At 47.1% G+C, this 57,671-nt stretch carries 53 protein-coding genes and 3 pseudogenes (2 of these 56 running past the window's edge); 24 read left to right on the top strand and 32 right to left on the bottom strand.

What is annotated here, in order from left to right:
* The gene (locus MHB78_RS03005) for an IS3 family transposase (protein ID WP_231947364.1) occupies window positions 1-488 on the top strand (it extends 1,068 nt beyond the left edge of the window). Within the gene, window positions 1-488 belong to an annotated coding region that runs on past the window's edge; the region does not span the whole gene.
* Window positions 489-580: 92 nt separating this feature from the next.
* On the opposite strand, the gene gabD is transcribed toward MHB78_RS03005, so the two are convergent.
* The 3 genes from gabD to gabT are packed head-to-tail and all read right to left on the bottom strand — an operon-like array spanning window position 581 to window position 4,675.
* Window positions 581-1,975 carry a succinate-semialdehyde dehydrogenase gene (gene gabD / locus MHB78_RS03000; protein WP_046131067.1) on the bottom strand — a complete coding sequence of 465 codons (1,395 nt, stop codon included), beginning with the start codon at window positions 1,973-1,975 and terminating at the stop codon, window positions 581-583.
* Complete coding sequence (locus MHB78_RS02995) at window positions 1,950-3,341, bottom strand: APC family permease (protein ID WP_046131068.1); 1,392 nt, start codon at window positions 3,339-3,341, stop codon at window positions 1,950-1,952. Before MHB78_RS02995 ends, gabD begins: the two co-directional genes overlap by 26 nt.
* 14 nt (window positions 3,342-3,355) lie before the next feature.
* Complete coding sequence (gabT, locus tag MHB78_RS02990; protein WP_046131069.1) at window positions 3,356-4,675, bottom strand: 4-aminobutyrate--2-oxoglutarate transaminase; 1,320 nt, start codon at window positions 4,673-4,675, stop codon at window positions 3,356-3,358.
* Between the two features lie 101 nt (window positions 4,676-4,776).
* Here gabT and MHB78_RS02985 point away from each other — a divergent pair, with 101 nt between their 5' ends.
* Window positions 4,777-6,192, top strand: coding sequence for a PLP-dependent aminotransferase family protein (locus tag MHB78_RS02985; protein WP_046131070.1), 1,416 nt, complete (start codon window positions 4,777-4,779; stop codon window positions 6,190-6,192).
* 45 nt (window positions 6,193-6,237) lie between these two features.
* Here the strand turns inward: MHB78_RS02985 and MHB78_RS02980 are convergent, their stop codons facing one another.
* The gene (locus MHB78_RS02980) at window positions 6,238-6,534 is read right to left on the bottom strand and encodes a metalloregulator ArsR/SmtB family transcription factor (protein ID WP_046131071.1); all 297 of its coding nucleotides are present in this window, start codon (window positions 6,532-6,534) and stop codon (window positions 6,238-6,240) included.
* Between the two features lie 175 nt (window positions 6,535-6,709).
* Between MHB78_RS02980 and MHB78_RS02975 the strand changes: the two genes are divergently transcribed.
* The 3 genes from MHB78_RS02975 to MHB78_RS02965 all read left to right on the top strand — a co-directional run bounded on the left by MHB78_RS02975 (window position 6,710) and on the right by MHB78_RS02965 (window position 8,690).
* Entirely contained in the window at window positions 6,710-6,994 is a 285-nt protein-coding gene (locus MHB78_RS02975) for a putative quinol monooxygenase (RefSeq protein ID WP_046131072.1), read from the top strand.
* A gap of 22 nt (window positions 6,995-7,016) precedes the next feature.
* Window positions 7,017-7,754, top strand: coding sequence for an NADPH-dependent oxidoreductase (locus MHB78_RS02970; protein WP_046131073.1), 738 nt, complete (start codon window positions 7,017-7,019; stop codon window positions 7,752-7,754).
* 108 nt (window positions 7,755-7,862) lie between these two features.
* A complete protein-coding gene (locus MHB78_RS02965; RefSeq protein ID WP_046131074.1) occupies window positions 7,863-8,690 on the top strand; it encodes an isocitrate lyase/phosphoenolpyruvate mutase family protein in 828 nt (275 codons plus the stop codon).
* Window positions 8,691-8,782: 92 nt separating this feature from the next.
* On the opposite strand, the gene MHB78_RS02960 is transcribed toward MHB78_RS02965, so the two are convergent.
* The 4 genes from MHB78_RS02960 to MHB78_RS02945 are packed head-to-tail and all read right to left on the bottom strand — an operon-like array spanning window position 8,783 to window position 12,386.
* On the bottom strand, window positions 8,783-9,721 hold the full coding sequence (locus MHB78_RS02960; RefSeq protein WP_046131091.1) for a siderophore ABC transporter substrate-binding protein: 939 nt from the start codon (window positions 9,719-9,721) through the stop codon (window positions 8,783-8,785).
* 19 nt (window positions 9,722-9,740) lie between these two features.
* Window positions 9,741-10,499: an ABC transporter ATP-binding protein gene (locus MHB78_RS02955; protein ID WP_046131075.1), complete on the bottom strand. Its 759-nt coding sequence runs from the start codon at window positions 10,497-10,499 to the stop codon at window positions 9,741-9,743.
* Window positions 10,499-11,443, bottom strand: a complete 945-nt coding sequence (locus MHB78_RS02950; protein ID WP_046131076.1) for an iron chelate uptake ABC transporter family permease subunit — start codon at window positions 11,441-11,443, stop codon at window positions 10,499-10,501. The genes MHB78_RS02955 and MHB78_RS02950 overlap by 1 nt, the downstream gene beginning before the upstream one ends.
* Complete coding sequence (locus tag MHB78_RS02945) at window positions 11,433-12,386, bottom strand: ABC transporter permease (RefSeq protein WP_046131077.1); 954 nt, start codon at window positions 12,384-12,386, stop codon at window positions 11,433-11,435. Before MHB78_RS02945 ends, MHB78_RS02950 begins: the two co-directional genes overlap by 11 nt.
* Before the next feature lie 271 nt (window positions 12,387-12,657).
* On the opposite strand from MHB78_RS02945, the gene MHB78_RS02940 reads away from it, so the two are divergent.
* From MHB78_RS02940 to MHB78_RS02930, 3 genes are all read left to right on the top strand, one after another.
* Window positions 12,658-14,019 carry an aspartate kinase gene (locus tag MHB78_RS02940; RefSeq protein ID WP_046131078.1) on the top strand — a complete coding sequence of 454 codons (1,362 nt, stop codon included), beginning with the start codon at window positions 12,658-12,660 and terminating at the stop codon, window positions 14,017-14,019.
* A gap of 110 nt (window positions 14,020-14,129) precedes the next feature.
* Window positions 14,130-14,444 (top strand): MCP four helix bundle domain-containing protein, encoded by a 315-nt coding sequence (locus MHB78_RS02935; RefSeq protein WP_340033505.1) that lies wholly within the window; start codon window positions 14,130-14,132, stop codon window positions 14,442-14,444.
* Complete coding sequence (locus MHB78_RS02930; protein WP_340033503.1) at window positions 14,374-15,849, top strand: methyl-accepting chemotaxis protein; 1,476 nt, start codon at window positions 14,374-14,376, stop codon at window positions 15,847-15,849. The genes MHB78_RS02935 and MHB78_RS02930 overlap by 71 nt, the downstream gene beginning before the upstream one ends.
* Before the next feature lie 38 nt (window positions 15,850-15,887).
* Here the strand turns inward: MHB78_RS02930 and MHB78_RS02925 are convergent, their stop codons facing one another.
* Both MHB78_RS02925 and MHB78_RS02920 read right to left on the bottom strand, forming a co-directional pair.
* A complete protein-coding gene (locus tag MHB78_RS02925; RefSeq protein ID WP_046131080.1) occupies window positions 15,888-17,312 on the bottom strand; it encodes a HAMP domain-containing sensor histidine kinase in 1,425 nt (474 codons plus the stop codon).
* On the bottom strand, window positions 17,302-17,991 hold the full coding sequence (locus MHB78_RS02920) for a response regulator transcription factor (RefSeq protein ID WP_046131081.1): 690 nt from the start codon (window positions 17,989-17,991) through the stop codon (window positions 17,302-17,304). The genes MHB78_RS02925 and MHB78_RS02920 overlap by 11 nt, the downstream gene beginning before the upstream one ends.
* 208 nt (window positions 17,992-18,199) lie before the next feature.
* On the opposite strand from MHB78_RS02920, the gene MHB78_RS02915 reads away from it, so the two are divergent.
* Window positions 18,200-19,663, top strand: coding sequence for an ABC transporter permease (locus MHB78_RS02915; RefSeq protein ID WP_046131092.1), 1,464 nt, complete (start codon window positions 18,200-18,202; stop codon window positions 19,661-19,663).
* Between the two features lie 15 nt (window positions 19,664-19,678).
* Window positions 19,679-20,362 (top strand): ABC transporter ATP-binding protein, encoded by a 684-nt coding sequence (locus MHB78_RS02910; RefSeq protein ID WP_046131082.1) that lies wholly within the window; start codon window positions 19,679-19,681, stop codon window positions 20,360-20,362.
* Window positions 20,363-20,459: 97 nt separating this feature from the next.
* Here the strand turns inward: MHB78_RS02910 and MHB78_RS02905 are convergent, their stop codons facing one another.
* Genes MHB78_RS02905 through MHB78_RS02890 form a run of 4 tightly spaced genes read right to left on the bottom strand, consistent with a single transcriptional unit; the run spans window position 20,460 to window position 25,156 of the window.
* On the bottom strand, window positions 20,460-21,188 hold the full coding sequence (locus MHB78_RS02905; RefSeq protein ID WP_046131083.1) for a MerR family transcriptional regulator: 729 nt from the start codon (window positions 21,186-21,188) through the stop codon (window positions 20,460-20,462).
* A 48-nt stretch (window positions 21,189-21,236) separates the two neighbouring features.
* Window positions 21,237-22,346: a GerAB/ArcD/ProY family transporter gene (locus MHB78_RS02900; protein ID WP_046131084.1), complete on the bottom strand. Its 1,110-nt coding sequence runs from the start codon at window positions 22,344-22,346 to the stop codon at window positions 21,237-21,239.
* Window positions 22,347-22,371: 25 nt separating this feature from the next.
* Window positions 22,372-23,583 (bottom strand): Ger(x)C family spore germination protein, encoded by a 1,212-nt coding sequence (locus MHB78_RS02895; protein WP_046131085.1) that lies wholly within the window; start codon window positions 23,581-23,583, stop codon window positions 22,372-22,374.
* Window positions 23,567-25,156, bottom strand: coding sequence for a spore germination protein (locus MHB78_RS02890; protein WP_231947470.1), 1,590 nt, complete (start codon window positions 25,154-25,156; stop codon window positions 23,567-23,569). Before MHB78_RS02890 ends, MHB78_RS02895 begins: the two co-directional genes overlap by 17 nt.
* Window positions 25,157-25,314: 158 nt before the next feature.
* Between MHB78_RS02890 and MHB78_RS02885 the strand changes: the two genes are divergently transcribed.
* Window positions 25,315-25,554 carry a hypothetical protein gene (locus tag MHB78_RS02885; protein WP_231947422.1) on the top strand — a complete coding sequence of 80 codons (240 nt, stop codon included), beginning with the start codon at window positions 25,315-25,317 and terminating at the stop codon, window positions 25,552-25,554.
* Window positions 25,555-25,590: 36 nt separating this feature from the next.
* Here the strand turns inward: MHB78_RS02885 and MHB78_RS02880 are convergent, their stop codons facing one another.
* Window positions 25,591-27,327, bottom strand: coding sequence for a right-handed parallel beta-helix repeat-containing protein (locus MHB78_RS02880; RefSeq protein ID WP_046131093.1), 1,737 nt, complete (start codon window positions 27,325-27,327; stop codon window positions 25,591-25,593).
* Between the two features lie 297 nt (window positions 27,328-27,624).
* Between MHB78_RS02880 and MHB78_RS02875 the strand changes: the two genes are divergently transcribed.
* From MHB78_RS02875 to MHB78_RS02865, 3 genes are all read left to right on the top strand, one after another.
* Window positions 27,625-29,115, top strand: coding sequence for a peptide MFS transporter (locus MHB78_RS02875; protein ID WP_046131088.1), 1,491 nt, complete (start codon window positions 27,625-27,627; stop codon window positions 29,113-29,115).
* A gap of 106 nt (window positions 29,116-29,221) precedes the next feature.
* Window positions 29,222-29,692 carry a GyrI-like domain-containing protein gene (locus MHB78_RS02870; RefSeq protein ID WP_046131089.1) on the top strand — a complete coding sequence of 157 codons (471 nt, stop codon included), beginning with the start codon at window positions 29,222-29,224 and terminating at the stop codon, window positions 29,690-29,692.
* A 158-nt stretch (window positions 29,693-29,850) separates the two neighbouring features.
* Window positions 29,851-31,002: a phytase gene (locus MHB78_RS02865; protein WP_046131090.1), complete on the top strand. Its 1,152-nt coding sequence runs from the start codon at window positions 29,851-29,853 to the stop codon at window positions 31,000-31,002.
* A gap of 67 nt (window positions 31,003-31,069) precedes the next feature.
* Here the strand turns inward: MHB78_RS02865 and MHB78_RS02860 are convergent.
* Both MHB78_RS02860 and MHB78_RS02855 read right to left on the bottom strand, forming a co-directional pair.
* Window positions 31,070-32,617 (bottom strand): annotated as a pseudogene (locus MHB78_RS02860) (IS3 family transposase).
* An 82-nt stretch (window positions 32,618-32,699) separates the two neighbouring features.
* Window positions 32,700-34,765: pseudogene (locus tag MHB78_RS02855) on the bottom strand (beta-galactosidase).
* Between the two features lie 290 nt (window positions 34,766-35,055).
* Between MHB78_RS02855 and MHB78_RS02850 the strand changes: the two are divergent.
* Both MHB78_RS02850 and MHB78_RS02845 read left to right on the top strand, forming a co-directional pair.
* Window positions 35,056-35,973, top strand: a complete 918-nt coding sequence (locus tag MHB78_RS02850) for a helix-turn-helix domain-containing GNAT family N-acetyltransferase (protein WP_046133053.1) — start codon at window positions 35,056-35,058, stop codon at window positions 35,971-35,973.
* 16 nt (window positions 35,974-35,989) lie between these two features.
* A complete protein-coding gene (locus tag MHB78_RS02845) occupies window positions 35,990-37,261 on the top strand; it encodes an MFS transporter (RefSeq protein ID WP_046133054.1) in 1,272 nt (423 codons plus the stop codon).
* Between the two features lie 65 nt (window positions 37,262-37,326).
* Here MHB78_RS02845 and mmsB read toward each other — a convergent pair whose 3' ends face one another.
* The 6 genes from mmsB to MHB78_RS02815 form a co-directional block, all read right to left on the bottom strand.
* Window positions 37,327-38,538, bottom strand: coding sequence for a multiple monosaccharide ABC transporter permease (gene mmsB, locus MHB78_RS02840; RefSeq protein WP_046133055.1), 1,212 nt, complete (start codon window positions 38,536-38,538; stop codon window positions 37,327-37,329).
* Window positions 38,513-40,081: a multiple monosaccharide ABC transporter ATP-binding protein gene (mmsA, locus tag MHB78_RS02835; RefSeq protein WP_046133056.1), complete on the bottom strand. Its 1,569-nt coding sequence runs from the start codon at window positions 40,079-40,081 to the stop codon at window positions 38,513-38,515. The genes mmsB and mmsA overlap by 26 nt, the downstream gene beginning before the upstream one ends.
* A gap of 4 nt (window positions 40,082-40,085) precedes the next feature.
* Window positions 40,086-41,165, bottom strand: coding sequence for a multiple monosaccharide ABC transporter substrate-binding protein (chvE, locus tag MHB78_RS02830; protein ID WP_046133057.1), 1,080 nt, complete (start codon window positions 41,163-41,165; stop codon window positions 40,086-40,088).
* A gap of 124 nt (window positions 41,166-41,289) precedes the next feature.
* The gene (locus MHB78_RS02825; RefSeq protein ID WP_046133058.1) at window positions 41,290-42,471 is read right to left on the bottom strand and encodes a response regulator; all 1,182 of its coding nucleotides are present in this window, start codon (window positions 42,469-42,471) and stop codon (window positions 41,290-41,292) included.
* Window positions 42,468-44,231, bottom strand: a complete 1,764-nt coding sequence (locus MHB78_RS02820) for a sensor histidine kinase (protein WP_046133059.1) — start codon at window positions 44,229-44,231, stop codon at window positions 42,468-42,470. Before MHB78_RS02820 ends, MHB78_RS02825 begins: the two co-directional genes overlap by 4 nt.
* Window positions 44,218-45,216 (bottom strand): substrate-binding domain-containing protein, encoded by a 999-nt coding sequence (locus MHB78_RS02815; protein ID WP_065894722.1) that lies wholly within the window; start codon window positions 45,214-45,216, stop codon window positions 44,218-44,220. The genes MHB78_RS02820 and MHB78_RS02815 overlap by 14 nt, the downstream gene beginning before the upstream one ends.
* Window positions 45,217-45,663: 447 nt before the next feature.
* Here MHB78_RS02815 and MHB78_RS02810 point away from each other — a divergent pair, with 447 nt between their 5' ends.
* The 6 genes from MHB78_RS02810 to MHB78_RS02785 all read left to right on the top strand — a co-directional run bounded on the left by MHB78_RS02810 (window position 45,664) and on the right by MHB78_RS02785 (window position 49,432).
* Window positions 45,664-46,050 carry a DUF5082 family protein gene (locus MHB78_RS02810; protein ID WP_202049170.1) on the top strand — a complete coding sequence of 129 codons (387 nt, stop codon included), beginning with the start codon at window positions 45,664-45,666 and terminating at the stop codon, window positions 46,048-46,050.
* 14 nt (window positions 46,051-46,064) lie between these two features.
* On the top strand, window positions 46,065-46,343 hold the full coding sequence (locus MHB78_RS02805; RefSeq protein ID WP_046133061.1) for a YwqI/YxiC family protein: 279 nt from the start codon (window positions 46,065-46,067) through the stop codon (window positions 46,341-46,343).
* A gap of 16 nt (window positions 46,344-46,359) precedes the next feature.
* On the top strand, window positions 46,360-47,751 hold the full coding sequence (locus MHB78_RS02800) for an LXG domain-containing protein (RefSeq protein WP_231947420.1): 1,392 nt from the start codon (window positions 46,360-46,362) through the stop codon (window positions 47,749-47,751).
* Window positions 47,752-47,761: 10 nt separating this feature from the next.
* Window positions 47,762-48,028 (top strand): hypothetical protein, encoded by a 267-nt coding sequence (locus tag MHB78_RS02795; protein ID WP_046133062.1) that lies wholly within the window; start codon window positions 47,762-47,764, stop codon window positions 48,026-48,028.
* An 11-nt stretch (window positions 48,029-48,039) separates the two neighbouring features.
* Complete coding sequence (locus MHB78_RS02790; protein ID WP_046133063.1) at window positions 48,040-48,342, top strand: DUF4176 domain-containing protein; 303 nt, start codon at window positions 48,040-48,042, stop codon at window positions 48,340-48,342.
* A 643-nt stretch (window positions 48,343-48,985) separates the two neighbouring features.
* Complete coding sequence (locus MHB78_RS02785; RefSeq protein WP_046133064.1) at window positions 48,986-49,432, top strand: hypothetical protein; 447 nt, start codon at window positions 48,986-48,988, stop codon at window positions 49,430-49,432.
* Window positions 49,433-49,466: 34 nt separating this feature from the next.
* Here MHB78_RS02785 and MHB78_RS02780 read toward each other — a convergent pair whose 3' ends face one another.
* From MHB78_RS02780 to MHB78_RS02765, 4 genes are read right to left on the bottom strand one after another with little or no spacing between them, the layout of a single operon-like run.
* Window positions 49,467-49,925 carry a pyridoxamine 5'-phosphate oxidase family protein gene (locus tag MHB78_RS02780; RefSeq protein WP_046130954.1) on the bottom strand — a complete coding sequence of 153 codons (459 nt, stop codon included), beginning with the start codon at window positions 49,923-49,925 and terminating at the stop codon, window positions 49,467-49,469.
* Between the two features lie 15 nt (window positions 49,926-49,940).
* The gene (locus MHB78_RS02775; protein WP_046130953.1) at window positions 49,941-50,168 is read right to left on the bottom strand and encodes a non-oxidative hydroxyarylic acid decarboxylases subunit D; all 228 of its coding nucleotides are present in this window, start codon (window positions 50,166-50,168) and stop codon (window positions 49,941-49,943) included.
* Between the two features lie 19 nt (window positions 50,169-50,187).
* Window positions 50,188-51,609, bottom strand: coding sequence for a non-oxidative hydroxyarylic acid decarboxylases subunit C (locus MHB78_RS02770; protein ID WP_046130952.1), 1,422 nt, complete (start codon window positions 51,607-51,609; stop codon window positions 50,188-50,190).
* A 13-nt stretch (window positions 51,610-51,622) separates the two neighbouring features.
* Window positions 51,623-52,192, bottom strand: a complete 570-nt coding sequence (locus MHB78_RS02765; RefSeq protein WP_046130951.1) for a non-oxidative hydroxyarylic acid decarboxylases subunit B — start codon at window positions 52,190-52,192, stop codon at window positions 51,623-51,625.
* A gap of 125 nt (window positions 52,193-52,317) precedes the next feature.
* On the opposite strand from MHB78_RS02765, the gene MHB78_RS02760 reads away from it, so the two are divergent.
* Entirely contained in the window at window positions 52,318-53,190 is an 873-nt protein-coding gene (locus tag MHB78_RS02760; protein ID WP_046130950.1) for a LysR family transcriptional regulator, read from the top strand.
* 159 nt (window positions 53,191-53,349) lie between these two features.
* On the opposite strand, the pseudogene MHB78_RS02755 reads toward MHB78_RS02760, so the two are convergent.
* The 3 genes and pseudogenes from MHB78_RS02755 to MHB78_RS02745 all read right to left on the bottom strand — a co-directional run.
* Window positions 53,350-53,961: pseudogene (locus MHB78_RS02755) on the bottom strand (FMN-binding negative transcriptional regulator); the annotation flags it as partial.
* A 26-nt stretch (window positions 53,962-53,987) separates the two neighbouring features.
* The gene (locus MHB78_RS02750) at window positions 53,988-54,506 is read right to left on the bottom strand and encodes a GNAT family N-acetyltransferase (protein ID WP_046130958.1); all 519 of its coding nucleotides are present in this window, start codon (window positions 54,504-54,506) and stop codon (window positions 53,988-53,990) included.
* 20 nt (window positions 54,507-54,526) lie between these two features.
* Window positions 54,527-54,979: a MarR family transcriptional regulator gene (locus tag MHB78_RS02745; RefSeq protein WP_046130949.1), complete on the bottom strand. Its 453-nt coding sequence runs from the start codon at window positions 54,977-54,979 to the stop codon at window positions 54,527-54,529.
* Between the two features lie 114 nt (window positions 54,980-55,093).
* Between MHB78_RS02745 and MHB78_RS02740 the strand changes: the two genes are divergently transcribed.
* Window positions 55,094-55,756 carry a YitT family protein gene (locus MHB78_RS02740; protein ID WP_046130948.1) on the top strand — a complete coding sequence of 221 codons (663 nt, stop codon included), beginning with the start codon at window positions 55,094-55,096 and terminating at the stop codon, window positions 55,754-55,756.
* A gap of 108 nt (window positions 55,757-55,864) precedes the next feature.
* Here MHB78_RS02740 and rocF read toward each other — a convergent pair whose 3' ends face one another.
* Together rocF and MHB78_RS02730 are read right to left on the bottom strand one after the other, a co-directional pair.
* A complete protein-coding gene (gene rocF, locus MHB78_RS02735; protein ID WP_046130947.1) occupies window positions 55,865-56,758 on the bottom strand; it encodes an arginase in 894 nt (297 codons plus the stop codon).
* Window positions 56,759-56,769: 11 nt separating this feature from the next.
* Window positions 56,770-57,671, bottom strand: the 3' portion of a protein-coding gene (locus MHB78_RS02730) for an amino acid permease (RefSeq protein ID WP_046130957.1). Its footprint extends 535 nt past the window's final position; the window shows 902 of its 1,437 coding nt (coding positions 536-1,437); its start codon lies beyond the right edge, outside the window — the gene reads right to left on this strand; it ends in the stop codon at window positions 56,770-56,772.

The following is a 57,671-nucleotide window of genomic DNA, read 5'->3' as shown; positions in this document are numbered from 1 at the left end:
AAGCGGACAAACCAAATCAAAAATGGGTGACTGATGTGACAGAGCTAAAATACGGCCATCGGAAAGCGTACCTCAGTGCCATTTTAGATCTTCATGAGGGAATGGTCGTGTCTTATGTGCTGGGGAAATCCAATAATAACGCCCTTGTGTTTAAAACCTTGAACCAAGCGCTTGAGGCAGCCCCAAACGCACGTCCTCTCCTTCACAGCGACAGAGGTTTTCAATACACGTCCCACCAGTTTAGAAGGATGATTGAAAACGCAAATATGACACAGAGTATGTCCCGCGTCGGCCGCTGTATTGATAACGGCCCCATTGAGTCGTTTTGGGGGAAATTAAAATGCGAGAAATACAGACGGAATTCGTACGAGACATTTGAGGCACTTCAAAGCGCAATTGATGAATATATCCACTTTTACAACCACGATCGTCTACAAGAAAAACTAAACGGCCTCAGCCCAGTGGAATACAGGGCTAAAGCCGTCTAGTGTGTTTGAGTTATTTCCACTGTCTACTTGACAGGGTGCAGATCAAGATGTACACAGGGCCAGTTTTTTATCATTCTGTGAATATCTAAATCTTATTCATCCAATCCGATCGATAAATATTTCGTTTCCAAATACGGCTCGATGCCTTCCAGTCCGCCTTCGCGTCCGATTCCGCTTTCCTTCATGCCGCCGAACGGCGCCTGAACGGTTGACGGACCTCCGTCATTCCAGCCGAGGATGCCGTATTCGAGGCGTTCTGACAAATAGATGCCGCGGCGGTAGTTTTCCGTGAAGAAATACGCGGCTAAACCGTAAGGCGTATCGTTGGCAATCTCAATCGCCTCATCGATCGTTTTGAAAGAAATGATCGGTGCGACCGGGCCGAATGTCTCCTCATGCATAATCGTCATCGATAGATCGACATCCGTCAGGACAGTCGGGTGAACGAAATAGCATGCTTTTTCATCATCGCTGTCATATTCGGCTCCGATTAACACCTTCGCTCCTTTATCGACCGCATCATTGATTTGTTCGACGATTTTTTGGAAGCCTTTTTTATTGATGATCGGTCCGACTGTAACGCCTTCTTCAAGGCCGTTGCCGACTTTGAGTTTGGCGACTTCCGCGCGGAGCTTTTCGGCAAACTCATCTTTCACCGATTCGTGCACGATCAGACGGTTGGCACAGACGCAGGTTTGTCCGGCATTTCTGTATTTCGACAGCATCGCCTGCTTCACGGCGAGGTCGATGTTGGCATCCTCGTCGACGATCAGCGGCGCATGCCCGCCAAGTTCCATCGATACGTGCTTCACCGTGTCGGCGCTGTTTTTGATCAAATGCTTGCCGACGGGTGTTGAGCCTGTGAACGTAATTTTGCGGATCAGCGGATGGCTCGTAAAAATGCTGCCGATCTCCTCGCCATCGCCGATCACGCATTGCAGAACGTCTTTCGGAATGCCGGCTTCATGTCCGAGACGCACCAGTTCGAGCGCCGTCAGCGGCGTATCGGGAGCAGGCTTGATGATAAACGTGCAGCCGGCCGCAAGTGCAGGCGCCGCTTTCCTGGTGATCATCGCCGCCGGGAAATTCCATGGCGTAATCGCCGCTACCGGGCCGACGGCCTGCCGCGTCACGACAATCCGTTTATTGGTAACAGATGCGGGAACCGTTCTTCCGTAAATGCGCTTCGCTTCCTCGGCATACCACTCGATATACCCTGCCGCATATATCACTTCGCCTGCCGCTTCTTTGTATGGTTTTCCGTTTTCAAGCGTGATCATTTCGGCCAGTTCTTCTTTATGCTCCATGATGAGGTCAAACCACTTCTTCAATAATGAAGCTCTTTCTGCGGCAGATGTTTTGGACCATTTCTGAAACGCCTTATGAGAACGCTCGACTGCTGCTTCTACTTCTTGTCGGGACTGTTGGGGAACGGTCTCGATTTTCTCTCCAGTCGCCGGGTTAAAAACTTCTAGCATGCTGGTCATGTTGAATCTCCTCCCCGTTTTGTTTTGAATTGCTATTGTATAAAACAATGCCGATCAACGTCCATCCAGCCAATATCAGCCATTCATACGGCCACGCGAGCGCAGCCGGCATGCCCGGCAGATAAAAGGCAAGAAAGATAACACTTAAGAGAATAGCAGATATACCAATCGTTTTCCACTTATTGATCTTGTACGGTCTGTTTAAGTCGGGCTCCGTTTTTCTCAGCTTCATGAACGCCGCCGATACGATCAAGTACCCGACGATAATGCCTGTTCCCCCTGCATTGACGATCCACACGAGGGCCGGCCGCCCTAAAAGCGGTGCGAAAAAAGCAAGCGCTCCAAGAAACAAAATCGCGTGTGTCGGCGTTTTATATGTCGGGTGGATATAGCCGAACCATTTCGGAACCATCCCTTTTTCAGACATCGCATAGAGAATGCGGCTCGCGCCAATGATAAAAGCGTTCCAGCTCGTGATGATCCCCGCCACTCCGCCGAGGACGAGCACCGTTCCGAACAATTGGCTGCCAAGCAGGTTCACCATCGCATCAGCGGTCGCCAAAGAGGACGACACAAGCTCGCTTTCCGATAATCCCAATGTCACGCCGAACACGATCAAAAGGTAGAAAATGACCGCACTGATAATCGAGATGATCAGCATTTTGCCGATGATTTTTTTAGGAGCCTTGATTTCTGCGGCAACCTGGGGAATCACGTCAAACCCGACAAACAAAAACGGGATCATGACGAGCACCGACATCATCCCGGAAAACCCGTCTTTAAAGAGCGGTTCGACGTTTCTATAATCGCCGTTGACCAGAGCGCCGCCCAGCAGCAAAAAACCCGTAGCGATGATCGCAATCGTAAATACCGACTGGAAGATAGCTGCCGGCTTAACGCCGAAATAGTTGAGGGCAGTCAGAACGACCGCGCCTCCGGAACCGATCAAAACCCATGTGAAATAGACATCCCAGCTGCCAAGCGTCCACAAAAACCAAAGATGTTCGACAGGCATCACATAGTCGATCACAGTCGGCAAAGCGACCGCCTCGAAGGTAATCACGGACACGTATCCGAACAGCACGCCCCAGGCCGCGATAAATGCGGTTTTCCTGCCAAACGCCCTGAGGACGAAAATCATCCCCCCGCCCGTTTCCGGGATCGCAGAAGAAAGCTCCGCATACGTCAAACCGATCAATATGACAAGAATTCCGCCGATGATAAACGCGAACATGCTGCCTAAAAAGCCGGCCGTCGAGATCCAGTCTCCGGACAGAACGACCCAGCCCCAGCCGAGCATAGCGCCGATCGCAAGGAACAGGACATCCATCTGTGACATTGATTTTTTCATTTGCTGTTTTTCCATGAACAACCCCCTCCCTAATCCAGCACTGTTTGCAGCGCTTCTTCGATGATGGCGAGCCCTTCGTGAAGCAATTCATCCGTTATGACGAGCGGCGTCAGAAAACGGATGATATTGCCGTTGATTCCTGCCGTAAGTAACAGCAGCCCGTGTTCATTCGCATACTTGGCGATGGCAGCAGCCGCAGCTTTATCAGACTCGCGCGTGTCCTGATCCTTGACGATTTCGATCGCCGCCATCGCGCCGAGCCTGCGGATTTCGCCGATCTGCGGATATGTCTGCTTCCATGCGAGCGCTTTGTCTTCGATCGCTTTTCCGATTTCTTCTGAACGCTTGTTCAGCCCTTCCTCTTCGATGATGTCGAGCACTGCAAGAGCGGCAACGCATCCGAGCGGACTGCCGGCATATGTCCCGCCAAGCTCGCCGGGCGCCGCGGCATCAAGCATTTCCGAACTTCCGATCACCCCGCTGAGCGGAACGCCTGCGGCAAGCGACTTTGAAACCGTCACAAGGTCAGGCACGACATCGAAGTGCTCGATCGCAAAGTACTTGCCCGTCCTCGCAAACCCGGTTTGAATCTCATCAGCCACAAGGACGATGCCGTGTTCCTTGCAGAAGGCTGCGACATGCTGGACAAACCGTTTGGAAGGGATGATAAAGCCGCCTTCCCCCTGCACAGGCTCCATGACGACACAGGCAACCGTCTCAGGCGCGACCGCAGAAACAAAGAAATCGTCAAACGCCTGAATCACCATTTCGTCATAGCTCTCATCGCTCATCCCGAGAGGCTTCCGGTAATAGTAAGGAAACGGAGCCTGATACACCTCGGGAGCGAACGGCCCGAAACCGAACTTGTACGGTTTGACTTTGCTCGTCATGCTCATCGTCATATTCGTGCGCCCGTGGAATCCGCGCGTAAAGGAAACGACGGCTTGGCGTTTCGTATACTTTCTTGCGATCTTCACCGCATTTTCCACGGCTTCCGCACCCGAATTTAAGAAAATCGCTTTTTTCTCATGATCACCGGGTGTCAGCCGGCACAGTTTTTCCGCCAGTTCGAGATAGGGCTGATACATCATGACGTTAAAGCCCGGGTGGATCAGCTGATCGGCCTGCTGCTTGACCGCTTCGACGACTTTTGGGTGGGAATGCCCGACGTTTAATGTGCCGATCGCTCCGGCGAAATCGATAAAACGCCTTCCGTCAATGTCATATACAAGTGCGCCTTCCCCTCTTGCCGCAATGCTGCGGTTTCCGTTGCTGACGCCTCTGGCCACATACCGGTCCCGCTTTGCCTGCCATTCACCCGTTGTTAAGACTGCTGTGTTAAGACTCATCATCATCTCTCCCTTTGATTTATTTCTTATAATTCTGAATATTTTTTGGTATGATGAAAAGTACCAACTTAACATTTTTGATGGTACCAGTAGGAGGCGCGATGATTACGATTGCGATTGACCGTTCACAGGATGCGGATTTTATTTATCATCAAATTTATCAAAAGATCAAAGAGGAAATTTTCAGCCGAAACCTTATGCCGGGAAAAAAGCTCCCGTCAAAGCGGGAGCTCGCAGGAGCACTCAATGTCAGCATCAATTCCGTCAATGCAGCATACCAGCAGCTTCTCGCCGAAGGGTATCTTTATTCTGAGGAAAGGAAAGGCTTTTTCGTGGAACAAATCGAGACGTTTCATGCCGCACGGCACACCGGTCCGCTCCGGCTCGATGAGGAATTGCGCGAAGAGGACGGCAATAAAGACGGCTGGATTTCGTTTTCCCATATGAGCGTGGATACGGCGCATTTTCCTTTTAAAACATGGTTTCGCTGCGAGCAAAAAGCCGCCGCTTCCCATACCGCCGAACTAGGGGAAATGACGCACCCGCAGGGCGCCTACAAAGTTCGGCAAACGTTCGCCCGCTTCATTGCGCTAGCGAGAGGCGTCAAATGCCATCCCGAACAAATCGTGGTCAGCGCCGGGACCCAGCCGCTCATTCACACCATCCAGGATCTCCTCCCTGAATCGGCGGTGTATGCAATGGAAGAGCCGGGATACAGCCGCATTTATCAACAGTTGAAAAATGAGCGGAAACGCGTGGTGACGATTGGGCTTGACCATAAAGGAATGCGCATTGACGATATTCACCGCCTGAATCCGGACGTGCTGTTCGTCACCCCTTCACACCAGTTTCCGACCGGAATCATCATGCCGGTGTCGCGAAGAATTCAGCTTTTGAACTGGGTATCTGACGGAGAAAACCGCTATATTGTCGAAGATGATTATGACAGCGAATTTAAATACGGAAGCGACACGATTCCCGCTCTGCAAAGCCTTGACCGGTCTGAGAAGGTCATCTACATCGGCACATTTTCAAAATCGCTTCTTCCGGGCTTGAGAATCAGCTACATGGTGCTGCCGCAAAAGCTTCTGAAACGGTACAGAAAAAGGCACCATTCCTCGATTCAATCAAGCAGCGCCCTGACGCAGTTTGCGCTTCAGGAGCTGATTGAATCGGGAGAGTATCAACGGCACATCAAAAAAATGAACCAGATCTATGAGGAAAAACGGACAAGATTGATCGGAAGCCTTGAAAAAACCTTCGCCGGCCGGGTCAAGATCAAAGGTGCGAGCGCAGGGCTGCACTTTGTCGCTGATTTTGACACAAAACGGAGCGAGGAAGAGGTTTTGGCGAGGGCAAGGGAAAACCTTGTCGAAGTGTATGGGATGAACCGGTTTATATTAAAGAAGAAAAACAACGCAGACGGCCAGGTATCGCTGGTGCTCGGATTTGCAAAAATCGGCATTGATGAAATAGACGAAGGCGTCTCAAAACTTTATGAAGCGGTATGCGGCTGAACATAAAAGCACCGGCAGGTTTGGACCTGCCGGTATCATTTTTGTTTACCACTGTTCTTTTTCAACCTGAAGGATCGCGCGGATCAATCCCGGAAACTGCTGTTCCAGCTCCTCTTTGCAAAGCGAATAGTAATGATGTTTCCCTTCGATTCGCACCTTGAGAATGCCGGCTTCCCTGAGCACCTTAAAGTGATGGGACAAGGTTGATTTCGCGACATTGATGTTCGTGCAGGCGCCGCACGTTTTTTCGGCTGTATCAGCCAAAGCTTTGACAATTTCCAGTCTGATCGGATCACTCAATGCGTGCAGAACCGAAGTTAATTTCATGTCTTTTATATTCATGGGTTAAATGTATCATAATCCTTACTTCAAGACAATTGTACCAGTTGGTGCAAAATGGTTGCAGCATCATTACCGGGCATGTTACGATGCAATCGTTCGATGGTTTTCGAACAATAGCAAACCGTATACAAAGGAAAACAGAAGGTATCCTATATTTTATCTGGAGGTTTTTTACATGATCGTATTGCAGGCTTATATGAAAGTAAAACCCGAACAGCGCGAATCCTTTTTGGAGAGCGTACAGCCGCTGTTGAAGCATTCAAGGGCTGAAGCCGGAAACGCACAATACCAGCTTTTCGAGGACACCGAGAATGCCAATACATTTGTCATGCTTGAGCAATGGAAGGATCAAGAAGCGCTCGACGCCCATAATCAAACCGAGCATTTCCAAACATTTGTCAAAGCTGCGGGCGATCTGCTGGCAGAACCGCTGAACGTGTTGCGCACTGAAACCCATTAATATGGAAAGGACGGAGAGTCAAATGAATGAAGTGATGAAAACATTAACAGATCACAGGTCAATCCGCAGCTATACCGATGAGCCTGTAAGCCCTGAACAGCTTGACGCCATCATCCAGGCTGTCCAAGCCGCACCGACTTCGATCAACGGACAGCAGGTCACCGTCATTACGGTTCAGGATCAAAAACGGAAACAAAAAATCGCCGAGCTTGCCGGAGGACAGAAATGGATCGAAGAGGCTCCCGTTTTCCTTTTGTTCTGCGCGGATTTCAACAGAGCCAAAATCGCCCTCGAAAAAAACGGACAGCCTCTTGCGATTACGGACGGAACCGAATCTGTTCTCGTCGGGGCAGTCGATGCCGGCATCGCCCTCGGAACGGCTACTGCTGCCGCTGAATCGATGGGGCTCGGCACCGTACCGATCGGGGCAGTCCGCGGCCGCGCCGAAGAGCTGATTGAGCTTCTCGACATTCCTGAATTCGTCTTTCCTGTTGCAGGGCTTGTTGTCGGCCATCCGGCGGACCGCTCCGCGAAAAAACCGCGCCTGCCTGAACAAGCGGTAAGGCACAGCGAGACATACAACCATGATCTAAAGCCTTTGATCGACGAGTACGATGAAGTCATATCCGAATACATGAAAAAACGGACCAATGGAGCGGATTCAAGAAACTGGTCAGAAGGCATTTCTTCATATTACAGCCGCGTCTACTATCCGCACATACGGGAAATGCTTGAAAAGCAGGGATTTAAGCTTGAATAGGGATCTTCCTTAAGGCTATCGTCAATCGATAGCCTTTTTTTCACTCCACATTTCGATGTGCATCGAAGGATACACGATCTACAATGTGTTTAAAAAGGAGTGAAAGAAATGAAACAGCTAAAAAAGTTCGAGACTTTTCAACGTCTCCATCATCAATCAGCCCCTTTTGTTCTGCCGAATGCATGGGATGCGGCGAGCGCTGCCGTTTTTGAAAGAACAGGCTTTAAAGCCGTCGGAACGACCAGCGCAGGGATCGCCATGTCGTTAGGCTACAAAGACGGGGAACACCTCCCTTTTGAAACATTGCTTGATGTCCTCACAAACATTGCAGGTTCGGTCGATGTCCCCGTCAGCGCTGATATTGAAGCAGGCTATGGCACGTTCCCCGAAGAAATCAGCGAAAACGTCCAAAAAATCGCTAAAACAGGTGTCGTCGGAATCAATATTGAAGACGGAACAGGGAATCCTGAACAGCCATTAAGCGACGCTTCATCGCAGGCGGAAAAAATCGCTGCGGTAAAAAAGCTTGACCTCCCCCTTTTTATTAATGCACGCACCGATTTGTACTGGCTCAGGCATTGTGATTCTGATTTCCGCCTACAGTCGGCCGTCCGGCGGGCAAACATCTACAGGGAAGCCGGCGCAGACTGCATATTCGTCCCCGGAGCTGTTGACACTAAAACCATTCATCAACTAAGGAATGGCATTTCCGGTCCGCTCAATGTACTGGCCGGCGCGGGCGCCCCTTCGGTCAAGCTCCTTTCCGACATGGGAATCGAAAGAATCAGCTTGGGATCAGGACCTTTCAGGGCAAGCATGACTCTTCTGAAAACGATCGGCGAAGAGATCATCAGCCGCGGAAGCTTCCGGCACATGACAGAAGGCGTTCTTTCCTATGATGATGCTGCAGAATGGATCCGTCCGCCAAAAAAGTGAAACAAAATCGTTGACGAGTCGGGAGTGCTTCTCTCCGATTGTTAGATGGTGTCTAACAATTGGGGTGCAGTTCAGTGCCGGCAGCCTTGTTTTTATTTCAAACCTTTTTCGATTTCTTTCACCATCTCAGACACGGACTCAAGACCGCCGCCGGATAAATACCAGTAGCCCGGGTCAAGGTATGTGATGTGTCCGTTTTTATAGGCGTTTGTCGATTTTACGATCTCGTTTTCGATGACTTCTTTAGCTGTTCCTTTTTCGCCGATGGCAGCGCTCCGGTCGATGACAAACAGATAGTCCGGATTCTTTTCTGAAATATATTCAGAAGAGACGCTTTGGCCGTGAAGCGAAGCTTTAATCTGTTTATCGGCAGGCTGAACGCCGAGTACGTCGTGAACCAGCCCGAATCTTGACCCGCTTCCGTAGGCGCTGATTTGTTTATCGCTCGTCAGCACGACAAGTCCTTTTCCGCCTTTTTCTTTCGCCAGTTTGCTGACTTTTTCTACCTGGCTATCGATTTTGGCGAGCTCTTGTTTGACAGCGTCTTCTTTGCCGAAGATTTTTCCGATGATCTCTGTGTTTTCTTTAAAGCTGTTCATGTAGTTTTTCTGATCGAGCTCGATGTCGATCGTCGGCGCGATCTTTTTGAATTCATCATATTGGTCTGCCTGTCTGCCTTCGATGATGATCAAATCGGGATCAAGCTCGGCGATTTTTTCAAAATCAGGCTCTTTCAGTCCGCCGACGCTTTCGTATTTTTTATCATTGTATTGTTTCAAGTATGAAGGAAGACTTTGCTTCGGCAGGCCGGCAACACGGTCGCCGAGTCCCAATTTATCAAGCGTATCGAGCATTCCGAAATTGAAGACGACGATCTTTTTCGGATTTTTTGGAACATCTGTTGTATCGCTTTTATGTTTGATCTGAACGGATTCTCCCTTTTTCCCGTCCGTTTGCGCATCCTTGCTTCCGCATGCGGCAATAACTAAAACCGCAATCACAGCCATAAAGAACAACGATAGCTTTTTCAATGCAATCACCTCATCCTTTTTATGAAAAATAGACACAGATTTTTTGGTCTCCGATTTGCTGAATAGGTATGTCCATATCGTAAATTTCTTTCAGCACCGGTGTTTGTATGATGTCCTCCGTCGGCCCTTCCTTGACGATTCGCCCGTTTTTCAGGGCGACAATCCGGTCGGAATAGACGGAGGCAAAGTTAATATCGTGAATGACAATGACAATCGTTTTGCCGTGCTGAACGACAAGCTTTTTCAGCAGCTTCATTATTTCTACGGAATGCTTCATATCCAGGTTGTTCAACGGTTCATCAAGCAGGATGTAATCGGTGTCCTGCGCGATGACCATCGCGATGAATGCCCGCTGGCACTGGCCTCCGCTCAATTGATCCAAATGTTTATGCTCAATGTCTTTCAGCTTCATATAATCGATCGCCTGATCGACGTACGTCCAATCTTCCTTCGTCAGCCTCCCTTGCGAATACGGGAATCTCCCGAAGCTGACGAGCTCCCTCACGGTGAGCCTAATGTCGATCTTGTTGGACTGCTTCAGAATGCTGATTTTTTTGGCCAAATCATCGCTTTTATATGCGCTGATTTCCTTGCCTTCGATCCGAACCTCTCCGGAGTCCGGCGCGATCAGCCTGCTGACCATGGAAAGCAGCGTGCTTTTCCCGGCTCCGTTCGGCCCGATAAAGGATGTGATCTTTCCTTTTTGAATCGATACCGCTGCGTCTTCCACAACGGTTTGATCTCCGTATTGCTTCGTGACATGTGAGACTTCTATCATCATTTACGCTCCTTCAGCAGCAGGTAAATAAAATAAATCCCGCCGATAAAATCAATGATCACCACTAAAGTCGCCGTTAAACCGAACACCTTTTCAACGATGAACTGGCCGCCGACAAGGGCGGTGATGCTGAAAAGCACCGCTCCCGGAATCAAAACGCTGTGTTTGTACGTCTTGAAAAATTCGCGCGCAACATTGACAGCGAGCAGCCCCAAAAAGGTAATCGGTCCGACAAGCGCGGTTGATACAGAAACGAGCACTGCGACGATGATCAGCATTTTTTTCACCGTCCGGTCATAGTCGATTCCAAGGTTGACGGCATGGTCCCTTCCGAGCGACAGCACGTCAAAAATGCGGCGAAACCGCCATGCATAGGCCAGAACCGCGATGATGACGGCCGATGCGAGCAGTAAAATGTCTGTATTTACATTGTTAAAGCTGGCAAACATCTTGTTCTGCACAACCTGAAACTCATTCGGATCGATCAGCATCTGCATAAAGGATGACAGGCTTCTGAACAGCGTGCCAAACACGATCCCCACAAGGAGCAGCAAAAAGATATGCCGTCCCCCGCGGCGGAACATCAGCGCAAACAGCGCGAAGGAAAAGCAGACCATCAGCCCCGTCGACAGCAGGAAGTTCGCGTTTTTCCCGAGTTCGGCCAGCTGCGCGGCGCCGAAAAAGTAAATCACCGCCGTTTGCAGCAAAACATAAAGCGAATCAAGCCCGAGAATGCCCGGCGTTAAAATTCTGTTGTTTGTGATCGTTTGGAAGATCATCGATGAATAGCCGATCGCCGTACCGACTAAGATGATCGCCAATACTTTGGTCATTCTTCGCGGCAGCGCATATTCCCATACCGACGGCAATGCGTAAAACAAAAACAGGCCGGTGCAGACGGCTGCAGCCATGATGAGTACGAACATTTTCCGTTTAGAATCCATAGGCTTTTCTCCTTAAAAGCAAGTAAAGAAAAACGCCGCTTCCGATGATGCCGACCATCAGGCCGACCGAGATTTCATAAGGATAAATGATCAGCCGGCCCAATATGTCACAAAACAGGACAAAGACGGCGCCGAGAACCGCCGTGTGAGGCAGGCTGTTTTTCAAATGGTCTCCGCGATAAATCGAAACGATATTCGGAATGATCAGCCCGAGGAAAGGAAGCGTCCCGACCGTCAAAATGACGACTGACGAGATGACCGAAACAATGATCAGGCCGATGTTGATCACCCGCTGATAATTCAGCCCCAGATTGACTGAGAAGCTCTCGCCCATCCCGGCCACCGTAAATTTATTGGCAAACAGGTAGGCGATGATGACGAGCGGAATGCTCAAGTATAACAGCTCATACCTTCCTTTCATGACAAGCGAGAAATTCCCCTCAAACCACGCATTGACGTTTTGAATCAGGTCGTACTGATACGCTATGAACGTGGAAATGGCACTGACAACGCCCCCAAGCATCAAACCGACGAGCGGAATAAACACCGCGTCCTTAAATCTGATGCTGTCCAAAATCTTAAGAAACAAAAAGCTGCCGAACAGCGAAAAAGCACAGGCAAACACAATCTTTACAACTATGCCCGCTGAAGAAAACAGCATTATCGAAATGATGACGCCGAGCCTTGCCCAATCCATCGTCCCAGCCGTCGTCGGCGAGACGAATTTATTGCGGGTCAGCTGCTGCATAATCAGCCCGCAAATGCTCAGGCTCATTCCCGCAAGCACGATGCTGATCATTCGCGGAAGCCGGCTTATGTACAGCGTCTGAATGTCATCCTCGTTCAATCTGAATAGATCAAGGGGTGACAGTTGTTTGACGCCGATAAAAATTGAACTGAAACAAAGAATGATGAGCAGAAGCAGTAAATACCGCAATTTCATGCTGAATCGCCTCCCCCACGACAAAAAACATACCCTGCCCCAAAACGCTAATGATTATCATTATCAATAAGAGCCCATCCATCATCTTATCACCTTTTCTCACATAGTCAATATGATTCAGATTGAAAGAAAGCAAAAACCGCCCTCTAAAGTCCTCTTCAAAAAACACATTTGTTCATACAGGAAAGAAAAACCTTGATTCTTCCTGAAAAAAGCGTAATAATAAAAATTAAATTTATTGTGAAAATTAAAACTTTAGGAGATGTAAAACATGAAGGTCGTTAAATTTGGCGGCAGTTCGTTAGCAACCGGCGCTCAGCTTGAAAAGGTTTTTGACATCGTCGCACAAGATCCAAAGCGGAGAGCTGTCGTCGTATCAGCGCCGGGGAAACGGCATGCAGCAGACACGAAAGTAACCGATCTGCTTATCGCCTGTGCCGAACGGTATTTATCAAAAGGGGAGGCGCCTGAGCTGGTTGAAGAAATCGTCGGACGGTACGCCGATATTGCGCTGGAAGTCGGACTCGGAAATGAAGTCATCGGCCTGATCCGCTCCGATTTGCTCCGCCTGCTTCAAAGCGATAAACAGAGCCCGGAACGCTTTATCGATGCGATCAAAGCGAGCGGTGAAGACAATAACGCCAAACTGGTCGCGGCTTATTTCCGCCATCGCGGAGTTGAAGCCCATTATGTCAATCCGAAAGACGCAGGCCTTTTCGTAACGAGTGAACCGGGAAACGCCCAGGTGCTGCCAGAATCGTATGATAATCTGTTTCAGCTCAGACAAGAGCTGGGCATTATCGTATTTCCCGGATTCTTCGGCTTTAATGAGGAAGGCGAAGTGATTACGTTTTCTCGGAGCGGTTCAGATATTACGGGCTCGATTTTGGCGAACGGCTTAAAAGCGGAACTGTACGAAAACTTCACGGACGTTGATGCGGTCTACACGGTCAATCCTTCGATCGTTCCGCATCCGAAAGAGATCCGCGAACTGACATACAGAGAAATGCGCGAGCTGTCCTACGCCGGCTTTTCCGTCTTTCATGATGAAGCGCTAATTCCCGCTTTCCGCGCGAACATACCGGTGCAGATCAAAAATACGAACAATCCGTCTGCAGAAGGGACAAGAGTCGTCACAAAGCGCGACAACACGAACGGTCCGGTCGTCGGCATCGCCAGTGACAGCGGCTTTTGCAGCATATACATCAGCAAATATTTGATGAACCGCGAAATCGGATTCGGACGCCGCGTCCTTCAGATTCTTGAAGACGACGGACTGACATACGAACATATCCCGTCAGGCATCGACGACATGACGATTATTTTAAGACAGAACCAGATGGATGATACGATCGAAAACCGGATCATTAAGCGGATCAAGGATGAATTGGACGCCGATGAAGTGACGGTTGAGCACAACATTGCCCTGGTCATGGTCGTCGGTGAAGCGATGCGCCACAACGTCGGAACAACGGCAAGGGCGGCAAAAGCTCTGTCTGACGCTCACGTCAACATCGAAATGATCAATCAGGGCTCATCTGAGGTCAGCATGATGTTCGGCGTCAAAGAAGCCCAGGAAAAACAGGCCGTCCACGCTTTATACCAGGAATTTTTCGCCAAAGTGCTTGTCTGAAAAACCCCTTTTTATGGGGTTTTTTTGTTGTCAGAAAATATTCCGCCCCCATTTAAAATCTCTTGAAAAGGCCCGATATATAAAATAAATAAATGACGGGGGCAACAAACATGAATCTACTTAAAAATATCAAAATCAGGGGTAAACTGTTTATCATCATCCTGCTATCTGCGATTGCCCTGTTAATCGTCGGCCTTCAGGGCATAAACGGCCTCAACAAAATTTCAAAGGGATCTGAGGCCATTTATCAGGGGCAATTAGTCCCCAACCAATTATTTTCGAAGCTGAGGGCAAACAACCTTGAAATAGATGCGAACAATTTCGAACTGATGGTAACCGAAGACGACAGCATCAATGATCAGCTTCAAAAAGACGTTGAGAAAAAAAAACGAAGAAAACAAAACCGCAATGGAGCAGATCGATAAGCTGGATTTGCCGGATAACGTAAAAGAAAAATACGAAACATTTAAATCAGAATATACGAAACTGCAAAATGCAAGCAACGACATGCTCAATTTGGCGATAGCAAATAAAAACAAGGAAGCGTACGCGTATTATTTAAAAAATGTGGAGCCGCAAAGAACGGCTGTCAATAAGCTGTTCGATGAGATTCAAACATTAAATTCCGAAAATGCAAAAACGAGATATCAGCAGGATACGAAAGAAGCAGGTTCGATTGTCATGCTGCTCATCATCGTGATTGCCGCAGCCCTTATCCTGTCCGTCACTTGCGGACTCCTGATGACAAGATTGATCGTCAGGCCGATTAAAGAGATTCAGAGATTATTTGCACAAACAGAGCAAGGCGATTTTACCGTCAAAGGAACGTATCAATCGAAGGATGAAGTGGGCATGCTGACGGCATCCTTTAACCAAATGGTAGCAGGTGTTCGCTCGATTATTGAAACGGTCGGCGAGACGTCCCATCAAGTGGCGGCTTCTTCTCAGCAGCTAAGCGCAAGCGCCGAGGAAAGCACAAAAGCGAGCGAATACATTTCCTCGACAATCCAGGAGCTTGCCTCAGGTTCTGAAAAACAGGCAGAAAGCGTTGAAAGCAGCAGAACCATCATTAAAGGGATGACCGAATTCGCCGGAAGAATTTCCTCCAATGCTGAAAAAGCCGCTTCAACAGCAGGCGAATCGGCGCAGATGTCAATCGAGGGAACGAAAGCAATCGAAAAAGTCGGCGCTCAAATGACGTCGATCAATGAAACGGTCGTCTCCCTCTCGGAAGCGTTTAAGCATTTGTCAGATCGCTCAGATGAAATCGGCAAGATTACCGAAGTGATTACGAGCATCGCCGAACAAACGAATTTGCTGGCGTTAAACGCGGCAATTGAAGCGGCAAGAGCAGGCGAACAAGGGAAAGGGTTCGCCGTCGTGGCGGATGAAGTCAGAAAGCTTGCCGAGCAGTCGGCCCACTCCGCAGAACAGATCACTAAATTGATCGCCATCATTCAGAATGATACAAAAGAGACGATGAATACCGTCATTTCGGCAACAGGCGAAGTCAAGGAAGGGCTTGTCGTCGTCAATGAAGCAGGCGGCGCTTTCCGGAAAATCGAGAGTTCGATTAAAGAAGCGGTTGCCCAAATCAACGATGTTACAGCTTTAGTAAGAAACCTGACAGCCGGTACAAACGAAATTGAAACAGCGATTTCCGGCGTACAGGAAGTGGCCGAAACAGCGGCCGAAAGCACGCAAACGGTCAGTGCAGCGACACAGGAGCAGCTTGCTTCAATGGAAGAAATCGCATCTTCCGCACAAATTCTCGCGCAAAACGCCGAAGAATTGCAGCACTTAATCGAGAAATTCAAAATCAAAGACTAAAAGAAAGAAGCCGCCTTTCATGCAAGGCGGCTTCCTTTTTAATCATCATCCCTTAATGTCAGCGGCAGGCGAATCACAAATTTCGTTCCTTTGTTTTTCTCGCTCGTAAGCTCCACTGTTCCTTGATGAAGGGCAACGAGCTGTCTGACGATCGACAGACCGAGCCCGTATTCTCCATAAGGCGTGTTCGTCCGCGACAGATCCGCTTTGTAAAAACGGTCCCAAATGCTTTCGATATCCTTTTCATCAATGCCGATTCCGGTATCCTCTATTTCGATCACCGTTTCCTTGTAGTCTTCCCATCCTCTCAGCCAAACGGTTCCATTCGTTGTGAATTGAATGCTGTTTTTCGTGATGTTGACGAGAATTTGGATCAGCCTGTCATAGTCCGCATGCACCATTACATGCTCCCCCACGTCAAGTATCAGTTTGTCGTTTTTTTCCTCCGCTTGAATCGCCAGCTGTTCTTTGATGATTTCAAATACCTCGATCAGCGGATAATGCAGCTTATTCAGCGTAATCTGGTTGGAGCGGATTTTCTCGTAATCGAGATTTTCGTTGACAAGGCGGATGAGCCGTTTCGTCTCTTCCGTAATCAGCTTCAGGCATTTTTCCTGCTGATTTTCCGGAATGGTCCGGCTGTTCAGCCCTTCCACCAAACCGCTGATCGTCGTGAGTGGCGTCTTTAATTCGTGGGACACATCTGTGATAAACTGCCGTCTCCGTTTCTCAAGCCGGTCGATTTCTTCGCTTGAGCTCTTTAATTTCTGTGCCATGACGTTAAAGTCTGCGCCGAGATCGCCGATTTCGTCCATATTGCGGTTTTCGATATGGATGTTATAGTCGCCCGCCGCCACCTTTTTCGTCGCGTCGCGCAGCTTTTGGATGCGGCCGACGTGGAATTTTGACGTCAGCCAGCTCAAAAGGAAAGCAAGCAGGATGACGCCTGCCGCCGTACACAGCATAAACCGGTTCATTTGGCTGATCATTTCTTCCGTGCCGCTGATCGGAGCCGTAAGCAGGATGCCTCCCTGGAACTCATTGTTGACGAAGTTCGGGAGCGCTACGACCGAGACTTCCTGATTAAAGCGCTGCAGGTCGGTTTTGACGACGACCGGCTTTCCTTCCTTCAGCTCTTTCCACTCTTCATCTTTCAGCAGCAATTTTCGCGGCCGCAAGTGGTCGGGAGTCATCAAGACCTCTTTTTTTGCATTGAAAAGAAAGAAATTGATCTGCCTGCTTTTTAAAATTTCGGCAAAAGGCTTCATGATCGGCTGATCTCCGGGAGGATGCTCTTCCATTTCCCCCATGATGCGGTAGCCGTAGGTTGTCAGCTCGCTGACTTTGCTCTGGTAGGCGAAATCTTTGACAAAGTGCGAAAACACCGCGCCCGTGATCGCGAAAGCCAGAATTAAAATACTGATGTGGCTGGTCAGCAGCTGATAAATATACTTAATCCTCATCAAACTTGTACCCTACTCCCCAAACGGTGTACAGAAAAGGCCGCGAATCGCTGCCGAGCTTTTTTCTCAGCCGTTTAATATGAACGTCAACGGTCCGCTCATCCCCGTAAAATTGGTAGCCCCACACTTGCTCAAGCAGCTGCTCCCTTGAAAAAACCTGTTTCGGGCTTTGCACCATATAATACAATAAATCAAATTCCTTAGGCGTCAGGTTCTTGATTTGTTCACCGTTTAAAAAGACCTCTCTCGTTTTTTTGTTGATTTGAAAGCATTCGGTTTCAAGAATGTCCGGATCAGCGGCGGCCGCTTGCTGCTCTGTGCTTTGATACCGTCTGCTGACCGCTTTGATTCTGGCCACGAGCGCCAGCGGGCTGAACGGCTTCGTCACATAATCGTCGGCGCCGAGTTCAAAGCCGAGCACCTGGTCAGATTCCGTATCCTTTGCCGTCAGCATAATAATCGGTACGGTGCTTTCTTCCCTGACCTTTTTGCAGATCGTGACGCCGTCCATTGACGGCAGCATCAAATCGATGATCAGCAAATCCCACTTGTCCGATTTAAATCGGTTATATCCCTCAAGTCCGTCATGGACGAATTCCGTCTCAAATCCTTCTTTCGCAAAAAACATTTCCGTCATTGTACATACGCTTAGATTATCTTCGATCATTAATATTTTCATGTAAATGCGCCTCCGCTAGACAACGTTAGATTCATTTTACACACGGCTCTCCTATTTCTCAATTCCTTGGCAAACATTTAAAAGACCGGCAACAGTTTGGTCATAATTTTTTCATAAGTACTGACTAATATGAAATCAGTAAGGCAAAAGTCCTGACGTTTTAATTTAAGTGATTCATAAACATATCAATATGGAGGAATAAATGATCATGAATTTTTTCAAACGCGCCTTTTGGAGCATGAAAGCGAAGAAAGGAAAAACACTGTTACAATTATTTGTCTTTACGATGATTTGCGTTTTGGTGCTTACGGGGCTTACGATCCAGTCAGCCGCCACAAAATCGGGCGAACTGGCAAGAGAACAGCTGGGGGGCAGCGTTACCCTGAAGGTTGACAGGGAAAAAATGATGCAAAAACAACAGAAGTCAGGGGAAAAACAACGATTTGAATCGACTCCGGTTTCCGTCAAATCAGCTAAAAAACTCGCAAGCCTTGACCATGTCAAAAGCTATAATTTCATCTCATCAACGTCTGCTTTAGCGGAAAATTTCGATCCGATTGAAACTGGCAGCAGCGATTCTGATTCATCTGATGCAAACAGCGGCCAGCAGTCTGCCGGGCCTGGCGGCAATGGGCAGGGCGGGCAAAAGATGATGCAGGCCGATGTATCGATCGAAGGTGTTACAAGCACATCTTTAGTCGACGATTTTTCTGACGGCACATCAAAAATCACGAAAGGGCGCGCTTTAACGAATGATGACGTGAATAAAAAAGTCGCCGTGATCGAAAAAAACCTTGCCGAAGAAAACGATTTGACAGTCGGGGACACGATCAAAGTCAAAGCAAGTACGGACGAAAACACAACGATCAAATTGAAAATCGTAGGAATTTACAAAACGACGGCTTCAGGTGACAACCAGGCGCAAAACTTCTCGTTTTTGAATCCGTACAACAAGATCTACACGCCGTATACAGCCGCATCGGCTTTAAAAGGAGACAACTATAAAAACGCGATTGACGAAGCCGTTTACAACATGGACGACGCTTCCAATATCGACTCTTTCATTGCGGCTGCCAAGAAAACAGGCATCGATTTGGACACATTCACATTGGATGCAAACGATCAATTATATCAGCAGATGGTCGGTCCTATCGAAAACGTAGCTTCATTCTCTAAAAATGTCGTCTATCTCGTCACGATTGCAGGAGCGGTGATACTCGGTTTGATCGTCATGATGTCGATCAGAGAAAGAAAGTATGAAATGGGCGTCTTAATGGCGATCGGCGAGAAACGCTGGAAGCTGATCGGCCAATTTTTGACCGAAATCTTGATGATCGCAAGTATAGCAGTCGCCCTCTCGGCATTGACCGGCAATTTTATCGCGGGTCAAATCGGGAATCAGCTCCTGGCCCAGCAGCTTGAGCAATCGTCGGACACCCAGACTGCAAGCGGAATGACCGGCCCCGGCAGCGGTATGCCGGGCGGTGGCGGCTTATTCGGCCAAAGCCCGGCTCAAGCCGAAGCCATTGACCAGCTCAACATTCAAGTATCGGTCGGAGATTTAATGGCGCTTGGGGGCATCGGCCTACTCATCGCCGTATTCGCAACATTGCTGCCATCGATATCCGTTTTGCGGTTCCATCCGAAAACGATTTTAACAAAACACGAATAGAAGGAAGGGAACATCATGGACAATATTTTAGAATTTAAAGATGTTTGTTATTGGTATAAAAATCAGGATCAGACGCTGTTTGAAAACGTCAATATCGGGTTTAAACAAGGGCGGTTTTACACGATTGTCGGAACTTCCGGTTCCGGCAAAACCACCTTTTTGTCCCTTGCCGGGGGGCTTGATGTTCCGAAAGAAGGAGAAATCCTCTATAAAGGCCGGAGCATTTCTAAGATGGGGCTCACCCATTTCCGCAATCAGCATGTTTCAATCGTATTTCAATCGTACAACCTTCTGCCTTATATGACGGCTCTGCAAAACATCACATCAGCGATGGAGATTACGGGATCGCAAATCAAAAACAAAGATCAATACGCATTGGACATGCTTGAGAAAGTCGGCATCAGCGAAGAAAAGGCGCGGCAAAAAGTGCTGACGCTGAGCGGCGGCCAGCAGCAGCGGGTGTCAATTATCCGCGCATTCTGCTGTGACTCCGATTTGATCGTCGCCGATGAACCGACGGGAAATCTGGATGAAGACACATCAAAAGACATCGTTAAGCTGTTTCAACACCTGGCCCATCAGGAAAACAAATGCGTGATCATGGTCACCCATGACGAACAAATCGCCAAGGTGTCAGATGTCAACATCAGACTATCAAGAGGCAGTTTCACGATCAAAGAGCGAAAAACTGCCGGATAAAGGCCGCGGCCGCATGTTGCTTGACTGCGGTTACCTGCATATACCCGCTTTCTTCCTTTATGAACGGCGGCGTCCTCAAGTGACGCCGCCGCTTTTTTTATGCGGCAAAGGCTTCCGCCGCCGCAAGCATGTAATAGGAAAGCCCGGTTTGCTCGTTTTCGAGCACGCTCCGATGAAAATCGTCTTCTACGAAAAAGCGCGCCTGCATCTGAAAATCGGCCACCGATATTCCTAAAAAGCCAATGTGCCGTTTGATCGATTCCTGGACTTGCCTGTGATCGTGCTTCAGCCCCGATCTGAGCGCATCTGCCATCCCGCTCATAAACCGGCTCGCTTCCGCGGCCTTTTCATTCATCTCTTCCGCATCGATCGGCTTTTCCGTCAATACATCGTAATCGTACGTCTCCTGTAAATATTGATTCTGCTCCTTTAGCGCATCCTCCCACTCTTCTCTGCTTGAAAATCCTTTAAACATTTGCGATTGATCCATAGCTTCTCCTTTCCGGGTGTGCCTGATCGATTCCTCAATCGTCTGAATGAGCTGCTGCATTCTTTTCTGCTTCGCAAGAAAAAGCTTTTTTTGCCCGTTCAAAACCGTCAGTCGATCAGCATCACCATCCAGCATTTGTTTAATGTCCTTCAGAGGAAATTCCAGCTCCCGGTAAAACAAAATCTCCTGAAGCCGCTCCAGCTCTTTCCTTCCATACAGGCGATAGCCGGCTTCCGTCACCTTGCATGGATATAAAAGGCCGATTTTGTGATAATGATACAGCGTTTTGATCGTGACGTTTGCCATTTCCGCCATCTGTTTTACCGAATAGAGCACATGAAATCACCTCGTTTGTTTATGGTAAAGGGTGCCCTAAGGTCAGGGTCAATGCTTTGCGCTTTTTTTATTTTTGCGTTTTTTAGCAAGCGCAATGAGGCAAATCAAAGCCGGCAGAATGATTTGCATCGGCAAATGGACGTATACAGGGACAAAACTGATTCCTTCTTTAATGTGTTCGGAAATGTTGCTGGCAATGGAAGCCGATAAAAGCAAAATGACGATGCCGACCACATGAACGGCTTTTGACGGCTTCTTCAATTTGAATAATGTAGAAAGCCCTTCAGTAACGGCATATATAAAAACACCCATCTTAAAGAATCCGCCAATCACGAGGACAAGCATGAAAAATACATCAAGTCTGTCCAAAAATTCTGCGACTTGTATCGTTTGGATCGTGCTCAGCAAAGGAAACCGCGAACGTTTATTGAGATCAACGCCGAGCACGCTGATGTTGATGGCTACATTGAGCGCCAAAAGAAAACCGCTGATGGCGATCGCCGACAATCCGGTTTTTTTGACCTTTTTCGGCTCATTGACAAAAGGAAGGATTAATGTCAAGACTATGATTTCGCCAAACGGAAAAAACAATGTTTGCGTAAACACGGCATGCAGGACAGGCCCCGGCCCGTTTCCCAGGACGGGCATCAGTTCATACGGTTTGATCAAACCGGAACTGACAATCAAAATGAAGCCTATTGCCGATATCACAAACATGACCCCAAATAACAGCTCCCCTGCACGGGCAAGCACTTCAATCCCCTTTCGCACGGTATAAATGCATACCGCGATTAACATTCCGTTGACAAAAAGGAGCGGTGTGTTCGAATAGGCAGATGTTAACACCATTTCGCCAAAATCCCGCAAAATCCTCGCCGCAATATATGCATAATAAATAATATAGAGAAAAGACACCGCCCAGCCGATCGGTTTTCCGAGAACCTTAAACATCGATTCGTAAGCCGTTGACTTGGGATCAAACTGATAAAAATAATGATGCATCAAAAACAGGACGAGACCGCCGGCAGTCCCGCCCAAAATTGCAATCCAGGCATCCTGTTCGGCAGATTGTCCGGGGATAACCAAAAGAGAACTGCCCAGTTCAAACAAAATGATCAATACGAACAGCTGCTTTGCACTGATTTTTGCCTTCTCCATTTCGCACGCCCTCCTTTTCTTCCCGTCAGCTTCCTTTCAAAATGCTTGGATTGCTTCTTAACCCGGTTCTCCGGACATACGCGTTTACTGTAATATCGACATCCAAATCGGGAAAATACTGATCAGCCCACTGGTGTTCGATTTTTTTCCATACCTCCGGGTAGCGTCTGTATACAACATCGCCGAATTGAAGGACATCTGTTTTATGTTGCTGGACAAGCTTGACGGTATCCTGCAATTCCTTCTTTAATTTGTCTGACGCTTTTTTTTCGATTTCATTAAGCACTTTCGGATCGTCCAAAAGAACCGGCACTGTCGTTTCTCCGACATCTCCCTCCATATTGACGTATACGGATATGGCCGGCTGATTATTTTTGAGCTTCGCTTCTACTTTCGTGTTTTGCCGAATGACGTCGAATGTAAGGGAGTCCTTTTTATTCATCAAATCGATCGTAAGATAGGATTGACGCACCTTATTCCGCAGCCATAAGACGCCCCTTGCATTCTGTCCTTCAAGCCAATCGGCAAGTTTTCCTTCCTTAAAAACGGCCAGGCCGTTTGCTTCAATCTGCGCCTCCGGATCGGTAGACTGAATGCTTTCCATCTTAGGCGCTTTCTTCTTGCTGCCGGTCAGCTTAAAAGAGGAAATGACCTGATGCCTCGATTGAGACGTTATGCATTTGAGCACATCCTGAATGCTTGTTTTAAAATGCTCTCCCAATTGCTGTTCTGTAAACTGCAGCGTTTTGTTGATTTTATTTGCCGGGATTTTATCAATCGGCGTCAGGGCTTTGATCAAATCTTTCGCCTTTGCGCCGTGGGCGATAACGATCGTTGACGTCGTCCGAAAATTCGTGTCGCGGTCGAGTATATCGAGTATTTTGACGAGGCCCTCGTCTTTCGCCAGATCTTCATCAACAACAACGAGATTTGTATGCGAATAATACAGTTCCCGCGAAATTCTAGTTGAAGCATGGCGGCTGATTTCGGTCAAATTGTTGCCGGGCACAGTGATTGTTGTAATGGGGGGCCGGTCCCCTCCTTGGCCGCCTTGGAGACCGCCCGTCACGCTGATCGGATTGACAACCTGAAACGTCGCTTCATACTTTGTGTTTTCTCCCTTATCAACCCCGAGGGCGGAGATGAGCGCCAGGTCTGTCAGCTCTCTTTTGTCCCAGCATCCTTGAAGAAGGAAAACGGCTGTCACGATCAGCAACATTTTAATGCTGCGTTTCATTTCCATCACCCTTTGGCTGCTTTGCCTTCATGCTCCGGTCATCCGGAGGCTCCGGTTTTTGATCGTTCCCTTGACGGAGCTTATTGTCGTTGCCAAGCAGTTCCGGCCTTTTCTCATGCGTCCACCAGGGCGTCCGGAAAATTGCGTCTCCCCAATTTTTGGGAATAAACGGCGCAAACGGCGTCATATAAGGAACACCGAAGGAACGAATGCTGCTTAAATGGACAAACATGAAGATCAATCCGAGAATAATGCCGTAAAACCCTGTCGCCGCCGCGGCTATTATGAATAAAAAGCGAATTATCCGGGCGGAAATGGCCATTGCAAACGCCGGCGTCGCAAAGCTGGATATTGCCGTAATCGCCACGACAATGACCATTGCAGGGGAGACGATTCCGGCCTGCACCGCCGCTTGTCCGATGACGATGGCGCCGACGATCGACACAGCAGAGCCGATCGCCTTTGGTAGCCGGATGCCCGCTTCGCGCAATATCTCAAAGGAAATTTCCATGATCAAAGCCTCCACAACGGCCGGAAACGGAACGATTTCGCGCTGGGCGGCAATGACGATCAAGAGCTCCGTCGGAATCATCTCCTGGTGAAACGTTGTAGCTCCTACATAAACGGCGGGAGCGATCAACGATATAAAGAAAATGAGAACGCGTAAAAATCGGATAAATGTCGCAATATCAAAACGGGAATAGTAATCTTCGACAGATTGAAAAAACTGAATGAATACCGCGGGAACGAGCAAAACGAACGGCGTTCCGTCAACAAAAATCGCGATCCTTCCCTCAAGCAGATTCCCCGCGACCATATCAGGCCGTTCGGTGTGATAAATCGTCGGAAATGTCGTGAATGGGACATCCTCGATCAGCTGTTCGATATAGCCCGATTCAAGGATGCTGTCCATTTCAATTCCTTCGAGCCTTTTTTTGACTTCTTTCACCGTTTTTTCATTGCAGATCCCGTTGATGTACATGATCGCAACGTCGGTTTTCGTTACGCTCCCCATGTTCATTTTTTCGACCCAGAGGTTTGGATTTTTGATGATTTTTCTGACAAGCGATATGTTTGTATCAAGCGATTCGATAAACCCTTCGCGCGACCCGCGAAACGCCCGCTGGTTTTCAGGCTCGTTGATGGAGCGCTTTTCTCCCCCTTTTGTACTGGCGATTATCGCGCTCTGGGTTCGATCCACAAAAATGACGGTATCCCCGGCCATCAGCGAATTGAGTACCGCGGAAAAGCTCGTTTTCTGCTTTACACCGCCCAGTGAAACGGAGTCGGCGGAAATACAATTGATGACTTCCTGTCCTGTCTCTTTTTCATTTAGTTTCTCGGAGTTTGTAATTGATTCAATGAGAAATTCATGAATCGTCTTTTCATCCGCAATGCCCCCCACATAAACAATGGCCGTCTCTATTTTCGATTCGGCGCCGGTCTTCAGCCTGCGGATCACGATATCTGAGCTGTTTCCCGTTAATTCTTTTATAAGATTAAGATTGTCAGCAAGTGAATAACGGACATCGCCTGCAACATGGTCGTTTTCCGGCGTTTTGTCCCCGTTCATAAGAGATTCACGTTTTTGTTTCGCTTGATAACGGCCTTTAAAAAAGAATGGCATGGCTGACAGAATCCCCTTTTCTCTTGTTTTTCGTATTTTTCCTAACAACAGATCATTTATACCCGCTTAAGTGTATAGCGCTTCGTAAAAACAGAGAAAATAACGTGGAACGGAGAGTGGTGTTTATGAAAGTCATCGGGATCGGGGTTTTGCTGTTCATCTGCTTAATGACGTTTTCCATCGTGCTCGATTTTTATCAGGGGATGACGCTGCATGAGGCGGTGGTTAATAATATGTCGTTTACCACTTTGGAATTGGGAGAATATGTGATCATTCTTTTCTATTTTTTGATTCTTGTAGCAGCAGCGATTTTGAACGGCAGAAAAAAGAAAAAAAGGACATAAAAAAACGGGCTCCCTTCGTAAAGGGAGCCTTGTTTTTCATACGACTATGTTTCCTTTTACGACATCTGTCTGATGACTGTGAATCGTCCCTTTCACAACCGTGTTTCCGATAATTCCCGATTGTGTTGAGGCATCGGTTTGGATGGCTGTGATTCCGTCTGCCGAACGGCTGTGGATGGTATTGTTCATGATGAGGGATCCTGTTGACTGGCTGATGTAGAGGATGATGGCCGGCCTTTCCTCTCTGATGAGGGAAACGGTATTGCCGATGAATTCATGCGTTCCAAGCGTCATATAAATCGTCACGACAAGAGGAGAATCTTTAATCATATTGCCGAATATTTTCGTTTCCTTTTCCGTCGAGCAATAGATCGCAAAATTTTTAAAACCGGTGATGATGTTATTCTGAATGACGGCGGAAGCCCGGTCTGTGACCGATAATGAATAGGATTCCGGCACGATTTGAAACGAGGCCGGTGAAATGAAATTGCCTTCGATAACCGCGTTCCCCTGTGAGATCCAGACCCCTCTTGAAAACAATTTGATGACGTTTTGTTTCAATTGCACGTCTTCGCCCGAGCTTCTTACCGCAAGAATGACGTTAGTAATAGTGTTATTGGAAAAGGTGATGCGGTCTGACTGAGTGACGCTGAAGCCGACGCTTTTCTTTTTTTCCGTCACGCCGTTTTCGATGTCATTTCCTTCAATGAAAACCTGTGATGCCGCATAAACCGAGATCCCCGCATTTTCAAAATCGGTTATCTTATTGCCTGAGACAAGAACGTTTTTGCCGCGGATATCCATGCCCGTCGAAAAGCCGGTGATCAAATTTCCTTTAATCACAGCATCACGGTCTTCCCCCAAAGTATCTGTTCCCAGCCCGGCAATGCCCGTTTTCGGCCGCGCAGCATCCTGATTGTTTTCCAAAATGTTGCCGGCAATGATCGTCTTGGCCCCGTATCCATAGGAAATGGTGCCGTCCGCGTGGTTTCCTTCTATTACCACAGAGGCTCCGTTAAAATTGGCGATCGCGCTGTTTACATTGCCTTTGAAGACGTTATTTCGAATGGTGACATTAACGGGTTTTTCATAGACGACAGATCCTTCACTGTAACCTTCGATATCGATGCCGAACCGCGGGGCCGTGCCGTTTCCTGTCCCTGCATCCTCAATGTTGCACCCTTCAACCAGTACGCCGTCACAGCCCGTGATCGAGATGTTGTTCCTGCGGGAGCGGCTGATGTTGCAATTCCGCACCGTCACGTCCATTGAAGGTTTGTAGCCTTGACCGCCGGCGCTGATGATGATGCCGTCACCGGTAAAATCGGCTAGTCTCACGTTTTCGATCAGCACATGTGACGCTCCCTCGACACAGATGCCGAACCCCCACTCATGCGTCGGCCTCGGTGTTGGCGTATAAGTGTGCTCATCCCTGTCTCCGATGATTGCGCCTCCGGATATTTTGACGTTCGATTCACCGCCTATATAAAAGACAGAATATCCCCATGAACCGTTTGGCTTGACCTGCATGACCGCTTCGGCATCCATCTGAATTGCAATGCCGCTTGGTACATTGATTCCAGCGTTTCGAAACGGGAATGCAGAATCTCCGTTTTGCGTCGCATCAATCAAGTATGTTCCATTCGGTATCCATACTGTATGGATGCCCATAGACTTCGCCCATTTCAGACATTCGTTGATTGCGTTTGTGCAATCTGTCCTGCCGTCACCGACAGCGCCGAATTTTGTCACATCGGCGACCGCCATTGTCATTTCCTCGGCTTGCCGTTCTGGCACAGTATATTCAGCCTCCTTTTGAAAAATCTTCTATTCTCTCATATATATGCCGCTCTATTAACTTTCGCTTGTACAAAAAATAGATAAAATTTTATTAAAAAATCTTTATATCAAATGCTCCCCGAAAATCTTTTTTCTCACCTTATGTAAAGCGCTTTACCAATGGGGTCTTTTTCCCTATTCAATAGATAAATCAATTTGAGGTGTATTGACACGATCATTATATAAGAATATGATTTTTATAATAAGCTCAAAAATGAAGGAGTATTGCGAATGTCTAATCATCAAAATGAAATTATTCAAAACATTCCGCAAAAGGGGTTTTTTGGACATCCCCGCGGGCTCTTCACTCTATTTTTCACTGAATTTTGGGAGCGTTTCTCATACTACGGGATGAGAGCGATCCTTATCTATTATTTGTATACACAAGTGTCCAAAGGCGGCCTCGGCTTTGACGAAAGCACGGCAAACTCGATTATGGCCGTTTTCGGCTCCCTCGTCTATATGTCGGGAATCATCGGCGGCTGGATCGCGGACAGGCTCCTCGGCACGGCAAGAACCGTATTTTACGGCGGCGTGTTCATTATGTTCGGACATATTCTTTTGTCGTTCCCTGGCAGCGTCCCCGCTTTCTTCGCCAGCATGTTTTTGATCATCATTGGGACAGGCCTTTTAAAGCCGAACGTATCAAGTGTTGTCGGCGACCTGTACAGCTCTGAAGATAACCGCCGCGATTCAGGCTTCAGCATCTTCTACATGGGGATCAACCTCGGCGGATTCCTTGCGCCGATTATCGTCGGCACAGTCGGCCAGACGTACAACTATCATCTCGGATTCAGCCTTGCCGCCGTCGGAATGTTTATCGGACTTGTCACATACGTGCTGACGAGAAAGAAAAACCTCGGACAAGCAGGTCAAGCCGTTCCGAATCCGCTGACGCCGGCTGAACGGAAAAAAGTATTCGTGCGCCTCGGCCTCGGTGTTTTACTCATCGCCATCATCGCCGCTTTTTTCATTATGAAAGGCCTTTTGACGATCAACGTGTTTACGATGCTTGTCAGCATTCTCGGCATCCTGATTCCTTTGGCTTATTTCATCGTAATGTTTTGCAGCTCGAAAACGACAAGTGACGAAAAATCCCGTCTTATCGCTTATATTCCGCTGTTTATCGCATCGATGATGTTCTGGGCGATTCAGGAGCAGGGCGCCAATATCTTGGCAACGTATGCAGACAAACGGACTCATTTAGAATTTATGGGCCTGCAGTTGCAATCATCATGGTTTCAATCGTTAAACCCGCTGTTTATCGTCGTGCTCGCGCCGGTATTCGCGTGGCTCTGGATGCGTCTCGGCAACCGCCAGCCGTCGACTCCGACGAAATTTTCGCTCGGGCTGATTCTGGCCGGCTTGTCATTCATCGTCATGATTTTCCCTGCCTACATTAACGGCACTCAATCGCTTGCTAATCCAATGTGGCTCGTACTGAGCTTTTTGATTGTCGTGCTCGGGGAATTATGCCTCTCCCCAGTCGGCTTATCTGCAACGTCAAAGCTTGCTCCTGCTGCTTTCTCCGCGCAGACGATGAGCCTCTGGTTTTTGTCAAATGCTTCGGCACAAGCCATCAATGCACAGATCGTAAAGTATTACAATACAAACACTGAAATCGCCTATTTCGGAACGATCGGCGGAGTAGCTATCGTATTGGGATTGATTTTATTTATGCTCTCTCCAAAAATTCAAAAATTTATGAAAGGCGTTCGTTAATCGAACACCCGGCAGCCTGTCTATAAGACAGGCTGCTTTTTTTTAGAGGATTCGCTTTTGGTTTATCGAATAATTGAATATCAATTTGGAAATGGAGGCTGAAACAATGGAAATCACTGCAACGGCAAAATCCGGATTTACCGGAGTCGGCTTTACAAAAACCGTCACATTCGAAGAAGCCCATGCAAAAAAGCTGCACGGCGTCATTTTGCAATTGAAGAAGCGTTATCGGCAAATAATCGGCGTGAAGGATGACAGGGGAATGTGGGCGATTTCGAAACATTTCGGCGAAGAGCAATTCGATTTCTGCATTTTGATGGAAACAGACGGCCTGCCTGAAGTTCTTCCGGCGGGAATGATCAGCTTTCAGGTTCCTCCCCTGACATATGCGTATGCCAGGCACCCGCAGGATGAAAATCCGGAAGCAACTTATCGAAACGTCTATCAGTGGATTAAAGCAAACGGCTTTCAATTAAACGACAAAGCTTTCACACACATGGAGTTTTATCCGATAGACCAGGATCTAAGCGCACCCGAATTTGATATATACGTTCCAATCATTCGCTCTCCGCATTGAATCTGGACAAAGTTATTTGGAATTCCAGTATGCGGACTATAGAATTCTCCATCTGCATTGGATTAACCCGCTTCTTTTTTAGCAAAAATTAACATTTCTTTAATTTTCAACTTACATATATTTGCTATGATAAATTCCAATAAAAAGGAGGGTGTCATATGAAATATACTTTATCCAAAACGGCCGCTGCATCTGTTCTTGCAGCATGTATTTTCGTTTCTCCATGGAGCGGGCTTCCTCAAACAAAGGCAGCCGCCGCAAAAGACTTCACGGTGACTGCCGATATGGAAACAGAGCCTGTGAACAGCGCCGATGACGCCGCAGATGATCCGGCTATCTGGGTTGATCCAAAACATCCTGATAAAAGCAGGCTGATCACCACGAATAAACAATCCGGCTTAATCGTGTATGATCTTGAGGGAAAGCAGCTTGCCTCCTATCCATTCGGTCAATTAAACAATGTTGACCTTCGCTACAATTTCCCGCTGGGAGACAGGACGGTCGATATTGTCGGAGCATCCAACAGATCAGCCGGAAAAAACACGATCGAAATATACGCGTTCAACGGCGCTAAAGCCGAGCTGACATCGATCGTCAATCCGAAAAAGCCGATTAAAACGGCCATCAATGAAGTCTACGGATTCAGCTTATACCACAGCCAGAAAACCGGAAAGTTCTATGCGATGGTGACGGGAAAGGACGGCGAATTTGAACAGTATGAGCTGTCGGACAACGGACAAGGACAAGTCGAGGGCAAAAAGGTGCGGGCATTTCAAATGGGCTCGCAAACAGAAGGACTTGCAGCAGATGACGAATACGGCAACTTGTACATCGCTGAGGAGGATGTCGCGATTTGGGCATTCAGCGCCGAACCGAACGGCGGCAAATACGGAAAGGTCATCGATCGGGCTGACGGAAGGCATCTGACCGCAGACATTGAAGGGCTGACCATTTATTACGGTGCAGACGGTACGGGGTATTTGCTCGCATCAAGCCAGGGCGATAACAGATACGCCATCTATGACCGCCAGGGAGATCACAAATATATCGGCGCGTTTACAATCGCAGACGGCAAAGCCATTGACGGGACAAGCGATACGGATGGAATCGACGTCCTCGGCTTCGGACTCGGCAAGAAATATCCGTACGGGATCTTTGTTGCCCAAGACGGCGAAAATACCGAAAACGGCGCGTTAAAGAACCAAAATTTCAAAATCGTCTCTTGGGAAAAGATCGGGGCAGCCTTGGATTCTTTACCTGCTCTGAAAGATCAGGTAAATCCCCGCAGCCTGAAAAACCGCGCAGAATAAGCGAGAAAAATCCGGAGAATCGTGATCTGCACCCTGTCAAGTAGACAGTGGAAATAACTAAAACACACTAGACGGCTTTAGCCCTGTATTCCACTGGGCTGAGGCCGTTTAGGTAGACGATCGTGGTTGTAAAAGTGGATATATTCATGAATTGCGCTTTGAAGTGCCTCAAATGTCTCGTACGAATTCCGTCTGTATTTCTCGCATTTTAATTTCCCCCAAAACGACTCAATGGGGCCGTTATCAATACAGCGGCCGACGCGGGACATACTCTGTGTCATATTTGCGTTTTCAATCATCCTTCTAAACTGGTGGGACGTGTATTGAAAACCTCTGTCGCTGTGAAGGAGAGGACGTGCGTTTGGGGCTGCCTCAAGCGCTTGGTTCAAGGTTTTAAACACAAGGGCGTTATTATTGGATTTCCCCAGCACATAAGACACGACCATTCCCTCATGAAGATCTAAAATGGCACTGAGGTACGCTTTCCGATGGCCGTATTTTAGCTCTGTCACATCAGTCACCCATTTTTGATTTGGTTTGTCCGCTTTAAACTCTCGATTCAGGATATTTTCGGACACATGTTGAGGCGTCGCTTTGCCGTAACGTTTTTTCTTCCGCCGAATGACACACTCCAGCTTGGCAATTTTCATCAGCCGATAGATGCGCTTATGATTGAGGCGCTCTTTAAAGCGGCGGTTCATGTTTAAGGTCATTCTGCGGTATCCGTAGATACCGCCAATTTGTTCGTGAAGTAGCGCCATTTTGGCGATAATCTTTTCATTCTGTTTTTCTCTCGCTGAAGGTACTCGGCTCCTCCATTTGTAATACCCCTGGCGCGAAACTTCGGCAATCTCACATAACATTTGGACAGAAAAGCCTTCTTTTCGATTCAGCTCTAAAATGGCGAGATATCGATCTTCGTACCGAACCTGACTTAGAACCGCCTCCTTTTGATCTCTTCCAACTTTTTTAAGAACGCATTCTCTGCGCGCAAACGCTCATTTTCCTGTTCCAGCCGTTTGTTTTCCCGTTGAATTTTTTCTTCAGGTGTCAATTCTTCTTCGGTTTTGCGTTTTCCCCGTGTATCTTTTAAGGCTTCTTCTCCACCTTCTTGATACTTTTTCACCCATTGATACACCTGTTGATAGGAAACTTGATGAATCTCCATCGATCTGGCGTAATCTTTTCCGTGGGCTAGGCAATCCTTCGCAATCTTAATCCGTTCTTCCAAAGAAACATTCTTCCGTTTGGTCATTAAACGATTCCTTCCTCTCCCACTGTCTTTTAACGTTTTATGACCATTATAAAGCTCGACCCACTTCATGAGCACGGATTTACTGGAAATCTTATATTTTCTCGAGACTTCTCTTTGAGTGTAGCGTCCGGACAAAAAGTCTTTCACGGCGGCGTATTTTAATTCTGCGGGATAGAACTTATGGCACTTTGAACGTTCCAGACTTTCCACACCGGCCATATCATGCGATGTTCTCCATTCACGAATTGTTTCGGCATGAATGTCATATTTTTCTGCGATCTCCTTCACCGAATTATTCTCCTGATCACATTCTGATAGAATATTCAATTTTTCCTTTTTTGAAAACCATTTTCCAGCCATGAAAAAACTCCCCCAAGGCAAACAGATTTTTTTATTTCATCTGTCTACCTTTAGGGGAGCATATCATCGTTCTCCGGACTTTTTATTCCGCACGATGGCTCCGGCGCAAAATGGCTGTTCCGTATGGCGGCAACTTAACGGTTCCCTTCTTGCGGGTTCCTTTCAGCACATCTGTAAACGCCTCATCCGGGAGGGCTACGTTTTCGTTTTCCTCTGTAAAGTTTAAGAGAAAAATATAGTCATGCTTGCCGTCTGTACGCATCTGGGCCGTCACCCCGTCCGGAAGGTCTGTATCGAGCACTTTTGCGATTCCGGTTCCTTCGATGAGCTTTGAAACGAAATCCTTTTGAAAAGACGTTTCATTTCTCGATGCGATATAGTAGGCTTTCCCCGCTCCGTACAAATTGACGGTGAGAGCAGGTCGGCCCGCGTAAAAATCTTCTTCGTAAAAGGCGAGCGCTTCGGCGCCTTCAAGATGAATCAAGTCGCAAAGTTCAGCCGCTTCATAGCGTCCGCTGAGCCCGAGCCGATTATCGGCGTCCATGACGATTGCGTTCTTCTGCCCGTCGTGAAGGGCATCGATTTCTTCAGACCAGATGCCAAGCATCTTTCTCAGACCACCGGGAAAGCCTCCGAGGAAAGCCAGATCGTTTTCATCGACAATTCCCGACCAGTATGTCGCGACAAAGGTGCCGCCTTCTTGGACAAACCGCTCGATCCGTTCGGCAGTATCCTGTTTCAGCATATAAAGCATCGGTGCGATCACCAGTTTATATTTCGAAAAATCGCCGTCCATATGAATGACATCGACAGGAACCCCCTCCTGCCAGAACGGCTGGTAAAACGATTTAACCGTCCGTTCGTAGTGGAGACCGATATTGCGCGGACCTTGGGCATCTTCCAGGGCCCAGCGGTTTTCCCAGTCAAAAATAAGCACAACTTCCGGTTCCGCCGTCGTACCGGCGATTTCATCAAGCTTGTCCAGCTTTTCACCGAGCTTTTTCACATCCTGAAAGACGCGCGTATGCTCAGAGCCCTCATGATCGACGACGGCACCGTGGAGCTTCTCGCTCGATCCGCGGCTTTTTCTCCATTGAAAATACTGGACGGTATCAGAGCCGTGGGCGACCGCCTGCAATGAGGACAGCTCATGCATGCCCGGGCGCTTCAGCTTGCTGACGTCGTGCCAGTTTGTCATGCTCGGCGTGCTTTCCATCAGCATAAACGGTTTGCCGCCTTTTAAGGAACGGTTGATATCATGAACGAAAGCGATCTCCGCCCCCAGCTCGTTGTCTGTCTGCCGATTGTTGTGCCATGCCGGATAGGAATCCCACGAAATGACGTCAAGCAGATCGGCGAACTTCCAATAGTTCAGGCCCGGGAATGTTCCCATGAAATTCGTCGTGACGGGCAGTTCAGGATGAAAGGAGCGGACATGGGCGATTTCGTGGCGGCAAAAATCAACCGTCTGATCAGTGACAAAGCGCTTCCAGTCCAAATTCAGGCCGTGAACGGCGTCTTCGCCGTGGGGCGCCGGGGATTCAACCTCGTCCCAATCTGTGTAGGTATGGCTCCAGAATCCCGTCCACCATGCATGGTTCAGCTGATCGAGCGTTTTGTACTTCGCCAGAAGCCATTCCCTGAATTTGGCCTGGCACAGATCACAGTGGCATTCTCCGCTGTATTCATTGGAAATATGCCAGCCGATCACAGCCGGGTGATGAGCGTACCGTTCGGCAAGCTTGCCATTGATCACCGCCGTTTTTCGCCGATAGACAGGCGAGGTGTAGCAATGGGCATGCCGCTTTCCGTGAAGGCTCCGCACCCTGTTCGCATCCGTTCTGAGCACTTCCGGATACTTTTTGGACATCCATGCAGGTTTGGCGCCGCTCGGCGTGGCCAAAAACGCATATATGCCGTTGTCCTTGAAAGCATCCAACACGCGGTCAAGCCAGTCAAACGTAAACCGTCCTTCTTCAGGTTCAAGGGAAACCCATGAAAAAATCCCGACAGACATCACATTGCAGCGGGACAGCTTCAATCCTCTTTTAATACGTCCGGGTAATTGAGCCACTGATCCGGATTATAATCGGCTCCATGCAGCAATCGGGGAACTTTCGGGCTGATCGGGGGAAATGATGTAACCATCCGCATTTCATCCTTTCGTCTTCATTTTCATAGAACGTGATGACAGCGGCGTCTCGCTACGTTAAACGATTTTAATATAAAGGTTCGTGTATTGCCGGGATCGTCCATTTGTTAGATTATATACGATTCTTTCCCGCTTCCTGCCTGCCGATCTGGATTTTATGGAATTTTGTAAAATATATTCTATAATTGTTATCATCAACAAATTCCGGTTCGGCATATACTTGACTAAAGCAACTATTATATTATAATTGACTAAAGCAACGATTTAACGAGAGAGAGGTTTTCATATGACGGAAGTCGACCGTTCCATCACGTTAGAATTCAGAAAGTTCAATCGATTTTACACCAATGTGCTCGGTTTTCTGAATGAACATATTTATGACAGCCCGTTTTCTCTAACGGAAACGCGGATATTATTTGAGATCAAAAATACGAGCCATTGCACGGCCAAGATCCTCCAGGATACGCTCGGCCTTGACCGCGGATATGTAAGCAGAATCATCAAACGGTTTGAAAAGGAAAACATGCTTTATAAGGAAAAAAGCGAAGAAGACAGCCGCAACCATTACCTGTATTTAACCGGGTTCGGCGAAACCATTTATAAAAAGCTCGAGGCAAAAGCAAACCAGCAAATTGAATATATGCTGGAGCATGTAGACGCTAAAAGCCAGGAAAAACTGGCTGCCGCGATGGAGACGATTGAATGCATATTGTCGGAGCAGCTCTCGCCTAAAGAATCTGCCGTTTCGATAAGAGACTACTATATTTCAGACGATATCAAGATGATCATTGAAAAACAGCGGCTATTTTATAAAGAGGCGCACGGGTGGGACCATACATTTTTGGACTACCTTCTCGAGACGTTTGACGCCGACATCGAAAAGATTTGGATCGCCGAAAGCGCCGGGAGGTTCGCCGGATGCGTCGGGCTCGTCAAACACGATGACCGCACCGTACAGCTCAGATGGTTCCTGGTCGATTCCGCTTTTCGTGGCAGGGGAATCGGCAGCAGCCTGCTCAGAACGCTCATGGATTATTGCAGAGAAATGAAATTTGAACGGATTTTTCTTTGGACTGTCAGCTCAATGGCTGAAGCGCGCCCTCTTTATGAAAAATTCGGATTCAGACTGACCGAGGTCAAGGATGAGGCGCCGTTATGGGGGCAGCGCCTTCAAGAAGAACGCTGGGACATTGAACTAGCCTGATGAAATGGGAGGAGCTATGAAACGAAAATTACACTACGCTTGGATTATCGTATTTGTGACATTTTTGACGCTGTTGGCGGTTCAGGGAGTCCGCCTTTCTTTCGGCGCCTTTATTCAGCCGTGGGAGGAAGAATTTTCGCTGGACAGGGGCACCATTTCGCTTATTTCCATGCTGAGCTTTATCGTCTATGGGGCCTCACAGCCTTTGATCGGCAGGCTGGTCGACAAGTTCGGCCCGAGGATCGTATTATCCTTCAGCACGCTCCTTGTGGGCTTGAGCATCTTTTTTACATATCTCGTCACCGCCCCTTGGCAGCTGTTTATTTTGTACGGGATCATCGCTTCGCTCGGGGTCGGTGGAGCGTCAAATGTCGCTTCAACCGTTATTGTGACCAATTGGTTCAATGAGAAGCGCGGACTTGCATTCGGGATTATGGAAGCGGGGTTCGGCGCGGGGCAGATGCTTCTTGTGCCGGGGTCTTTAATGCTGATTCACTGGTTCAACTGGAAGGTGACCGTCATCGTCCTTGGAATCTTTTTAATCCTGATCGTGTTTCCGATCGTTTTATTGTTTTTACGAAACGAACCGGCAGAAAAAAACCTGCTGCCGATCGGCGGCGCCAATGCGGAAGAAACGAAAGACGAACCATCCGGCAAGGCGAAAAAAGTTCCGTACCGGGCCGTCTTTTTGAACAAAAAATTTTGGTTTCTGATTTTGCCGTTTTTCATTTGCGGGTTTACGACAACCGGATTAATGGATACGCACCTGATCCCTTTTTCTCATGATCACGGCTTTTCAACCGAAGTCACCAGTGCCGCCGTCAGCCTGCTGGCCGGATTTAACATCATCGGCATTTTAATATCCGGAGTTGTCGCAGACCGCTGGAGCAGCCGAAAAATCCTCTGTTTTCTATACGCCGTGAGGGCGCTGTCCCTTGTCATTCTGCTGACAAGCCATCAGCCGCTGCTCCTTCTTGTGTTCGCGGTATTGTTCGGCCTGGTCGACTTTGCGACTGTCGCGCCGACGCAAATGCTCGCCACGCAGTATTTCAGACAGTATTCTGTCGGCTTTATTCTCGGCTGGCTGTTTCTCAGCCATCAAATCGGCTCGGCGCTCGGGGCTTATCTGCCCGGTGTATGGTACAGCCAGACAGGCAGCTACAATCCGTCCTTCTACTTGTCAATCATCATTTTGGCGGGAGCGAGCATTTTGAACATCTTGCTGCCCGAACCGCAAAAGGTGAACCGGATACCGGAAAATCAAACAACGTCCATCGAGCAAAACTGATCATAATAAAAACCTGTTTTTGCCCTATCAAAAACAGGTTTTTACTTTGCAATTAAATGATTTCATTATGAAACTTTATTTTTATTGTATATATCAAAAGCGACGGCAACGAGAAGAACGAGCCCTTTAATAGCCTGCTGCCAGTCGATGCCGAGGCCGAGCAGGGACATGCCGTTGTTCATGACGCCCATGACGAGGCCGCCGATAATCGCCCCGCCGATCGTGCCGATTCCGCCGTAGGCTGAGGCGCCGCCGATGAAGCAGGCCGCGATGGCATCAAGCTCAAACAGGTTCCCCGCTTTCGGCGTTGCCGCATTTAAGCGCGCTGCAAAGATCAGCCCCGAAAGCGCGGCCAAGACTCCCATGTTGACAAAGACGAGGAACGTCAGCCGTTTCGTTTTGATTCCGGACAGCTCGGCAGCTTTTTCGTTCCCGCCGATCGCATAGATTCTCCGTCCGACGACCGTTTTTTTCATGACAAAGGTATAGCCCGCAATCAGTACAAACAGCGTGACCAAAATGAGCGGAATGCCTTCATAGGTTGCGAGAATATAAGTAAACAGATTGATGATCGCGATGATAAACAATACTTTGACGGCAAACAGCCCTTTTCCCTGAATGTCGAATTGATATGTTTTCTGCATCCTTCTTTGCTGAAGCTGATATATAAGATAAAACACAGAGACCCCGATCCCGATAACGATTGTCGTCAGATGAAGCATGCCTCCGTTCAGCCAGTCCGGGATAAAACCCGAGGCCATCCTTTGAAAAGAAATGGGGAACGGCGCGATCGACTTGCCTTCAAGAACGATCATCGTCAGCCCCCTGAACAGGAGCATCCCCGCGAGCGTGACGATAAATGCCGGAATCTTCACATAAGCGATCCAAAAGCCCTGCCAGGCGCCGATCGCGGCTCCCAATAAAAGCGACAGCACGACGGCGGCAGAAAGCGGCATGTCATTCTGGATGATCATCATCGCTGATACGGCGCCGACAAATGCGGCGACCGAACCGACCGATAAATCGATATGTCCTGTGATAATGACAAGCATCATGCCGATCGCCAAAATAAGAATATAGCTGTTTTGCAATACGAGATTGGTAATATTCAACGGCCTGAGCAATATCCCGTCCGTCAAGATTTGAAAGAGCAGCATGATCAATACGAGCGCAATCACCATGCTGTATTTCCTGATATTCTGTTTATACATGGCGGCCAGCAGCTGAAGGTATCCGGGCTGCGCCCGGTCTTTATCGGTTTGCACCGGTGTCTGCATACGCCTCTCCCCCTTTCTCCGTGCGGATGGTCATGTATTTCATCAGCCGCTCCTGGTCGGCATCTTCTTTGGCAAATTCCGCAGTGATCGCACCCTCGCACATCGTATAGATCCGGTCGCACATTCCGAGCAGTTCGGGAAGTTCTGATGAAATGATGATCACCGCTTTTCCTTCCTCGGCCAGCTGATTGATGATCGCGTAGATTTCGTATTTGGCGCCGACATCAATCCCCCGTGTCGGTTCATCGAGAATTAAAATATCGGGCTCTGCAAAGATCCACTTGCTCAGCATGACCTTCTGCTGATTTCCCCCGCTTAAATTTCCCGTTTGCTGATACACGCACGGCGTCTTGATGTTTAATTTTTTGCGGAAATCTTCTGCTTCATGCTTTTCTTTCCGCTCATCCAGCACCATGCGGTGAGACACTCTTTCCAGTTTTGCAAGGGTGATGTTTTCTTTAATGCTGTTCATTAATATCAGGCCGTTTCCTTTGCGGTCTTCGGTCACATAAACGATGCCGTTTTTGATGGCATCCTCGGTATTTTTGATGTTTAGTTCCCGGCCGTCTTTTGTGAGCGTGCCGGAAATGTTTTTCCCGTAAGAGCGGCCGAAAATGCTCATGGCAAGCTCTGTTCTGCCCGCCCCCATCAATCCGGCGATCCCTGCGATCTCGCCTTTTCTGACGGACAGATTGGCGTTTTTGACGACTTTCCGCTCCTGCCTGAGAGGATGATGGACGGTCCAGTCTTTCGCTTCAAATATGACCTGACCGATACGTGCGTTTCTATCGGGATAGCGGTTTTGCAGTTCACGGCCGACCATGCCCTTGATGATCCGGTTTTCCGTCAATTCTCCGCTTTTCACGTCAAGGGTTTCAATCGTCTGACCGTCCCTGAGCACTGTAATCGAATCCGCTACCTTCGTAATTTCATTTAATTTATGAGAAATCATAATCGAGGAAATCCCCTGCCGTTTCAGCTCCAATAAAAGCTGAAGCAAATTCTCGCTGTCTGACTCGTTCAAAGCGGCAGTCGGCTCATCCAAAATCAACAGCTGCACTTTTTTAGCGAGCGCTTTCGCAATTTCCACCAGTTGCTGTTTTCCGACGCCGATTTGCGAAATCAGCGTGTCGGGCGATTCATGAAGGCCGACCTTTTTCATCAATTCGAGCGTTTCCTGCTTTGTTTTCCGCCAGTTGATGACCCCTCTTTTTGCCTGTTCATTTCCTAAAAACAGATTTTCCGCAATGGAAAGCTCAGGAATCAGCGCAAGCTCCTGGTGAATGATAACGATTCCCGCTTCCTCGCTTTGCTTAATATTCTTAAACCGGCAGACTTCCCCTTTGTATAAAATATCACCTGTATACGTTCCGTAAGGATATACGCCGCTTAACACCTTCATCAGCGTCGATTTTCCGGCGCCATTTTCCCCGCACAGCGCATGGATTTCGCCCGATTTGACGCGCAGGTTAACACTTTTAAGCGCTTTGACGCCCGGAAACTCTTTTGTGATGCCTCTCATCTCCAAAATGACATCCGGCATGACGTCACTTCCCTAATTCCGATTCTTTATAGTAACCGCTTTCGACCAAAACCTTTTTGTAGTTCTCTTTATCGACGACGACAGGCTCAAGCAAATAAGACGGGACGACTTTTTTTCCGTTGTCATACGTCTTTGTATCATTGACCTCGGCTTTTTTGCCCTTTAAGACCGATGTCGTCATCTCGACGGCCTTCTTCGCCAGCTCTCTCGTATCTTTAAAGATCGTTGACGTCTGCTCGCCTTTCATGATCGAATTGACCGAAGCAAGCTCTGCATCCTGTCCGGTGATGACCGGCAGCGGCTTTTTATCCGTTCCGTAGCCGGCTCCCTTTAACGATGAAATGATACCGATGCTGATCCCGTCATACGGCGAAAGCACTGCATCCAGCTTCGCCTTTGTATAATGGGCGCTCAGCAGATTGTCCATCCGCGCTTGGGCGGTCGCGCCGTCCCATCTTAATGTTGCTCCTTGCTCAAACGAGGTCTGGCCGCTTAAGACCTTCAGCTTCCCGGAATCGATATAAGGCTTCAAAACAGACATGGCACCGTCAAAGAAAAAGTGCGCATTATTATCGTCGGGCGATCCGGCGAATAGTTCAATATTAAACGGGCCTTTTCCGTCTTTTAAGCCGAGCTTTTCTTCGATATATTTGCCTTGAAGCTCGCCGACTTTGTGATTGTCAAATGTCGCATAGTAGTCGACATGTTCGCTGTTCATGAGAAGTCTGTCGTAAGAAATGACTTTGATATCCTGTTTGCTCGCTTTTTCGAGGACATCTGTCAGCGCTTCCCCGTCAATCGAAGCGATCACGAGGACATTGACGCCTTTCGTAATCATGTTTTCAATTTGTGATACCTGGTTTTCGACCACGTCTTCCGCATATTGAAGATCCGTTTTATACCCGAGCTTTTCAAACTCTTTCACCATGTACTTCCCGTCATACACCCAGCGTTCCGAAGATTTCGTCGGCATCGAAATTCCGACATAGCCTTTCTCTTTCCCTCCGCTCGCCTGATTGCCCGAGCAGGCGGCAACCGTTAGACAAAGCAACAGCAATGCAGTCAACAGCCAGCATTTCTTCACGCTTCATATCCCCCTTTTCATTTCTCCCATCGTGAATCAAGCCAACTGTACCATTTCCCGCAATATCCGTCTTTTGAATTAATTAACTATTTTTATAAAAATCAGACTTTTTAAAGCGCTTACATTATGATTTTCTACCCGTTTGTTCAATTCCCGACATACGGCGGTACTGATTCGGCGTTACCCCGATCGTTTTTTTAAAAACGGTGCTGAAATAGTGCTGTGTATCATACCCGGTTTGCTCTGCGATATCATGAATCGGCAATGACGTCGTTTTCAAAAGGTGAACCGCTTTTTGCATGCGCATCTCCGTCAGCAGCTGCACAAACGTCATCCCGAGCTCACGCTTCATCATCCGGCTCAAATAGACGGACGAGACTTGCAAGGCATCTGCCGTCTGCATTAAAGAAAAATCCCTTTCAGCAAAATGCTCTTGCATATATTCCTTGGCGCGGGCCACAACCGGTGATCCCCTGAAAGACCGTGCCGCCTGTTCCCTGCAAAATTGATATGCTTCAGGTACGGTTTGCTCCCTTTCGGCAAGATTGATGAAGCAGGAGGAAACACCGGACTGCAACCCGTTCTTCATCATCTCCTCAAACGCCCTCTGTTCTTTTTCCGTCAGGATGCGCCATAAACAAACTCCTACAAGATGACCGTCTCCGAAAACAACGGCTGCTTCAGACTCTTCCTTGAAAAAACGTTCCGCTTTTTCTTTCACATGATTCGGCTTGATCGAAACATTCCCGGTGCTGACGACGCCGAGCATGTCCGGTATCCGCGGCGGAAGCCGGAGGCTCTCGAGCTGTGCGCAGACTTCCTCTTCGCGAATCTGCCCTTTTACCCAATGTTGAAACACATGCTCTTTCAAAAGGCTGAGATTTTTTTGAATATGCAATTGGTCGCGCTGCTTCTTTTTTTCGGCGGCAAGCGAGCTGCTGATATTCTGAAGCACTTTGTCGAGCTGGCCCGGTTCCACAGGCTTTAGCAAATAATCATCGACCTGTAAACGAATCGCTTCCTGGGCGTATGAAAACTGATCATAGCCTGTCACGATGACAAACCGGCACAGCGGCAGCGCCTGGCGCAGCTTCTTCATCAGCGTCAAACCGTTTACGGTCGGCATGTTCAAGTCGACGATCAATAAATCGATCGAATGTTTAAGGGCGAGCTCAAAGGCTTCCTCTCCATTTTCCGCCTCAGCCGCCACCTCCATGCGGTACCGCTCCCATGAAACGGCATCGCGTATCCCCTCCCTGATCCAAGGCTCATCATCAGCAATTAATACGCGCCATTCTTCACTCAAGTGCATTCACTCCCTTTTAAAATCGGCAGCCGGATTGTAACGGAGGTTCCCGCTCCTTTTTGGCTTTCGACCGTTAAACCGTACGGCTCCCCGAAAGTAAGGAGAATCCGTTCATGAACATTGATCATTCCGTAGCCTGCCGTGCTTCCCCCCATTTTCAACTGTCTGGAAATACGCGCTAATGCAGAAACATCCATTCCGGCTCCGTCATCTTCAACGCGTATGAACAGACAGCCGTCTGCTTCCTCTCCTTTGATGCTGATATGCCCCGGCTCCTTCTTTTCTTTAATGCCGTGATAAATCGCGTTTTCCACAATGGGCTGAAGGACGAGTTTGAGGATAAAGCGCTCACCCTCTATTGCAGGCGGAACAATCGAATAATTCAGCTTATCCCGGTATCTCGCTTTTTGGATTTTCAAATAGTTTTCAACATGGGCGAATTCGTCCGATAAAGGAATGATGTCCCGGCCCTTGCTTAACGATATGCGAAACAGCTTTGATAAAGCCTGCACCAAATCTGTCACCTCATGCGCACCTTTTTTTCTCGCCATCCAGTTGATCGTATCCAGGGTGTTGTATAGAAAATGGGGATTGATTTGCGCCTGCAAAGCTCTTAATTCAGCCTCCCGTTTTTGCCGCTCCTGTCTTTCGGTTAATGTCATCAGCTCTTTGATTCTGAGCATCAAGCTGTTGAAGCTTCTTCCCAAAAGGCCGATTTCATCCTGCCTGTCCTCTTCGTAAAGCGTCGAAAAGTCTCCGCCTTCTGCTTTTTGCATAAAAGAATTCAGCTTCAAAATCGGCTTTGACATCGAATGGGACAAATAATAGGAAGCCGTTATTCCCAAAAACGCTGCCGTAAGCAAAAACAGCATTACGTATAAGTGGATTTCCTTCACTTCAAAGACCGGTTCACCCGTTTTAAAGACGCCGATCGTCGTCCAGTTCGTAAAACCGGAAGTCTCATAAATAAACTGATATTCCTCTCCTTTGATCCGCTTCGTAAAGTCCCCCGAGCTTTTCCTTTGAAACCACTTCTTCGGCAAAAACAGCTGCGAAGATTCCGGTGAATAAATATTGCCGCCGTTTTCATCCATAATCAGCAAATAACCCGTTTTTCCCAAACGGATATTTTTCGTCGCTTCAGCGAGCACCCTCAGCTTCAGATCGATTAAAATGACGCCTTTGACACGCTGTGTCTCTGGATCGATCACGGCTCTGACGGCTGTGACGACTTCGTCTTCCCCGTAGCCGACATGGCTTCTGATATTCCGGTTAACGGGCTTTCCGATCATCTTGAAAATCCCTTCATTCTTCACGGCCTCCCGATACCACGGCTCCTCCGTCAAATCGGTCTTTGTCCGTTCATACATCTCATTGCTGATCATGTCCCCTCTGTCATTGACAACGAGAATGCCCGCCGCTTCAGAGTATAAAGAAGTCAGCCCCTGCAAAAACGTCCGCCGCATATAATCCGCTTCACCGTCTTCTTTTTGATGATGAAAAAACGCTTCCATTTCGTCATTCGTCGAAATCAAATATGTCAGGTTCTGCATGTGGCTGACATAGACCTCTGTCGTCTTATTCACTTCGCCGATTAATTGCAGCGTATGGTCGATCACCTGTTTTTCGATGATGCTTTCAACCGCCCACCCCGACAGAATGCCAAGACCGATCGACGGCAGCATGCTGATCAAAAGCAAAAGGCTGATCAGCTTATAGCGGATCGGTGCATTGTTGATCGCAAGCTTAATCATTCGCATAGTAGGATTCTACATTTTCCTTTGTGATAATCGTAATGCCCGTATCGATCGACGACGGAAGCGGGCGTGCGGTTTTCATGCCAGGCGGGAAATGGCGGCTCGAAAGGAACAGCATATGAAGCGACCAGTAGCCCATCTGCCACGTGTCCTGGCCGAGGGTTGCGGCAATCGATCCATCTTTGATGCCGTCCAGCGTTTTTTTGTCTTTATCAAAGCCGATGATGCTGACTTTTCCTGTCAATCCGGCGGATTTCACAGCCTGTGCCACCCCGCTGGCGCCATTCGCTTCAGTCGTGAAAATCCCTTTAATGTGCGGATTTTTCTTCAATAATGCTTCAGCCTGTTTTTTCGAAGCGAGTTCATCCCCTTTTCCGTCGAGAACCGCAGCAACCTTCATCTCCGGATAGCTCTGTTCGATCGTTTTCTTAAAGCCCTTCGTCCTTTCCTGATGATTGTATTGATGAGGCTGGGTGATCACGGCCGTTTCCCCTTTTCCTTTCAAAAGCTTCGCCATTTTATGGGCGGCCTCGGCGCCGGCTTCCCTGTTATTCGTGCCGATGTACGTCGAAGCATTGCTCCCCGGAGCGTCTGAATCAAAAAGAACGATTGGAATCCCCTGTTCGTGCGCTTTATTGATAACGGAATCGAGCACCTTCGGATCAATCGCCGAAACCGCGATCCCCGCCGGTTTTTTGGCGATCACCTGCTCCAGCACGGTCATTTGTTCATGGGCATCATAGTGAGCCGCACCTCGGTATTCGACAGACACATTGAAAAGCTGTGCAGCATCTTCAAAGCCTTTCAAACCGCTTTTCCAATATTCAATCCCGGACTGAAACGTCACCATCACGAACTTTTCCGACAGACTTCCTGTTAAAGGCCCGCCTCCTTCATCTGAAGGGGCTTTTTCGCCGCGGGAATAATTGTAGACATAAACAAAAAACAAACAAAGCAAGACCGCATATACCATCAGCAGCTTTTTCATCTTCATCCCCCTGTTGATACAGGAAACAAGACAGCGGTTTCAAACGGTTCGATTTCAGCATTATATTTTCCATAGCTTCTGATACAGACGTTGGAGAAGTCTTTGTCCCCTTTTTCCTCTTTGTGTATATGAAACACCTAAACTATTTGACATTTCGGGTGAAAAACCTTGTTCGGCCATTTTTTTCTTAACATAACCTTAAATTTCTCGAAAAAGTAAATAAATATCATAACAGAAGGACTAGGTCTTAAGGTCTATACATTGGTTGATAGAGTGCAGATTACTGGAAGTTTCAGCATTTCCATATTACACGCGATTTTCAGGGTCATGGTAACGGTTCATTTTTCCTATTCAACTTATTTATACCATGTAGTAACATTAAAAAGGTCCTTTTTCGAATAACTACCAATATGCCATTTGAATCAAGTCATTAGGAGGTGGCAGATCATGATCATCTGGGAAAAAACGAAGCTATTTACCATGCAAGGCACGCTCAACATCAAAAAAGAAGAGCTGGTACAGCTGAAAAATTGCGAAACCGAGCTGAAAGGCGTAAGAGAGGAATTTAACGATTCGAAAAGCAGCATCAAAAAGCCAGGACTTTCTGCGAAAACGTGGCAGGGCAGTCTTGCCGACTCTTTTAAAGACGTCAGAAATGATATGAAATCAGCCTATGACGATATTTGCGGTAAACAATTTGATGATCTGTTTGAAAAATTAAACGAGGGCATCAAATCATTAAACAGCGAAATCGACTCGCTCGGCAAAGATATCAGCTCACTTCATACAAAGATTGAAAAGCTGGAAAAAGAAGCGAAAAAAGCTCACCACTAAAGGAGTCTGAGAACATGAGCCAAGAAATCAAAGTCAAAACTGGTGAAGTCAAACAAGCACTCTCAAAGCTGAAGCATTCGGCACACGCGCTCAAGCCAAGTGTTCCGACGGACATTAAAGGCCAAAATAAGCTCGATGTCGCCGACAAAATCGAAGACATGAACAAAGACTTAAAAAAGCTGACAACAGCCTACGCTTCAGCGCTCTCAAAACAAATCGCCCAAACCGAATCAGCCGTAGAGATGATGAAAGATACAGACAAAAAGCTGGCATCATCGATGAAAGCAAAATAGAAGGAAGGGAATCGCATTGAAAACATTAGATGTCCAGGCCTTTCAAAAAGGCCTTGATCAAACGCTCTCAGAATTGAAAAATCAGAAAGACGACATTTCAAAAGTCAAGCAAAGCGTCAAAGGCATCACCTCTCTCGACGACGCTTTAAAAGGCGCAGGCGGCGAAGCGATCCGTTCCTTCTATGAAGAGTGCCACACGACTTTTCTTCTTTTTTATGAATCTTTTATTTCCGACTATAAAGGACTTTTAGAAAAGACGAAAAGTGCGCTTCATTCCCTGGAACCCAACCAAGACGGATTCATCTCACAGAGCTTTCTCGAAAACGAACTCCATGACGGCGTCAGCCAGGCTGAATCGCTGACAGCAAGACTGACGGCAAAAGCCAATCAGACAGCCGCCACAGTCAGCCACATTGTCAGCCTCCCCACCTTAGATGACACCGCCGTCAACGAAAACGCCAAAAAAGCCCAAAGACAAATCAGCGACACGCTCGAAAAGCTCCACACCTTTGACCGTGAACAGACGAAAGCGTTGGAAGCGGCGAGGCAAGATTTGGACACGATGATGCAGTATGTCGAGCAGCTGGAGAAGATGTATACGGGGCCGAGGATTGAGATTCAGGATTATCAGAGCGGGTCGGTATTGGCACAAAAGAGTAAAACGGGCGACAGTTCAACAATAGATGGGATTGACGATAGCCCAATGCAACGAATGCTGGAAAAGATCATAAAAAACAGTGATCAAACATCTTCTGAAGATGAAAAAGAAGTTAAAAGCAGTTCAAAAAAGAAAAATGAAAAAATTGAATATACATATGATAAGAGCGGTCTTTTAGGATTCTATGGAGCAGGTAATGTGTATGGATCTGTAAAAGTAGATGGGGGATTAACAATTAAAGGCGAGTTAAGCTTATTCGACACAAATAAAGCATTTAGAGACAAAGGGATGTCCGAAAAGCCTACTTCCTTTAAAGCAATAGATGCGAAGTTCACCACCGCAATCCCCAAACTTCAAGATACACCAAAATATATTTTAGCTGGAGAAACAGTCGGTTCAAAAATAGAAGGTGATATAATAGACGCAGAAATTGGACATGAAAAATCCCCAGTTTCTTTTGAAGCCAAATTTGGTCATGCGCAGGCAAATGCAAACATTTCCGAATACACTGCTTCCATAGGAGGCGAAGCAAGTGTTGCTGAGGCTGAGATAACCGTAAATCCTTTAAATTGGTTTGGTTATGAACCGTTAAAAGAATGGTTCAACATTGATATAGATCCCTATGTTGGTTTAGGTGTTTCTATAGGAAGTGTAGGGGTTGGGGGCAGTGTCGGTTTGGAAAATGAAATCTATGCGGCAGATGGCGTCGGTTTATCATTCAAGTTTGGGGCTAAATTAGAGGAAGAATAGGAGAGTCAAGATGACGAATGATACTGATTTTTTTGCAAAACGAATAAATTCAGCAATCATTGTTGCTTCATTGTTGGGACCATTTGCTTGGTTATGTATGCTAATAATTTTAACTGTACTAACAACTCAAGAGCATATGCCAATTAAAATTTTCATGGATTGTGTATTACAAATATCTTTCTTTTTCTTAGTGATACCTTTATGTCTGCATATCTACAGAAAAAAAGTATTACTTAAAAAACATCCTCATCTAGCTAAGAAAAAACGACAACGTTAGGAGCCTATTAGATGACAGAAGTTAAGCAAGAATATAAGTGGCTGCCAATTGGCAGCATTGTCAAACTAAAAAACATTAAAAAAGCCGTAATGGTGTACGGCCGCGATCAAATTCAATCTTCAAGCAAAAAAAATTTTGATTACGTTTCAGTACCATACCCTGAAGGAAATATTACCGAAGAATTCAATCTATTTTTCAATCATAACATGATTGAAGAGGTATTATTTGAAGGTTTTATCAATGATGAAGAAATCATGATGCAAAAAAAACTAAACAAAAAACGAAAAAAACCTTCAGACGCTGATGAGGTGTAACTTTTGTCTAAATTCCTAATAAAGCGAAGGAATAAGGTTATTCTTATTGTTTATCTTATTTTTTTATTTGGCATTACTGCTTCAACTTTAGTGATTCCAGCACTTGATTTTAGAGGAAAGATATTTATACTTTGCTTTAATTTTCTTTCAGCCACAGGTTTCGCCTTTCTAATCTACATTGTTTTGAATAGGATAATGAAAGACTGAGCATCTCCACCGGGATGCTTTCTCTTTATGCTGATTTTGAACAGCAGAGGTACTAAATTCCTGAAATTAAAAGAAATTTTAAACCAGATACATACGAGGACTCTGCCAACCGTCAATATAAATTATGTTGTTAATTGAATCATATGTTAAAAACAAGAATATTTAACGCTCATGTGAACGATATGAAAAAATGATTTATCTCAACCCTGAAAATCCGTCCCAAAAAATAACAAATCTATTCGTTTTCCTTCTTGTAGGTACCGGTTATTTTGTTTGCAGACGTCTTCAAAGATATAACTGGTTCTTAAGAAAACTATATTTCGCTCTTTACCTGCTCGGAAAAGGAATTATAAGTATCGTGATCTTCTATATTTTATCTTCAATTCTTCATTTTATTTTTAGAGTTTAAATCAAATTCAAGACTGGAGAGATAGAAATGCGCAAATTTTTACAAAAACCGAGAAACAAAGCGATCTTTGGCGTCTATCTGTTTTTCGTGTGCGGTTCCCTTATCACCATTCCCTTTAACCCCGAAATGGGCTGGGGGGAAAAACTGTTTATGATCTGTTTTAATATCATTTCAGCGACGATATTCGCGTTTATCTTTTATGTCTTGTTAAATAAACTGATGAAAGATGAAGACCGCAAACATCCGGCAGACCCTGAAAGAAACGGGATCAACCAGGTCATTTGGAAAAAGTACAAAAAGCCGCTGATCCTGTTTTTTTATTTTGGAGGCTTGTTTGCCGTCTGTGGGGCTGTCCTTCCCATGCCGATGTATACCGTTGCTGAAAAGCTCGTGATCCTTTTGATCGCCATTGTTTTGCTCACAATAGGCTGTATCCTGGCTTATAAAGTGACGAATAAAATGCTGCAGAAATAATTGAAAGGACCATGGCATACCATGGTCCTTTTCTTCATTTCCTTAATTCCTCCAGCGTTTCCTCCCACCGCTTTAAAACGGCGGCCTCATCCTTTAACTCAATCTGAACCCCGGAGATGATGTCTGCGTATTTTGCGATGTCTTCCCGGGCCGCTTCGACGGTGCCTGAAAATCGTGCTCTCGGATGTTTCGCATCTTTTAGTTCGGGCAGTTCGGACAATGACAGCCTGACATAATGGGCTTTGCCTTTCCAGCATGTGACGAGCATCGCCCGGCCTGTTCGGGCGATGTTTGCAGTTGTTTTCGTGCCTTGCCAGAGAGCCAGGCGGACATCGGTCTCGTTCAGGGCGAGGATTTCGCCGGCGCTGATCATGGCGGTGTGGGGCCAGCCGTCTTCTGTGACGGTTTGCAGCATCATCGCTTCACACCGTTTAGAAGCGAGGTTTTTGCCGTCCAGCAGCTCCAGCAGTTCGCGTGATATTTGAGATGGCATGCCGGACACCCGCCTTTAGTATTTTCGTTTCGGAACGGCCGGAACTTGGACGGCCGTTTCGACTTCGGCCGGATCGATTTTAAACGACGGATTGTATTTTTCCGGGTTTGTGATCGTCTCAGGCTCTGATGATCTCCATGTGAAAAAGCAGTGCTGGCATTGGTAGACTTCCCATGCACCTTCTACCGGAGACTTGCTGACGGTTTCCGCTTTTTTCGAATCACAGCGTGGACATGTATGCATAGTAAAACACTCTCCTATCTTATCGATGTAGTAGATCCATTAATTTCTTTTCCCATTCCTTCGTGTTGACAGGGGAATCGAGCGGCTGTGAATAGTGCCCTCTTGTTTCCGGCGCAACAGGTGTTGTGGCATCCAGGATCATTTTGTGGGTAATACCCGCCGGTTCAGAACCTGGATCAAGCGCCAGGACGGATAGATCCGGGATGATCACTGCATCGTGTTTTGGATGCATTTTCGTCGATAGCGCCCACATAACCTGCGGAAGGTTAAACGGATCGACGTCTTCGTCAACGACGATCACCATTTTGCAGTAGCCGAGGCCGTGCGGAGTTGTCAGCGCGCGCATGCCGACTGCTTTAGCGAATCCGCCGTAGCGGCTTTTTGTTGAGACAATGGCGATCAAACCGTGCGTATACATCGCGTTTACCGCGACAATTTCATTCGGATATGCCTCTTTTAGCTGCTGGTAGAGCGGCACACATGTATTAATGCCGACCATGTAGTCAACCTCAGTCCAAGGCATGCCTAAATAAAGGTGTTCAAAAATCGGGTTGTTGCGGTGGTAGACGCGTTTGATTTTGATGATCGGCATGCTGCGTCCGCCTGAATAGTGGCCGGTAAACTCGCCGAACGGACCTTCATACTCCCGTTCGCCCGCCAGAATTTCACCTTCGAGAACCACTTCCGCTCCCCATGGGATATCTAAATCAGACAGTTTTGATTTGACGATTTTGTAAGGTTCGCCTTGCAATGCGCCTGCCATTTCGTATTCCGATTGATCGTATAATAGCGGTGTGGATGCCGCTGTTGTAATGACCGGCTCACAGCCGAGCGCAATCGTAACAGGCAGGTTTTCGCCGCGTTCTTCAGCCTGGCGCAAGTGGATCGCAATGTCATGCTGAGGGACGGGCTGAATGCCGAGGCGGTCTTTTCCTTTTACCTGCAGTCTGTATATGCCGACATTTTGCTTGCCGAAGTGTTCCGGATCTTCAACGTCTCTGGAAATAACGCAGGCCTTGTCTAAATAAAAGCCGCCATCGCCCTGATTGATGCGGAAGAGCGGCAGTATGTCAAACAGGTTGATGTCTTCTGTGATTTCGTTTTCGTGAAACGGCGCCGTCTCCTCTCTTTGCACCTTGACAGGAAACTGGTCATAGCGGCGCGCAAATTCAAAGAATTGTTCTTTGACGGGCGTGTCTTTTGGAAGGCCCAGCATCAACGCGTGGTTCGGCCAGGAACCGATGACATTCAGCGCGATTTGAGCATTGTTGTAGCCGTAAATATTGTTGAATAAAAGAGCGGGCGACTTGTCTCCGAGGTTGTTGGCGGCGCGTGCGGCGGCTCCCAAATCGGGTTCCGGCTTCACCTCTTCCTGAACTTCAAGAAGCTGTCCTTCTTTTTTCAGCGTGTTTAAAAAATCTCTAAAGTCTTGATATGCCATTCTGTTGTCCTCCTTATGTCTTCTGTTTCATTCCTTCCCAGCGCTTTGCATCGGACAGATGGATCCCAAATTGGTCCAGCGTCCGGAATACGATATGGTCGACCATTTCAGTCAAGTTTTGGGGATGGTTATAAAAAGCCGGCATGGGCGGGAGAATCATCGCCCCCATTTTGGTCAGCTCAAGCATGTTTTCGAGATGGATTTGGTTGAGCGGGGTTTCCCTTGTTAACAGAACGAGTTTTTTCCGTTCCTTTAGCATGACATCCGCCGAACGGGTCAAAAGATTGTCCGCCAGCCCCGTGCGGATGCCGGCCAATGTTTTCATGCTGCACGGAGCTACAATCATTCCGTCCGTTTGAAAGGAACCGCTAGAAATACGGGCTCCCTGGTCTTTATGGGAATACGTAAAAGAAGCGAGCGCCTCTAAATCCTTTACGGTGTACCCCGTTTCATGCCGGATGGTTGCGCCGGCCCACGGAGAGATGACAAGATGCGTCTCAACGCCGGCTTTATTCAGCCAATCCAGCATCCGCACGCCAAAAACGGCGCCCGTTGCACCCGTTATTCCGACAATGATCTTCATATGCGTCCTCCTTTCTCTTCTGTGATGCCTCCAATTCAAATGATACGCCTCTAATTACCATATTGAAAATATCTATAATATCTATATATAATACTTTTAAGGTATAAAAAGGAGTGTTCCCGAAAATGGATATCCGTCAGTTGAAATACTTTGTCACGATTGCGGAGGAAGGAAAAATTACAGCGGCGGCAAAGCAGCTGCATATCGCCCAGCCGCCGCTTTCCAGACAGTTGAAGCAATTGGAGGAAGAACTCGGAGTCGTGCTATTCGACCGCAACAAAAAGAAGAGTCTGACACTGACCTATGAAGGGGAAGTTTTTTATAAAAGGGCGAAAGACATTTTGCATAAGCTTCGGGATTCGATTCTCGAAGTGCAGGAATTGCGCGAGGAAGTCGCCGGAACGCTTGCCGTCGGCTCAACGATCTACTGTGCCGCGCTTTTGTTGTCAAAAGTGTCGCAGATCAGAGAGAAATATCCCAGCCTGCTGTTTAATATTTGGGAGGGAGAGCCCTCACGGCTTCACAAACTGCTGGAAAACCGGCAGATTGACGCGGCTATTACGACAACTCCTTTTTACAGCAAAAACGTCGAATCGAAAAGTCTTCCCGACATCCCCTGCAAGCTTGTCCTTCCGGGAAATCAATCATACGGCCTCAGCGGGAAAGCCGACATGAAAGAAATTTCAAAACTGCCGTTAATCCTGCTTAGGCCGTCAGATGGAAAAGGTATATACGACAAGGTCGTCGAAGCTTTTCAAAAATCAGGCGCAGAGCCGAAGGTCGTCTGCGAGTGCCATGACTCCACAACGCTCCTCAGCCTCGTCACCTCGGGGTTCGGGGCGACGATTCTGCCGCTATCGATGCTGCCTGAGCATTTTGCCCGGCACGTTCAGACGCTGGAGATAAAAGACAACCCGTTTATTTTGACACCGTCGGTCGTCTGGCGGGCAAACAGCTTTTTGCCGAAGCCTGTGAAGGAGTTTTTGGCTTTGTTTTAAGAACATTTAGTTACCGATAGATAAAGCCTGTATCGCAGATTACCGATACAGGCTTTTTTTGAACATTTCTTCTTCCACTAACGCGGAAGCGGCTCTGCCAATATGACAGCTCCGTATTTTTGCATCCTGAGGATTTAATAAAAGCGGGCGGCTTCGGTTTTTTAATCTTTTTTCCATCACTTCTGCCATCTGTCTCGAATTTGGATTTCCTTCATTTTGTAATTGATCAATGATATTCATATAATCCGTTTCATTTCGGTTCTGACTTAATTTATATGCTGCCTGAATTTCTCCCACCTTAATCTTGAATCCAACAATACCTTTCAGTTGACTTTCTAAGAGTTGAGGAGAAAGTTTGTCCCATAAAATTGGATGTTCTCGATGTTTTTCGTATTTTTCCATCATGATTGTTAATTCCTCTACTAATTCATCTTTCTCTAAAATGCTTGCTTTACCATATACATGGACGGCTTGATAATTCCATGTTGGTACTTCTTCATGCGCATACCAAGAAGAAGAAATGTAAGCGTGCGGCCCCTGAAACATAACAAGCACATCTTCACAGGATTCAAATGTTCTCCACTGGGGATTTCCATAAGCCACATGCCCAGTAATATAGCAATCATCACCTTTTTTATTTAATCCCAATGGCAAATGAGTGGCAATCGGTTTCCCTCGTTCTGTCGTGACAATCGTGCCAAAAGAGTTTTCTTGTACAAAGTCCCAAATTTCATCAGCATTTGTAACCTTATAATATTTTGGAATATACATAATCATCCCCTCCCCTTTAAAAAAAGTTATATGATTGTTTTCGTCATGATAAAATCCGTTTGTTCTTCATCGCCCATATAAAAAGAATGGGCTCCAGTTTGAACAAACCCCATTTTCTTGTAAAAAGCGATCGCATTTTCATTTTTTTCCCACACGCCTAGCCAGACTTTCTTTTTGTTGAACTCCTGTGCGATTTCCAAAGCTTTATTTAGCAGATATTTACCAAGCCCGTGTTTTTGAAAATTGTTCTTTATATAAATCCTCTCGATTTCAAGTGATTCATCACCCATCTCTTCAGACTGGGCATCATTGATATTGACCTTTAAATATCCGGCGACTTCATTATGATAATAAACAAAAAAGAATTGAGAAAAACTATTGGATAGTTCTGTTTCTAACTGTTTTAAGTTAAACGCCCTTTCCAAATAGGCATTCATATTTTCGGGTGAATTTTGATGCTTAAATGTCTCATTAAATGTTTCATAACTAATTTCTTGAAGTTTGCGCAAATCCTCACGGGTACACTTTTTTATATTGATCGTCATTTCAATATGGCGCTCCTTTATCAATAGTTTCTCTTGTTTCCCTTTTTTACAAATTCCCAGTCTTTTTCTATATTTTTTCTTACTCTTTGAAGAAGATTGAAAATGGTTTCCGCTTCTTCTTCGGAAAATCCCGCTAATGCGACACGATTCGAATGAACATTTTCTCTTTTTATAAAAGGAAATACCTCTTTTCCCTTTTCTGTTGGATAAAGTTTTTTTATTTTTTTGTTGTATTCATCATCTTTCCTTTCAATAAAGCCCTTCATTTCCAGTTTTTTTATTGCACGGGCTGCGGTTGTCCGGTCTACTTTAATCATTTCGGCCAACTTTTCTTGAATGATTCCCGGGTTTTCGCAGATTCGGACAAGGTACAAATATTGCCCTTTTGTAAGGTTATGTTCTTTAAACTCGATATTGCTTATAGAATCCAATGCCCTGGCAATCATTCCAATTTCACGAAGAATTTCCTTCATAATGACCTCCATAGTACATATTTTAGTTGCAAATACAATAAAAATGGCGTACATTTAATATAACCCAAATTTGTTGCATTCGCAATAAAAATCATAGTGAAGAGGTCGAGCAAAGTGAAATATGTTTTTTATGTATTGGGAATTTTAATACTAACCCTTGGTATTTCTTTCACGGTCCAATCAGACCTTGGAGCTTCACCTTTTGACGCACTTTTGGTGGGACTGTCCGTAAATGCGGGGCTGAATGTCGGAAGTTGGGAAATCATTATAGCTTTCATGTTGATATGTTGTAATTCAATTTTAAAAAGACAAAGACCGGAAGTGTTGGGGTTGTTGACAGCATGTATAACGGGTATCGGCATTGATATGTGGCTTTTTTTATTGCACTTTTTTGTAACACCGGACCGATGGTACAGCAAAGTTGTTTGTTTTGGAATCGGCTTAGTTGTTATCGGATTAGGAACAGCAACATATTTGCACGCAAATTTTGCACCGGTTCCAATTGACCGATTAACATTAATCATACAAGAATTAACTGGAACAAATCTGTTTTTTTCGAGAACATTCATTTACCTCGTATTCTTGGTTATGGCAGTGGTTTTCAATGGACCAATCGGCGTTGGAACTTTGCTAACCGTATGTTTAGGGGGGCTAATACTTAATTACTGTATGCCTTTTACTAAAAGAATATTAGACCGCATATTAACACACTCTCGTCCATCACCAAATGATAGAAAAGATTGTTCGAAAAGAGAAAAAGCCCCTTCGCACACATAGCCAAAGGAGAACTTGTTTGCTCAGGAATTAAAACCGTCCTTTGAAGAGAAGATCAAAAAGGCTGCCGATTTTCACGGCAGCCTGAAGCACATGATGCGCTCTTGTTGTTTACAGCAGTTTTTTTCCCAGCAGCGACTCGACCAGTTCGACGGCCGCTTCGCCGGTTTTGTTTTTATGGTCCAATATCGGGTTGACTTCGACGAATTCGGCGGACGTGATGATATCTGCGTCATAAAGCATTTCCATCGCCAAATGGCTCTCCCTGTAGCTGATGCCGCCGACGACCGGCGTTCCGACTCCCGGCGCATCGTTTGGATCAAGCCCGTCTAAATCGAGGCTTAAATGGATGCCGTCACAGTCCGCTGACAAATATTCAATCGTCTCCTCGATGACCCGCGTCATCCCTAAACGGTCGATTTCATGCATCGTATACACCTTCATGCCCGTTTTGCGGATATATTCGCGCTCTCCTTCATCAAGGGAGCGGGCGCCGATGATGACGACGTGCTCCGGCTTGATTTTCGGCGCATAGCCGTGAAGATTGACGAGCTTTTCATCACCCAGGCCGAGGCTTACGGCCAGCGGCATGCCGTGGATATTGCCGGACGGCGACGTTTCGATGGTGTTCAAATCTCCATGCGCATCATACCAGATCACGCCGAGCTGCTGATAATGCTTTGCAACGCCGGCCAAAGTCCCGATAGCAATGCTGTGGTCTCCCCCTAACACGAGCGGGAAGCGGCCTTTTTCGATGACATGGTCGACAATATCGGCCAATTTTTGATTGCCTTCCAAAACAGATGCCAAATTTTTTAATCCCTCATCATGTTTAGGCTGATCGCGGTTGATCGGCACATCCCCGAGATCCTCGATATCGTACCCCAAATCGGTTATCCGTTCGACAATGCTTGCGTAGCGGATGGCGCTCGGTCCCATATCGACGCCGCGCCTTGCCTGTCCCAAATCCATCGGCATTCCAATCAGAGAAATCTGTTTGTTCATCAGCCATCACCTCATCGTTCGTTTTGTTTTTGCAGTACCATAAAGCTTTCTTCTTCGTGCGGCTTTGCCGCGCGGCGCTTTTTAACAAAAAAATGATAGACGATATAGCAGCATAACATAAATACGACTCCGCAGATCAATGCCATTCTCTGCTCTGAATCAAAGGCAAGGCTCACAAGCACGGTGCTGTTTAAAATAAATCCTACAAGCGGCAACACCGGATAGAGCGGCGTTTTGAATTTCAAATCCTCGACCTTTCCGCCTTCTTTTATATACCGTTTCCGGAACAGCAGCTGTGACAGCGTGATCGTGATCCAGCCGATTTGCGCACTCAGTCCCGCCAGCGACAGCATCAGCATATACAGCGTTTCAGCTTTGATAAACTTCGAGAAAAGCGACAATCCGGCAAAGCCCAAGGTTATCAAGAGCGCATTCATCGGAATGCCTCTTTTATTGACTCTGCTTAACGAAACAGGGGCCATCCCTTGTTCAGCCATCGAATAAAGCATCCGCGTCGATGCATATAAGCCCGAATTAGCAACCGATAACAGCGCGATTAAAATGACAAAATTCATCAAATCGGCGGCATATGGAATCCCGATTTGATCAAAAACGACGACGAACGGACTTTTCACGACTCCTGCCTGTTTCCACGGAATCAATCCCGCAAGCACGAACACAGACAGGCCGAAAAACACAAGCGTCCGCCAAACCGTTTGTTTAATAGAGCGCGGCACCGTCTTTTCCGGATTTTCGCTCTCCCCCGCCGCAATTCCGATCAGTTCTGTTCCCTGGAAGGCAAAGTTGACCGTGATCATCGTAATAAATACGGCGCTTAAACCGTTTGGTAAAATACCGTTTTCGACGAAATTGGAGAAAAACGGTGCAGGCTGTCCGCCTTTCATGTCAATCA

This window comes from Bacillus sp. FSL K6-0138, from assembly GCF_037982765.1.
Classification (GTDB): domain Bacteria; phylum Bacillota; class Bacilli; order Bacillales; family Bacillaceae; genus Bacillus; species Bacillus glycinifermentans.
The sequence above is the reverse complement of the archived record's forward strand: the minus strand, read 5'-3'. Positions and strand labels throughout refer to the sequence as shown.

Bases quoted from the DNA above. Each gene is read 5' to 3' on its own strand.
- gabD (WP_046131067.1), bottom strand. From the start codon at position 1,975: ATGACCAGCATGCTAGAAGTTTTTAACCCGGCGACTGGAGAGAAAATC.
- MHB78_RS02995 (WP_046131068.1), bottom strand. From the start codon at position 3,341: ATGGAAAAACAGCAAATGAAAAAATCAATGTCACAGATGGATGTCCTG.
- gabT (WP_046131069.1), bottom strand. From the start codon at position 4,675: ATGAGTCTTAACACAGCAGTCTTAACAACGGGTGAATGGCAGGCAAAG.
- MHB78_RS02985 (WP_046131070.1), top strand. From the start codon at position 4,777: ATGATTACGATTGCGATTGACCGTTCACAGGATGCGGATTTTATTTAT.
- MHB78_RS02980 (WP_046131071.1), bottom strand. From the start codon at position 6,534: ATGAATATAAAAGACATGAAATTAACTTCGGTTCTGCACGCATTGAGT.
- MHB78_RS02975 (WP_046131072.1), top strand. From the start codon at position 6,710: ATGATCGTATTGCAGGCTTATATGAAAGTAAAACCCGAACAGCGCGAA.
- MHB78_RS02970 (WP_046131073.1), top strand. From the start codon at position 7,017: ATGAATGAAGTGATGAAAACATTAACAGATCACAGGTCAATCCGCAGC.
- MHB78_RS02965 (WP_046131074.1), top strand. From the start codon at position 7,863: ATGAAACAGCTAAAAAAGTTCGAGACTTTTCAACGTCTCCATCATCAA.
- MHB78_RS02955 (WP_046131075.1), bottom strand. From the start codon at position 10,499: ATGATAGAAGTCTCACATGTCACGAAGCAATACGGAGATCAAACCGTT.
- MHB78_RS02950 (WP_046131076.1), bottom strand. From the start codon at position 11,443: ATGGATTCTAAACGGAAAATGTTCGTACTCATCATGGCTGCAGCCGTC.
- MHB78_RS02945 (WP_046131077.1), bottom strand. From the start codon at position 12,386: ATGAAATTGCGGTATTTACTGCTTCTGCTCATCATTCTTTGTTTCAGT.
- MHB78_RS02940 (WP_046131078.1), top strand. From the start codon at position 12,658: ATGAAGGTCGTTAAATTTGGCGGCAGTTCGTTAGCAACCGGCGCTCAG.
- MHB78_RS02935 (WP_340033505.1), top strand. From the start codon at position 14,130: ATGAATCTACTTAAAAATATCAAAATCAGGGGTAAACTGTTTATCATC.
- MHB78_RS02930 (WP_340033503.1), top strand. From the start codon at position 14,374: ATGATCAGCTTCAAAAAGACGTTGAGAAAAAAAAACGAAGAAAACAAA.
- MHB78_RS02925 (WP_046131080.1), bottom strand. From the start codon at position 17,312: ATGAGGATTAAGTATATTTATCAGCTGCTGACCAGCCACATCAGTATT.
- MHB78_RS02920 (WP_046131081.1), bottom strand. From the start codon at position 17,991: ATGAAAATATTAATGATCGAAGATAATCTAAGCGTATGTACAATGACG.
- MHB78_RS02915 (WP_046131092.1), top strand. From the start codon at position 18,200: ATGAATTTTTTCAAACGCGCCTTTTGGAGCATGAAAGCGAAGAAAGGA.
- MHB78_RS02910 (WP_046131082.1), top strand. From the start codon at position 19,679: ATGGACAATATTTTAGAATTTAAAGATGTTTGTTATTGGTATAAAAAT.
- MHB78_RS02900 (WP_046131084.1), bottom strand. From the start codon at position 22,346: ATGGAGAAGGCAAAAATCAGTGCAAAGCAGCTGTTCGTATTGATCATT.
- MHB78_RS02895 (WP_046131085.1), bottom strand. From the start codon at position 23,583: ATGAAACGCAGCATTAAAATGTTGCTGATCGTGACAGCCGTTTTCCTT.
- MHB78_RS02890 (WP_231947470.1), bottom strand. From the start codon at position 25,156: ATGAACGGGGACAAAACGCCGGAAAACGACCATGTTGCAGGCGATGTC.
- MHB78_RS02880 (WP_046131093.1), bottom strand. From the start codon at position 27,327: ATGACAATGGCGGTCGCCGATGTGACAAAATTCGGCGCTGTCGGTGAC.
- MHB78_RS02875 (WP_046131088.1), top strand. From the start codon at position 27,625: ATGTCTAATCATCAAAATGAAATTATTCAAAACATTCCGCAAAAGGGG.
- MHB78_RS02870 (WP_046131089.1), top strand. From the start codon at position 29,222: ATGGAAATCACTGCAACGGCAAAATCCGGATTTACCGGAGTCGGCTTT.
- MHB78_RS02865 (WP_046131090.1), top strand. From the start codon at position 29,851: ATGAAATATACTTTATCCAAAACGGCCGCTGCATCTGTTCTTGCAGCA.
- MHB78_RS02850 (WP_046133053.1), top strand. From the start codon at position 35,056: ATGACGGAAGTCGACCGTTCCATCACGTTAGAATTCAGAAAGTTCAAT.
- MHB78_RS02845 (WP_046133054.1), top strand. From the start codon at position 35,990: ATGAAACGAAAATTACACTACGCTTGGATTATCGTATTTGTGACATTT.
- mmsB (WP_046133055.1), bottom strand. From the start codon at position 38,538: ATGCAGACACCGGTGCAAACCGATAAAGACCGGGCGCAGCCCGGATAC.
- mmsA (WP_046133056.1), bottom strand. From the start codon at position 40,081: ATGCCGGATGTCATTTTGGAGATGAGAGGCATCACAAAAGAGTTTCCG.
- MHB78_RS02820 (WP_046133059.1), bottom strand. From the start codon at position 44,231: ATGCGAATGATTAAGCTTGCGATCAACAATGCACCGATCCGCTATAAG.
- MHB78_RS02815 (WP_065894722.1), bottom strand. From the start codon at position 45,216: ATGAAAAAGCTGCTGATGGTATATGCGGTCTTGCTTTGTTTGTTTTTT.
- MHB78_RS02810 (WP_202049170.1), top strand. From the start codon at position 45,664: ATGATCATCTGGGAAAAAACGAAGCTATTTACCATGCAAGGCACGCTC.
- MHB78_RS02805 (WP_046133061.1), top strand. From the start codon at position 46,065: ATGAGCCAAGAAATCAAAGTCAAAACTGGTGAAGTCAAACAAGCACTC.
- MHB78_RS02795 (WP_046133062.1), top strand. From the start codon at position 47,762: ATGACGAATGATACTGATTTTTTTGCAAAACGAATAAATTCAGCAATC.
- MHB78_RS02790 (WP_046133063.1), top strand. From the start codon at position 48,040: ATGACAGAAGTTAAGCAAGAATATAAGTGGCTGCCAATTGGCAGCATT.
- MHB78_RS02785 (WP_046133064.1), top strand. From the start codon at position 48,986: ATGCGCAAATTTTTACAAAAACCGAGAAACAAAGCGATCTTTGGCGTC.
- MHB78_RS02780 (WP_046130954.1), bottom strand. From the start codon at position 49,925: ATGCCATCTCAAATATCACGCGAACTGCTGGAGCTGCTGGACGGCAAA.
- MHB78_RS02775 (WP_046130953.1), bottom strand. From the start codon at position 50,168: ATGCATACATGTCCACGCTGTGATTCGAAAAAAGCGGAAACCGTCAGC.
- MHB78_RS02770 (WP_046130952.1), bottom strand. From the start codon at position 51,609: ATGGCATATCAAGACTTTAGAGATTTTTTAAACACGCTGAAAAAAGAA.
- MHB78_RS02765 (WP_046130951.1), bottom strand. From the start codon at position 52,192: ATGAAGATCATTGTCGGAATAACGGGTGCAACGGGCGCCGTTTTTGGC.
- MHB78_RS02760 (WP_046130950.1), top strand. From the start codon at position 52,318: ATGGATATCCGTCAGTTGAAATACTTTGTCACGATTGCGGAGGAAGGA.
- MHB78_RS02750 (WP_046130958.1), bottom strand. From the start codon at position 54,506: ATGACGATCAATATAAAAAAGTGTACCCGTGAGGATTTGCGCAAACTT.
- MHB78_RS02745 (WP_046130949.1), bottom strand. From the start codon at position 54,979: ATGAAGGAAATTCTTCGTGAAATTGGAATGATTGCCAGGGCATTGGAT.
- rocF (WP_046130947.1), bottom strand. From the start codon at position 56,758: ATGAACAAACAGATTTCTCTGATTGGAATGCCGATGGATTTGGGACAG.